Below are 56,563 nucleotides of genomic sequence, written 5' to 3'. Positions count from 1 at the left end.
CGCCGCGACCAGCGAGGTCGCTCGGATCTCGGTCTCTCCGTCGATCGGCCGCTTCAGGCGCGCGGCAAGGAACATGCCATCCTCGATCACGAGATCGGTGACCTCGGCATCGTATGCGACCTCGACGCCGAGCCGCTCGGCGGTGAGATAAAGTGCGTTCAGCATTGCGCGGCCGCCACCGAGGAAGAAGGAGTTGGTGCGGCCAAGGCTCAGCGTGCCGCCCAGCGATGGCTGCCAGCGCACACCCTGCTCCACGATCCAGTTCAGAATGTCCTTGGACTCGCGGATCATGTGGCGCGCCAGCACCTCGTCGGTCTGCCCGCCGGTGACGCGCAGCAGGTCCTCCCAGAATTCCTCCTCGGTGTAGGGACCGGTCAGGATTTCGGTGGCGGCGTCATGGGCGCAGCGCATGTTGCGGGTGTGCCGGGTGTTGCCGCCGCGATAGAATTTTGGCGCGCCCTCCAGCACCAGCACCGACGCTCCGCCGCGCCGCGCCGCGATCGCCGCGCACAGCGCCGCGTTGCCGCCGCCGATCACCAGGACATCGTACTTGCTACTCATGCCGTCCATCCGATGCGACGAAGTTGGAGGCATTCTGCTGCCGGCAGCCCCGATCAACCACGCCGTCATTGCGTACTTTTGTATACAAAGATATACAGAAGCTGTGCAAGCGTCATCTCTGCATGGGCAGGGATACGCATTGCTTCGAGGGAACATGGCCAGACGCCCGGCAAAGATAGGTGGATCGATCGCGCGTGGCGCCGGCTTAGCGCTCGGCGAGGCGGTGTTCCGCTCGCTGTGCGAAGCACTCCAGGCCGGCAGCTACCGCGCCGGCGACCGCCTGCGCGAGGAGGAGGTCGCGCAGCGGCTGAAGGTCAGCCGCACACCGGTTCGCGAAGCGCTGGGCCGCCTTGCAGCGCGCGGTTTCGTCGCCCCCGCCGGCGGCCGCGGGCTGATCGTGCGCAATCTCGACATCTCCGAGGTGCTCGAGCTCTACGCCATGCGCGAGATCATGGAAGGCGCCGCCGCGCGCCTTGCCGCCGAGCACGCGTCACCGCCGGAGATCGACGCTGTCAGGGATATCGAGCAGGCTTTTGTCGAGACGTCGGAAACCGACGCAGCCGAGATGGCAAGAGAGAGGGCAAGGCTCAACCGCGCCTTCCACGAGGCGATCTGCCGCGCCGCGCGCAACCGCTATCTCGACAACGCTTCGCGGGAATTGCAGGACTGGATCGCCCTGCTCGGCCCGACCACCTTCACCGTATCGGGCCGCCCCTCAACCAGCCACGACGAGCATCAGGCCATCATCGACGCCATCGCCGCACGCGACGGCGACAAGGCGGAGCAGCTCGCGCGCGCGCACATTCGCGAGGCGTTGCGCTGCCGGCTCAAGTTGTTGCAAAGACAGTAGGCTGCCGCTCAAGCCTCGAAGATGCGCGCGAGCAGCCAATAGCCGCCGAGCAGGCTGATGACCCCCGACACCATGTAGACCAAGCCCGCCGCCCTCACCGGCTCGGTCCGGTCCGTCGTGGTCAGCCGGTCCAGGAGGCCGAGCGCCGGCAGCGCGACCACGACGATCGCGACCTGCCCGATCTCCACGCCGATGTTGAAAGCGGCGAGCGCCGGCACCGCTGCGTTCGGCGGCAGGCCGATCTCGCGAAGCGCTCCGGCGAAGCCGAAGCCGTGGATCAGTCCGAACAGAAAGGCCACGCGCCAGCGCCTGTCGACATCGCGCGAGAAGAAGTTCTCCACGGCCACGAAGACGATCGAGGCCGCGATCGCAGGCTCCACAATGCGGCTCGGGATGACGAGGAGGTCCAGAGCGGCCAGCGACAAGGTCATCGAATGGGCGATGGTGAAGGCCGTCACGATCTTGACAACGGGAACGAGCCGTCTCGCCCACAGCACCACGGCAATCAGGAATGCGATATGATCGTAGCCGAGGAAGATGTGCTCGACGCCGGCGAGGAGATAGCGCTGCATCGTCGACCGCAGCGGCGGCGGCGCGGTTGAGAGCGTGACCGTCGTATTGCCGGCGTCGAGCAAGGCCTGCACCTCCGACCTGCCCTGTGCAATCAGCACGACTTGGCGCGCGGCCGGATCCTTCTCGGTCAGCACGGTGGAGCGATAGTTGATGTCGCCGGCGGTGCCGACGCAGGCAAAGCTGTTGCGATAGACGATGCCGTCGCCGTCGGCCAGGATCGCTGCATCTCCGGCCAGGCAGGCCCTGGCGCCGCCTGTTACGGCCAGGTGGGTGCTCATATAGGCGAGGAGTGCGGATCTGGCCGCTGCGACCGCCGCGGGATCGACCGCGTCCTGTCTCGCATCATAAGTTTTCGTGCCGATCAGGCGATCGACATCGCTGCCCTTCAATCCGAGCTCGACGCTCACCCTGCGATCGGGGCTTAGCGCCACGCGTGCCGTGACGAGGTTGACCTGATGCGCCTCAGCCGGAAAGCCGAGCCCGAGCAGAACCGCAAGCCACAGCAGCCGCGGCTGCCTCATGGTCTCACCCCATTGCCGTCACGCCAGCACATCCGCCACGACCGCCTTCAAGACGTCCTTCACATCAGCCGGCCTCAGCCGCACCTGCAATCCGCGCTGGCCGCCATTGAGATAGACGAGATCATGCGCGAGCACGCTCTGTTCGATCACGGTCGGTACCTGCTTGCGCTGCCCGAACGGGCTGATGCCGCCGACCTTGTAGCCTGTGACGCGCTCGGCCTCCGGCGGCTTCATCATCTGCGCCGACTTGCCGCTCGCGGCCGCCGCGAGCTTCTTCATCGACACTTCCTGGTCGGACGGCACGATCACACAGACTGACTTGCCGTCCACCAGCGCCATCAGTGTCTTGAGGACACGCGCCGGGTCCTCGCCGAGCGCGGCGGCGGCCTGCAGGCCGATGCTCTCGGCGTCAGGATCGTAGTCGTAGGCATGGACGGTGAAGGCAATACCGGCGGCTTCGAGCGCACGGGTGGCGGGGGTGACTTTGGACATGCGCGTATCTCTGCGCCGTCATTGCGAGGAGCGCAAGCGACAAGCAATCCAGAGTCCCTCCGCAGAGAAAGCCTGGATTGCTTCGCGGAGCCTGTCATCGGGCCGCGCTTTGCGCGGACCCGTTGGCTCGCAATGACGGTGCGGCACAGATGAGCGCCACAACCACAGGAACCCCTACTCCGCCGCGTCCCTCATTTCGGCGCGCTCGGCTCTGGCCGCGCAGAACTTGAATTCCGGGATCTTGCCGAACGGATCGAGCGCCGGATTGGTCAATAGATTCGCCGCCGCCTCCGCGTAGCAGAACGGCATGAACACCATGTTCTCCGGTACGTCGCGGTCGGAGCGAACCTTGACCTCGACCGCGCCGCGGCGGGTCTCCAGGCGAATGAAATCGCCGGGTGTGAGCTTCTTCTTGCGCATGTCCTTTGGCGACATGAACGCGACCGCCTCGGGTTCGATCTGGTCGAGCACCTGGGCGCGGCGGGTCATCGAGCCGGTGTGCCAGTGCTCCAGCACGCGGCCGGTCGAGAGCACCATCGGATATTCGGCGTCGGGAATCTCGTCCGGCGGGATGACCTTGGCCGGCACGATCTTGCCGCGGCCGCTCGCGGTCGGAAAGCCCGTGGTGAAGATGATCTCGTTGCCGGGCTTGTTCGGATCGTCGACGGGATAGGTCACCGCGCCTTCGCGCACCAGCCGCTCCCAAGTGATGTTCTTCAGCGACGGCATCAGCTCTGCCATCTCGGTGAAGACATCGCCGGGACCGGCATAATTCCACGGCAGGCCCATGCGCTTGCCGATCTCCTGGATGATCCAGAGATCCTGACGCGCATCGCCCGGCGGCTTGATCACCTGGCGCGCGAGCTGGACGCGGCGATCGGTGTTGGTGAAGGAGCCGTCCTTCTCGGCGAACGCCGAGGCCGGCAGGATCACGTCAGCGTGGAACGCGGTCTCGGTGACGAAGAGATCCTGCACCACGAGATGATCGAGCATCGCGAGCGCATGGCGCGCATGCTGGAGGTCGGGGTCCGACATCGCGGGATTCTCGCCCTCGATATACATGCCCTTGATCTCGCCGGCATGGATCGCGTTCATGATCTCGACCACGGTCAGGCCGCGGACGGGATCGAGATCCTGCTGCCAGAGCTTTTCGAAGCTGCCGCGCAGATCGTCGCGGCCGACCGGCTGATAGTCCGGCAGGAACATCGGGATCAGGCCGGCATCGGAGGCGCCTTGCACGTTGTTCTGGCCGCGCAGCGGATGCAGGCCGGTGCCGGGGCGGCCGACCTGACCGGTGATCAGCGCCAGCGCGATCAGGCAGCGCGCATTGTCGGTACCGTGGACGTGCTGGCTGATGCCCATGCCCCAGAAGATGATCGACGATTTTGCCCGCGCATAGGTTCGCGCCACTTCGCGCAGGGTCTGCGCCGGGACGCCGCAGATCGGCTCCATCTTCTCCGGCGTGAACTCCTTGATCTTCTCCTTGAGGTCCTCGAAGCCTTCGGTGTAGCCGGCGATGTACTGGTCGTCGGTCAGGCCCTCGGTGATGATCGTGTTGATCATCGCGTTCAGCATCGCGACGTCGGAGCCGGGCTTGAACTGCAGATGCTTGGTCGCATGACGCGACAGCGACTGCCGGCGCGGATCCATCACGAACAGTTTTGCGCCGTTCTGCTTGACCGCGTTCTTGATAAAGGTCGCGGCGACCGGATGGTTCACGGTCGGATTGGCGCCGATCACGACGATGACCTCGGCATCCATCGCCGCGGAGAACGGTGCCGACACGGCGCCCGAGCTCAGGCCCTCGAACAAGGCTGCGACCGAGGAGGCGTGGCACAGCCGGGTGCAATGGTCGACATTGTTCGAGCCGAATCCGGTGCGCACCAGCTTCTGGAACAGATAGGCCTCTTCGTTCGAGCCCTTGGCCGAGCCGAAGCCCGCCAGCGCCTTCACGCCCTTCTCGTCGCGGATCTTGACGAGGCCCTTGGCGGCGATGTCGAGCGCTTCTTCCCAGCTCGCTTCGCGGAAATGGGTGAACGGGTTGGCCGGATCGACCTGGTCGTTGGCATCCTTCTTTGCGTTCGGCAGCCGCACCAGCGGCTTGGTCAGGCGATGCGGATGGTGGATGTAGTCGAAACCGAAGCGGCCCTTGACGCAGAGACGATTGTGATTGGCGGGGCCGTCGCGGCCCTCGGCATAGATCACCTTCTCGTCCTTGACCTCATAGGTCACCTGGCAGCCGACGCCGCAGAATGGGCAGAGCGAATCGACCTTTTTGTCGGCGTAAGTGACGCGAGTCTGCTTGTCGTCGAGCATCACGGCCGGCATCAGCGCGCCGGTCGGGCAGGCCTGCACGCATTCACCGCAGGCGACGCAGGTGGACTCGCCCATGGGATCGTCGAAGTCGAACACGATCTTCGAGCCATGATTGCGATAGGCCATGCCGATGACGTCATTGACCTGGACCTCGCGGCAGGCGCGCACGCAGAGGCCGCACTGGATGCAGGCATCGAGATTGACGCGCATCGCCGGGTGGCTGGCGTCGGTCGCCCAGCGCTCGGCGGCGGGGAAGCGGCTCTCGGTAACGCCGGTCGTCTCAGCCCAGTGCCAGAATTTCGAATCCGGATCGTGGCTGGTCTCGCGCGCCGGCTGGTCGGCGACGAGCAGCTCCATCACCATCTTCTGCGCGGCAGTTGCGCGAGCCGACTCGGTCTTGACCTTCATGCCGACGGACGGCGTGCGCTTGCAGGACGCCGCGAGCACGCGCTCGCCCTCGATCTCGACCATACAGGCACGGCAATTGCCGTCGGGGCGATAGTCGGGCGCCGGCGAATAGCACAGATGCGGAATGTCGCGGCCCTGGCGCTTTGCAACTTGCCAGATGGTCTCGCCGGGTTTGGCCTCGACCTGCTTGCCGTCGAGTTCGAACGTAATCTTGGTCATTCCGCCGCTTCCTTGAACTCGTCAGGGAAATATTTAATCACGGAGCTGAGCGGATTCGATGCCGCCTGCCCGAGCCCGCAGATCGAGGCATCGCGCATCGCCTGGCTCAATTCTTCCAGCAAGGCCCGGTTCCAGACCGGCTTCTGCATCAGCTGCGCCGCCTTCTGGGTGCCGACGCGGCACGGCGTGCACTGGCCGCAGCTCTCGTCCTCGAAGAATTTCATCAGGTTCAGCGCCGCTGCGCGCACGCTGTCCTTTTGCGACAGGATCACGATCGCGGCCGAGCCGATGAAGCAGCCATATTTCTCCAGCGTGCCGAAATCGAGCGGGATGTCGTCCATCGACGCCGGCAAGATGCCGCCGGACGCCCCCCCCGGCAGGTACGCGTAGAACTGATGGCCATCGGCCATGCCGCCGCAATACTCATTGATCAGCTCGCGCACGGTGATGCCCGCGGCAGCGAGCTTCATGCCGGGTTTCTTGACGCGGCCCGAGACCGAGAAGCTGCGCAGGCCGTGGCGCTCATGACGGCCATGGCCTTTCCACCAGTCGGCGCCCTTCTCGACGATGTCGCGCACCCACCACAGCGTCTCGATGTTGTTGATCAGCGTCGGCAGGCCGAACAGGCCGACCTGGAACGGATATGGCGGCTTGTGCCGCGGCAGGCCGCGCTTGCCTTCGATGCTCTCCAGCAGCGAGGATTCCTCGCCGCAGATGTAAGCGCCGGCGCCACGGCGCATGTGCAGCGTCGGGCCGCCCGGCGGCAGCTTTGCGATCTCGCGCTCCAGGATCTCGCGCGAGGCCGGATATTCGTCGCGCAGATAGATGTAGACGTCGCTCGCCTGCACGACATGCGCGCCGATCAGCATGCCCTCGATGAAGCGGTGCGGATCCGTTTCCAGATAATAGCGATCCTTGAACGTGCCGGGCTCGCCCTCGTCGCCGTTGATCGCCATCAGCCGCGGGCCGGGCTCGCCGAGCACCGCGCGCCATTTGCGTCCTGTCGGGAAGCCGGCGCCGCCGAGGCCGCGCAGCGAAGCGTCGTCGAGCGACTTCAGAAGGTCATCCTTCGACAGCTCGCCGGAGCGCAGGCGACCTAGCAGCTTATAGCCGCCGCCGGCGACATAGGCCTCATAGCCGACATAGTCGGGCAGATGCGCATGGGTGTCGCCGGCCTTGGCGGCCGCCATCACATTGGCGACGGTGGCGTGGTCGACGAAATTGTGGCCGACCTCGGCAGCAGGCGCGGTATCACAACGACCGACGCAGGGCGCGCGCACCACGCGGATGCCGGGACCCGACGCGCTCTGCAGATCCTGGAGCAGCTTCTCGCCGCCGAGCATCGCGCAGGTCAGCGAATCGCAGACGCGGATCGTGAGCGGGGCGATGTCGGGCTCGCCCTCCTTCACCACGTCGAAATGCGCGTAAAAGGTCGCGGTCTCGAACACTTCGGCGAAGGCGAGCTTCATCTCGTCGGCAAGCGCAGCCAGATGCGCAGCCGAGATCTGATGATACTTGTCCTGGATCAGGTGCAGATATTCGATCAAGAAATCGCGCCGCCGCGGCCTGTCGCCGAGCAGCAGCTCGATCTCGTGCCCGGCGATCGGGTCGACCTGGCGCCCCTTGGGCGTCGCCTTGGCGCGCCGGCGCCCCTCGCCCGGATGCTCGAATGGGCGGACCTTGTGCACGTCGTGGCTCATCGATTCGTCTCGATCTCGTCTTTTAGAACGGCTCTGGTTCTAGCTCTTGGCATGCCAGATGCCAAGAGATTTATCATGCTCGCGGAAGCAGTTAAGGGCGGCCGTAGGCAAATCCTGGAGAATGCCGCCCGGACACGGCCATGCGTTCGTCCAACGCGCCGACCAATAGAACGAAGCCTGAATTGGTCTGGAGATCAATAAAGGCGTCCCATGCTGCGATAGCGAAGTCGTATTGAGGCAATCGCATGAGCGGCGGGAGCGCGGCCTTGATGCGCTCCCGCTCGCGATGAATGTGCGATTAGAAGATCTTGACCGCGCTCTCCAGCGTCTTCCACACACCCCAAGCCAGGGGAACGCCGACGAAGGCCCAGAACAGCGCCGCCTTGGCGTCGAGCCCGCCAAAGCCGATGCCGTAGGAGCCGTGCGGCCCCGCGGCTGCAGCGCTGGCGCTCGCCGCCTGCAACTTGGCGACATCGGCGTCCTTCATGTGCCACTTCGAATCCACCGGCTTGATCAAATAGTTGCAGATCAGGCCCGCGACCAGCATCGCACACAGGATGTACATGGTGGTGTTGTAGAGCTGGTCGCGCGGCACGCCGGCCGCGAGCTGGAACTCGCGGATGTAGTTGACCACGACGGGGCCGATGATGCCCGCTGTCGACCACGCCGTCAGCAGCCGGCCGTGGATGGCGCCGACGAATTGGGTGCCGAACATGTCGGCCAGATAAGCCGGCACCGTGGCGAACCCGCCGCCATACATCGACAGGATGATGCCGAAGCCCACCACGAACAGCAGCTTCGAGCCGATCGCGGCAAACGTCGGCGCCAGCGCGTAGAGCACGATGCCGAGGATGAAGAACGTGTAGTAGGTGTTCTTGCGTCCGATCTTGTCCGACAGCGAGGCCCAGAAGAAGCGGCCGCCGATGTTGAACAGCGACAACAATCCGGCAAAGCCCGCGGCGATCGCCGCGATCTGGGCCTTCTGCCCGGCATCGAGCGCGTTGAAGCCGACATCCGGCAGGCCGATCAGCTTGCCGCCGAAGATCTCCTGCAGCATGGGCGAGGCCATGCCGATCACGCCGATGCCGGCCGACACGTTCAGGCACAGCACCCACCAGATCAGCCAGAATTGCGGCGTCTTGTGCGCATCGTTGAGATGGACGTTGTTCTTCGAGATCATCGCGTTGGCCTTGGCCGGCGGGGTCCAGCCCTCGGGCTGCCAGCCGGGCGGCGGCAGACGATAGCGAAACGCGCCGATCATCATGAACACGAAGTAGATGACGCCCATCGCGACGAAGGTCTCCCAGACGCCGACCGAGCTCGGGCTCTTGAAGTGGTTCATCAGCAGGTTCGCCAGTGGCGCGCCGATCATGGCGCCGCCGCCGAAGCCCATGATGGCCATGCCGGTCGCCATGCCGCGGCGATCTGGGAACCATTTCACGAGCGTCGACACCGGCGAGATGTAGCCGAGGCCGAGGCCGATGCCGCCGATCACGCCCGAACCCAGCCACAACAGCCAGAGCTGATGGGTGTAAACTCCGATCGCACCGAGGAAGAGACCGCCGCACCAGCAGAGCGCCGAGACGAAGCCCGCCTTGCGCGGGCCGACGCGCTCCAGCCAGCCGCCCCAGACCGCAGCCGCGATACCGAGCAGCACGAAGAACAGGGTGTACATCCATCCCATGCTGGCGACCTTCCAGTCGCAGCTGGTCGTGAACAGCTCCTGCCACAGCGACATGTCCGGGCAGGCCTTCGGCGCCGTGATGCCGATCGCGCGCGACAGCGGCAGCCAGAACACCGAGAAGCCGTAGGCCATGCCGATGCACAGATGGATGCACAGCGCCGCCGGCGGCACCAGCCAGCGATTGAAACCGGCCGTCGCGATCGTGCGTTCACGATCGAGGAAGCCGGGAGCACCAACCGGTGCAAGAACAGTGTCAGCAGTCGACATAAGCATTACCTCCCAAGCGCGGCCTTGCCGGCACATCGGTTTGAGACCGGGCGTGCGTGCTTGGCAGCCGCGCATGACAGGTCGGACTTCATGTCGAAGTGGAATCGTCTGGCGCGCATCGCGTCATGCGCGCCAAGCAAGCAGCTGATCGCGTGTGATATCCCCTTCACTCCGCAAGCAGCATTGCAGCGACGGCTATCGCGCCCTCATCCCCCTCAACACCCTGTCTTGAGATGAGCAATGCGCGTGCCAGAAGTCGCATCGTGATGATTCAATGACTTCCCGCAGTGCAATGTGCCACGCCGGACAGAATGTCCTGAGCCCTTCGGACAAAATGTCCAATCAGGTCGCTTCCGGGAGCCACACCGTGAATGTACTGCCGGAACCGAGGTGGCTTTCGGCCGAGATCTGTCCGCCCTGGCGCTTGATCAGCGTCTGGCTGATGGAGAGGCCGAGCCCGGTCCCTTGCCGCCGTTTGGTGGTGTAGAAGGGATCGAATATCTTTTCGATCACCTCAGTGCTCATCCCGATGCCGGAATCAGTGACCTCGATGGCGACGCCCTGATGGCCGTCGCGCTCGGCATCGAAGGAGCGGAGCATCAGGGTTCCGCCGTCCGGCATGGCGTGGATCGCGTTGACGATGAGATTGACGAGCACCTGCTGCAGTTCGTTGCGGTTCATCAGCACGAGCCTGTCGGCGCGGTCGTCCCTGACGACGGCGATCTCGGTCTTGTTCAGAAGATGCTGCACCAGCGGCAGGCAGTCGGAGATGATGCTTGCCGGTGCATGGCGCTCGACATAGCCGGCATATTCCTCCGGCCTTGCAAACTGCAACAGCTTGGTCACGATCTGGCTGATGCGGTCAATCTGCTCGTCGAGCAGGCGAAACTCGACCTTCGCCTTGTCGGCATCGGCCCCGAACACGCTGCGGATGACGTCGAGATTGCCCTGCATCACCGCGATCGGATTGTTGATCTCGTGCGCTACGCCGGCGGTGATCTCGCCGATCGCAGCCAGCTTCTCGGACATGATGAGCTGCTTGGTGGTCGCCTCGAGCTTGAGATTGGCGTGCTCGAGGTCCCGCGTGCGCTCCCGCACGCGGACGTTCAGTTCCTCATTCCACTCCCGGAGCTGCCGGTCGCGTTCCTGGATCTGGTCGAGCAGGCTATCGAGATGGACTGCGACGCGGCCGATCTCGTCACCCAGCACCGGCATCTTGGTACGAGCGGAGAGGTTGCCGCGCTCCACTTCGGTGATGGTCGCCGTGACGCGCTCCAGCGGCATGAAAATGGAGCTCGCCCAGCGCAGGAAGATCGGTACGGTCGCGCCGGTGATGATGATGAAGGCCGCGACGATGATCACCAAAGTCTGGTATTTGGCTTCGCTGAACGGCTTCTCCAGAAAGCCGACATAGAGCATGCCGACCCGCTTGCCGTAACTGTCGACCAATGGCTCGTAGGCGGAGATGTACCAGTCATTGACCACGAAAGCGCGGTCGAGCCAGGTGCGCCCCTCGCCCAGCACGGCCGAGCGCACCGCCGCCGAGACGCGCGTGCCGAGCGCGCGGCGTCCCTCGAACAGACGGACGTTGGTCGATATCCGCACGTCGTCCAGGAACAGCGTCGCGGTGCCCTGGCTGCCTTCCGGCAGGCTCGCCGCGCGATAGACGAGATCGTTGATCGTATCGATGAATTCGAGATTCTGGTTGAGCAGCGTGCCGCCGACCAGCGCAGCGGCGCCGCCGTCAGGCAGCATCGCCCGGCTCGCCGCATGCACCACCATTCCGCGCGTCTCCGTGCTGCGGTCGGTCGGCAACGCGTTCGGCGTCTGCACGAGGTCCAGTCGCGCGCGCTCGGCCAGCGCCGGCGAAATTGCGGCGAGCTCGTCATTGCCGAAAATGTCGACGCCCGTTGCAGGGACCTCGCCCGACAGCGCCGACATGATGATCGGCCAGTCGTTTCTCGGTTGATGCTGCAGCGGCGGCGATGAGGCCAGGACATCGCCGCGATCGTTGGTCAGATACAGGAAATCCAGACCGATTTCCTTGCGGGTCTCGTCGAGCAGATCCCGCAAGGAGCCGCGCGCATCCTGTGCCAGCACCTCGTGGAATCGAGCCGACAGGCCGAGCGCCCTGAGCTGGACGCCGGTCTTCTCCAGGATGCGGGCGAGATATTGGTGGGCGATGGTGAGATCGCCGTTCACCTTGGAGATCAAGGTCGCGTCGAATTTCGCGTTCCAGCGGTAGATCGCAACGCCGAGCAGCAGCGGCAGGATGACCAGCATCGGCAGCAACGCGATCGCGAGCAGCCGGAAGCGGACGGAGCGTCTCCGCACGAGCTCGCCGCTGCGGCCCGCGGCATCAGACATCCCACAACGCGCATTTGCGGTCGATGGTCTTGCGCGAGATACCGAGGCGCCGAGCCGCCTCCTCGCGATTGCCGTTGACCTCCTTCAGCACGCCAAGAATGTGACGGCGCTCGAGCTCCGCGAGGCTGTCGGCAGGCGCCGACTGACCGTCGTTGCGGGGACCGGCGAAATCGTCGGGGAAGGCGCCGAGGATCAACGTGCGCTCGATCAAATTGCGCAGCTCGCGCACATTGCCCGGCCAGTCGTAGCTCGCGAGCGCCGCCCGCACCGAGGCGTCGATCGGCACCGGCGGCATGCCGAGCTGAACCGACAGCTTGCTCATGAAGATGGCGGCAAGCTCCTGCACGTCGTCGCCGCGATCCTTCAGGAGTGGCAGGCGAATCTGCATGACGTTGAGCCGGTAGAACAGATCGGCTCGGAAACGGCCCCTCTCGACCTCCTTCTGAAGCTCGGCATTGGTCGCGAAGATGAAGCGCAGGTCGACCGGAACTTCACGCTCGGAGCCAACGGGGCGGACGCGGCGGTCTTCGAGCACGCGGAGCAGCTTGCTCTGCATCGGCAACGGCAGCTCCCCGATCTCGTCGAGGAACAGCGTGCCGCCATGCGCATAAAGAAACAGACCCTCGCGCCCCGAATCGGCGCCGGTGAAGGCGCCCTTGATGTGCCCGAACAGCTCGGCCTCGATCATCTCGGGCGGGATCGCCGCGCAATTCACGGGCACGAACGGCTTGTCGGCGCGGTCGGACAGCGAGTGGATCGAGCGCGCGGCCACTTCCTTGCCGGTGCCGGATTCGCCGGTGAGCAGAACCGAGGTCGGCAGGCGCGCGACGCGTGCGATGGTCTCACGTACGCGCAGCGTCGCTGCCGACTGTCCAATCAGATTGTCGCGCAGAAAGGTGCGGTCGGACGAGGCACGCAAAGCATAGCGCAGGACATAGTTCTCGCGCTGGAGGCGGACACGATCGAGGCATCGCGCCACCGCGTTGAGGATCTGGTTGGAGCGGAACGGCTTGAGGACGAAATCGGCCGCACCGGCGCGCAGCGCCTGGATCGCGGTGTCGAGGTCTGCATAGGCTGTGATCAGGATGGCGTCGGCGAAAAAGCCGACGGCGCGCTGCTCGGCGAGCCAATCGACGCCATTCTTGCCGGGCATGATGTTATCGAGAATGACGACGTCGTAGCGGTTGGAATCGAGCTTGCGCGAGGCCTGATCGGTATCGGCCGCCTCGTCCACCAGCTTGCAGCGCGGCCCAAGCGTGCGCACCAGGAAGTTCCGCATGCCCGGCTCGTCGTCGACGATCAGGATGGAGGCCTGTGCCAGCGCGCTGAACTCCGGCCCTGCAGCCGTCTTGCCGGGCTTGACGGCAGGCTCGCGGCCCGCCGCGGGATTTGCGGCTGCGCTTGCCCTCGATGTTGAGAAAGTCATGCCCGATGTCTTAGGTTAGAGATCATCCACCGCAATAATCGGCGCCCTTCGCGTTGCAGCGAAACTCCGGCCGTCCCCGGCGCAACATAGTCAAACGTCGCCGCCGTGAATATTCGCCTTTCTACGGGGCGTCGCTCTTTTCGACCAAGAACACGATGCGCGCCTCGTTGCGCTCGGTGATCTCGACCTTGTCGCCGGTCTCGCGAATCAAGTTCGGAATGTCAATCACCGACAAGGGATCGGTGCAGTGAACTTCGAGCTGATCACCCGGCTGCAAAGGCTTCAGCGCCTTGCGCGTCTTGAGGGCGGGCAGCGGGCATTTCAGTCCGGTGAGATCGAGCGTCGTTCTGGTCATGGGCGCAACATGGCGGGACGAAGCGATGGCGTCAACGCAAGGCCCCTAGAGCAGATCGGCATAGGACAAGAAACCTACGCTCTGTCCCGGCTCGACGCCCGTGATGCTCTCACCGAGTTCGACCAGGCCGTCGGTCTCGACCAGCGAAGACAACAGCCCCGCTCCCTCGCGCGGAAACTTGATTGCCTCGAGCGCGCCGTCCTCTCCGCGTCGCAAGGAGACGCGCACATATTCACGCCGGCCCGCCTTCTTCTTGTAAGTAAACGCCGCGCGCAACGGGATCGGCGTCAGCGGCTCCGGCAAGCCACCCGCCAGCGCCAGCACCGTCGGCCGCACCACATGGACGAACGTGACGAAACTCGCGACGGGATTGCCGGGCAATCCGATCAGCGGCGTGCCGTCGATGATGCCCATCGCCACCGGCCGGCCGGGCTTGATCGCCATCCGCCACAGCACCAGCGAGCCGATGCTCTCGACCGCGGCCTTGACGTGGTCCTCCTCTCCGGTCGAGACGCCGCCGGTGGTGAGGATCAAATCGTGGCGACCTGCAACCTGCTTCAAGCCATTCGCGAGCGAGGCACGCTCGTCGCGCAGAATGCCGAGATCGCTGACCTCGCAGCCGAGGCGGCGCAGCATCGCCATCAGCATGAAGCGGTTGGAATCGAACAGCTGCGAGGGCGCGCGCGACTCGCCGGGGGAGGCCAGCTCGTCACCGGTCGAGAATACAGCGACGCGAATGCGCCTGACCACGTCGAGCCTTGTCAGGCCGAACGCGGCGGCAAGGGCGACATGCTGCGGCCGCAAGCGCTGGCCGCCGCGGAGCGCGACGTGACCTTGCGGAATGTCCTCGCCTGCGGGACGGACATTGGCGCCGGGCTTCAGCCCAGGCGGCAGCACGATCCTGCCGGCGGCGTCGATGCGGACATCTTCCTGCATGAAGACAGTCTCCGCACCCGGCGGCATCGGCGCGCCCGTGAAGATGCGCGCGGTATGGCCAGGCTTGATCGGCGCCTGCGCAAGCCCGCCGGCCTGGATGCGGCCGTCGAGCGGCAACGCCTGCTCCGCGCCATCAGGGAGATCGGCGCTGCGCACGGCGTAGCCGTCGACGGCCGAGTTGGTGAAGGGCGGCAGCGGCAGCGGCGCCGCCACGTCGCGCGCCAGCACGCGTCCGTCTGCATCGGTGAGCGCCACCGTTTCCAGATCCGCGATCGCGTTGACGCGCGTCGTGATGAGACCAACGGCCTCGTCGACCGTCATCATCGGGCCGCCGAAGGCAAAGCAATCGTCCGACAGTTGCGCCATGGTGCCTCGTCAGCGTATCGCGGCGCTCTTCGCCACCACTTCCTCGACCGGCATCGCCGCGTGCAGCAGCAGCGCCGCCGCGCCCTCGATATCGTCGAGATGGACAGTCGGCAGCCGAGTGTCAATGGCGGTGTCGGTCGCGATCCCGGCAATCCCGGGATCGTCGGGAAACAGCAGCGGCTTGCCGTTCGCCGCGCGATGCACCTCGATCTTGCGGTGCGGCTCGCGCTTGAAGCCCTCGACCACGACGAGATCGACTGCGGACAACTTACTCAATAGTTCCGGCAGACGCGGCTCCGCGGCGCCGCGCAGCTCGTGCATCAGGGCCCAGCGGTTTGACGACGCCACCAGCACCTCGGCCGCGCCGGCCTCGCGATGCCGCCAGGAATCCTTGCCGGGCACGTCAACGTCGAACTGGTGATGCGCATGCTTGATGACGGAGACGCGCAGGCCCTGCGCGTTGAAATACGGTATCAGCCGCGTCAACAGCGTGGTCTTGCCCGCACCGCTCCAGCCCGCAAGGCCGATGACTTTCATAAACGTTCGATCTCCGCCAATGGCTCGCTCGCCGATGGAACCTCCGGCCTCTCCCCGTCATTGCGAGCGCAGCGAAGCAATCCAGAACTATATCCGCAGTGGCAGACTGGATTGCTTCGCTGCGCTCGCAATGACGAACCGAGGCATTTCGTTCTCTCCAGCGCATGCTTATATCGGCTTGAGCCGAATGTCATGCTAACCTCGCGACCATGATGAAAATCGACAAGGCTTCCGTACCCCTGATCGTCCCAGACACGGACGACCCGCGCCTGACCGAGAGCGTGACCGGCACCGACCAGACCGGCGCCAGGGTCGAGATCAAGGTGCCGATGGAGCGGCCGCTGACGCTCTACCTGAATGCCCAGGAGATCGTCACCATGATGACGATCGGCGACTATCCGGAGTATCTGGCGCTCGGCTATCTGCTGAACCAGAACATGCTGAAATATAATGACGCGGTCACCGAGGTCGAATACGACGACGATCTCCAGGTGGTGGTGGTGCGCACCTCACACCACACCAATTTCGAAGCCAAGCTGAAGAAGCGCACGCAGACCTCCGGCTGCGCCCAGGGCACCGCCTTCGGCGACTTGCTGGAAGCCGTCGAGAGCGTCGCGCTGCCGAAGGCGGAGCTGCGCACGTCCTGGCTCTACCAGATGACGCAGACCATCAACACCATGCCCTCGCTCTATCTCGAGGCCGGCGCGATCCACGGCTGCGTGCTGTGCAAGGAGGGCACCCCGCTCTGCTACACCGAGGACGTCGGCCGCCACAACGCGGTCGACAAGATCGCGGGCTGGATGTACCGCCACGGCGTCGATGCCTCCGACAAGATTCTCTATACCACGGGGCGTCTCACCTCGGAGATGGTGATCAAGACGGTCCGCATGGGCATTCCGATCCTGGTGTCGCGCTCCGGCTTCACCGCCTGGGGCGTCGATCTCGCAAGGCAGGTCGGGCTGACGCTGGTTGGCCGCACCCGCGGCAAGCGCTTCATCGTCCTCGCGGGCGAGGAGCGCATCGTCTACGACCAGGACCTCGCCTACGTCGAGGAGGAATCGGCCAAGCATAAGCGCAAGGGTGAAGGTGGTGACGACTAGTTTTCCGGCCACGAGTATTCCGCCGACTCTTGGTGTGCTGCTCGCCGGCGGTCTCGCTCGCCGCATGGGCGGCGGCGACAAGCCGATGCGTACCATCGGCGGCCGCACCATTCTGGAGCGCGTCATCGCGCGCCTTTCGCCCCAGTGCAGCGGGCTGATCCTCAATGCGAACGGAGATCCCGCGCGTTTCGCTTCCTTCGGCCTGCAGGTCGTCCCCGACGATGTACCCGGCTTTCCCGGCCCGCTCGCCGGCATCCTCGCTGCGCTGGACTGGACTGCGGCGAACCGGCCAGAGATCGAGTGGGTGCTCAGCGCCGCCGGCGATTGCCCGTTTCTGCCGCGCGATCTGGTTGCCCGCCTGCATGATGCGCGGAGCCGCGAGAACGCGCAGCTCGCCGTCGCCGCATCAGGCCACCAGCCGCATCCGGTGATCGGCCTGTGGCGCGTCGCCTTGCGCAACGAGCTGCGCCACGCCCTGGTGGACGAGGACCTTCGCAAGATCGACCGCTGGACCGCACGCTATCCGCTCGAGACGGTGACGTGGCCGGCCGAACCGCTCGATCCGTTCTTCAATGCCAACACGGTCGAGGACATCGCCGAGGCCGAGCGGCTGGCGGCACTGGATGACGCGGCCCGAAGCGGGTTCAGGGGCCGTTGAACCGATCCGAGGAAAGGAGCGACCACAGGTCTAGACATTCCCGGATGAGCCATGACCGCCCCTCTCCTGAATACCATCTTCGAATTCGTCGATTGCGCATTCGATCTCTCTGAGACGATCGATTACACGAGACAACTCAGCAAGCCTGAGATCGTCGAAGTCCCGCCCGATCCGAAGCCGCTGCCGCCCGCCGCAAGGCGTGCGCTCGCCGAAGCCGAGGAGCGTGAGTGCGCCGCTCAAGTCGCCAGCGGCACCGATCAGGCGTCGCATCGATAGTCCAGCTGATATCTATGCGGGCCGGAAGCCTGCCCGCGCCAGCGCAGCCCGTGCCTCATCCGAGCCGAGCGCGTCGAGAAAAGCCTGCACCGCCGGCCGGTCCTTGCGCGCGGTCACCAGCGCGAAGTCATAATGCTCTTCCGCAAGCGGAATGAAGCCGAGGCCGGCCGCATCGGCGACCGGCGCAATGGTCATGCCCCAGTCGGCGCGGTGCTGCGCCACGGCGGCCGCCACCGCATTGTGCGAGCGCGGCTGGTTCCAATAGCCTTCCGGGCGCGCGCCATCGAGCAGCCGATCGATCAGGATACGCGTCCCGGCGCCCTGGTTGCGGTTGACCATGATGCAGGCGGGATCAGTGAGCGCCGCGGCAATTGCGTCCTTTGCATCGACGCTTTCGAAACGCTTGTCGCCCTTGCGGAACACGATGCCCTGCATCCGCCGCCAGCCCGGCACGAGTTCGAGGCCCTCGACGAGATAGGGCGTGTTGTAGGTCTCGGTTCTGTCGTCGAACAGATGAATCGGCGCGAGATCGCATTCACCGCGCTTTGCGGCTGCAAGTCCGCCGAGGCTGCCGACCGCAATCGAGCGCACGGTGAGGCCGGCATGCGCAAGTTTTGCGGTGACGAGATCGAGGCCGGTGCAATGGCTGCCGACGATGACAAGATCGGGCACGCGCACATACGGCGTGAACAGCGTCACCTCGGCTTCAGTCCCGGCCGGCATCTGATCCGCCAGCGCATCGATGCGCAGAAAACCGTCGGCCTGCGCAAATGACGTGATCGCGCCAGAACCCTTGCCGGTGGGATAGGCGATCAGGCCATCCCTGCCCTCGACCAGCGCGACCATCACGAATTCGGAGCGGCCGAGCTCGGAGGCAATGCGCACCGGCACGGTTGCGTTCACCTTGGCGTCGGAGCGCGGCGGCAGTCCGGCCATCCTGCGCAGCACCGGCACGATCATGTCGTGGAAGGTGAACATCGCCGAGGTGGGAAAGCCCGGCAGGATTACCACCGGCTTGCCGTCGCACACCGCAAGGCACAGCGGCTTGCCGGGCTTGAGCGCAACACCATGCGCGACGATGCCGGGCTGGCCGAGACGGCCGATGATGCGGTGGGACAGATCGCCCGCACCTTTCGATGTGCCGCCCGACAGCACCAGCATGTCGGCGTCCGCCAGCGCGCGGCGCATGGCGGCTTCGAGCTTGGCCTCATCGTCGGGAATGGCGCCGTGGAAAACCGCCTCGCCGCCATTCTCGTCGATCGCAGCAGTGACGATCGCACCATTGGTGTCGTGGATTTCCGCGGGCGCGAGCACCTCGCCCGGCTGCACCAATTCGTCGCCGGTGGAGATGATGGCTACAACCGGCTTGCGCGCCACAGTCACCTCGGCGATGCCGCAAGCGGCCAGCATGCCGATCTCGCGCGAGCCGATGATCGTGCCGGCGCGCAGCAGCGCTTCGCCGCGCGCGATGTCGGATCCGGCGTAGGAGACGAATTGCCCCGGAGACGTGGCACGACGGACCTCGATCGCATCCGACCCGGCCGGTTGGGTGTGCTCGACCATGACGACGGCATCGGCACCACGCGGCAGCGGGCCGCCGGTGGCGATCGCCGTTGCGGTTCCAGCTGCCACTTGCAGCGCTGGCGCGGTGCCGCAGTGGATGGTTTCGCAGTTCAGCCCGAGCCGAACAGGCTTGCCTTCGCCCGCCGCGACAACATCCGCCGAACGCACGGCAAAGCCGTCGACATTGGAGCGGTCGAACGGGGGAACATCGATCGGAGCCGTGACGTCTGCAGCGAGCGCCGCACCGAGTGCGTCGGCGAGCTTGCGCATCTCGGTCGGAAGCGCGCGCGGGAACAGCGCCGCCTCGAAGCGTGCCAGCGCTTCCTCCCGTGACAGGATCTTGAGGAATTGCTCCTGTTCGAGCGCGCTGCGCTCTTGCGATCGCGGAATCATCGTCATGCCGGAACCCATATCATTCCCGCACCAGATAAGCACCGACCGGCGTGCCCGCCGCGAATCCCTCGTGGCTGGCGGGGACGAGCAGCCATGCATCGGCACGGGCCATCGCCTGGAGCGGCCATTCGCCCACGGCAAGCGGCATCCACGCCTGATGTTCCAGTGACAGCAGGGCCATTTCGGCGATGCCGACACCGGATGCGATTTTACGCGCGAGAGGCAAGGTCACATGCCGGCGCGGCCAGCGCGCGGACAGGTGGTCGATGAGCGGCACCACGAGCGCGAGCCAGGCCGCAAGCGCATGATCGGGCGAGCCGGGCAAGGCAACCACGGGAATCCGCCCGAGCCGCCCGACCGCGGCGGTGCGTCCGGGCTGGAGCGCAAGGCCATGGGCCAGCACCTCGCCGCGCCGGGCCAGCGCCATGACGGCGGCATCCCGGCGGCCGACGCCGCTGCCCCCCACCGTCAGCAGCAGATCACAAGAGGAAGCATCGAGCATATCGGCGATCGATGCCTGATCGCGTGCACCGGCTTGGCGCGTTTCCACAGCCAGTCCCGCTGCATGCGCGATCCCGGCAATCATATCCATCGTTGCCGTTGCGCCCGGCACATTGACGATGCGCAGCCGGGGCCGCCGCACGCCGAGTTTATCCAGACCCGCGACACGCGCGAGCAGCAGATCAGCCGCACCGACCGGATCACCCTCGAGGCCGGCAGGCATGCGTTCCGCGATGTCGCTGCCGGCGCGCCTGACGCCCTGCCCTGGCACGCCCTCCGCCAGTACCTGCACGAGCGGCCCCGACATCTCAACGGCGTCGGCATCGAGCACACAATCGCATCCCGCCGGCATCGCTTCGCCGGCCTCGACCCAAGGCGGCGCTTTCGTCAAAGGCAGTGGCGAATAAGAGGAGGCGCCGACGAGGTCATTGGCGCAGACGGCCCAGCCGTCCGCGGTGGCAATGTCGTGCGGTGGATGGGCCGCAAGCAGCGGCGCGCCCGCCGCGATGCAACCGGCCGCGGCGGCCAGTGGCAACTCCACCGGTGCAAGCGGCTCTAGTCCGTTCAACAACGCGGCGAGCGCGATCTCGAGCGGCGTCAGCGATGGCGGCAGGCGCTGGGTCATGCGCCATGATGGACCATGCATCGCCCGCTTTGGCAACCGCCGGCGATGCGAGCCTCAACCGCCCGACCGGTCCGAATTCGGGAAGAACAGCTGCTGCCCGTCGACCTTGTAGCCGGCGATCGCCGCCTGCCCCTCCGGCGAGGTCAGCCAGTCGATGAAGCTCTGCGCGAGATCCTTCTTCACCTCCGGAAACTTCTCGGGGTTCACCAGCATCACGCCGTACTGATTGAGCAGCCGCCGGTCGCCTTCGACGACGATGTCGAGATCGCCGCGATCCCTGAACGCGATCCAGCTGCCGCGTTCCGACAGCACATAGGCATTGGCGGCACGCGCGGCGTCGAGCGCCGAGGTCACGCCCTGCCCTGCCTCGCGATACCAGGCGCCCTTGGCAGCGGCGATGTCGATGCCGGCGACGATCCAGAGCGCGAGCTCCGCGGCGTGGGTGCCCGACCGATCGCCGCGCGTCACGAACGGCGCGCCTTTGGCTTCGATCGCCTTCAGCGCCGTCACGATGTCCTTGCCCTTGACGCCCGCGGGATCGCTCTTCGGCCCGACCAGCACATAGTCGTTGTACATCACGTCGAAACGCTTCACGCCAAAGCCGTCGGCGACGAATTTCTCCTCCTGCGGCCGCGCGTGCATCAGCACGACGTCGGCTTCGCCCCGTCGCGGCCCGTTGAGCACCTCGTCGGCGCGCCGCGCGATCACGGTCACCTCGATGCCGGCCTTGTCCTTGAAGATCGGCAGCAGATAGTCGAGCAGGCCGGAATCCTGCGTCGATGTGGTCGACGCCAGCACGATCGCGCGGTCCTCCGCGGATGACGCCGCAACGCCAGCGGTGAGGCCGCAGAATAGCGCTAATGCAACGGACAGGCGGCCCATGATCAGGTTCCCATTGAATAAGGCGTGGTCATGATGGCGAGCGATTACGCCGCACTCGTGACGCATTTGCTGCGCTCCCGCTCCGCAATCGGGAAATTTCGGCAAAGCGCGCACGCTTGAGATCGTTCACCAAAGCAGAAATCGCGCATGCGGATGTGTTGCAAAGCAGCGAGATGTTCGGGCATGGTTCCCGCGGACAAAAATCTGAAATGCAGAATTCCACCTGCGTCGGACGTCAAAAAGAAGCAAGAATTTGCATAGGAATGCAGGATGGAATTCCTGACGACCAGCGAAGCCGCCGATTACCTTCGGCTCGGCGAACGCAAACTATACGAACTCGTCACCACCGGTGCGATCCCCTGCACCAAGGTGACCGGGAAGTGGCTCTTCCCGCGGCACGAGCTCGATCTCTGGGTGCTGTCGGGCCTCGCGCGTCCGGCCGGCATGCTGATCGCGGAGCCGCCGCCGGTCGTGGGCGGCAGCCAGGACGAACTGCTGAATTGGAGCCTGCGCGAGTCCGGCTCGGGCCTGGGATCGATGAATGAGGGCAGCGTGCGCGGGCTTGAGCGCTTGCAGCGTAACGAGGTGATGGCGGCGGCGGTGCACTTCCACGGCCTGGATGCTTCCGACGATCTCGCCGGCGATGCCAATGTCGAAGCGCTGCGCGCAGCTCCCGACCTGCATGATGCAGTGCTGGTGGCGTTCGTGCGCCGCGAGCAGGGTCTGGTGCTGCCGCAGGGCAATCCCAAGCAGCTGCACGGCCTGACCGACGTGCTCGCGCTCGGTGCCAGGATGGCGATGCGGCAACAGGGCACGGGCGCGCAGATGCTGCTCGACGTGCTGCTGAAGCGCGCGGGTGCTTCCACACGGGACTTGCGCCGGGCCGAGGCGCCGAGCCTGACCGGTCCGGACCTTGCCGAGATGGTCCGCGCCGGCCAGGCCGATTGCGGCATCGCGACCCGCGCCACGGCGCGCTCGGCCGGGCTCGATTTCGTGCCGCTGGTCTGGGAGAACTTTGACCTCGCGATGCGGCAGCGCAGCTATTTCCGCCCGGCCATGCAGGCCCTGCTCCGCTTCCTGGACGAACGGCGGCTGCGCCAGCGCGCCGAGGAGCTGACCGGCTATGATCCCTCAGGCGCAGGACAGATCCGCTTCGCAGCCTGACATTGACGCCCGCCCCAAAATAGTTGCAAAAGAAACCAATTCAGCCGGGCCAAACCCGGCAAAAAGCAACACCGGCCAACGCGCCGGATCAGGGGAGGACAAGCGTGAATCCAACCAGATTTGGACTACCGGTCGCAGCCGCCTTGACGGCGGCGCTGATGTCGGGCCCCGCAATGGGGCAGGTTTCCGACGACGTCGTCAAGATCGGCGTGCTCACCGACATGAACGGCCCGGCCTCCGCGCCGACCGGCCAGGGCTCGGTGACGGCGGCGCAGATGGCGATCGACGATTTCGGCGGCAAGGTGCTCGGCAAGCCGATCAGCGTCGTGATCGGCGACCATCAGCTCAAGGCCGACATCGGCGCCTCGCTCGCGCGGCGCTGGTTCGACGTCGACCAGGTCGATCTGATCGTCGACGTGCCGGTCTCGGCGGTCGGGCTCGCGGTGCAGAACATCGCCAACGAAAAGAAGCGGCTATTCATCACCCACTCCACCGGCACCGCGGATTTCCACGGCAAGTTCTGCTCGCCTTACGCGATCCAGTGGGTGTTCGACACCCGCGCCCTCGCCGTCGGCACCGCGGATGCGGTGGTCAAGCGCGGCGGCGACAGCTGGTTCTTCATCACCGACGACTATGCCTTCGGCCATTCGCTGGAGCGTGACGCTTCCGCGGTGGTCACCGCCAATGGTGGCAAGGTGCTGGGCTCGGTGCGGCCGCCGCTGGCAACGCCTGATCTCTCCTCCTTCGTGCTGCAGGCGCAGGCCTCCAAGGCCAAGATCATCGGCATCGCCGCCGGTCCCCCCAACAACATGAACGAGATCAAGACCGGCTCGGAGTTCGGCGTGTTCAAGGGCGGCCAGCAGATGGCGGCGCTGCTGGCGCTGATCACCGATATCCACGGCCTCGGCCTGCAGGCCGCGCAAGGCCTCTTGCTGACCACGTCGTTCTACTGGGACATGGACGACAAGACCCGCGAATGGTCGAAGCGCTACTTCGCCAAGATGAACAAGATGCCGTCGATGTGGCAGGCCGGCGTCTATTCCAGCGTCATGCACTATCTCAACGCCATCAAGGACAGCGGCACCGACGATCCGCTCAAGGTCGCCGCAAAAATGCGCGAGAAGCCGATCGAGGATTTCTTCGCCCGCAACGGCAAACTGCGCGAGGACAATCTGATGGTGCACGACCTCTGGCTGGTGCAGGTGAAGACGCCGGAGGAGAGCAAATATCCGTGGGACTATTACAAGATCCTCACCACGATCTCCGGCGACAAGGCGTTCGGTCCGCCGGACCAGGCGTGTCCGCTGGTGAAGAAGTGACGATGGCGAATGGCGAATAGGGAGTAGCGAATGGAGACGTTTCCATTCCCTACTCGCAACTCGCCATTGCTACTTCACCACACCGATCTCGCGAAAATACTTCATCACGCCGGGATGAATCAGCTCCGGCCGCGGCGCGGCCGCGACTGTGTTCGACGCCGTGGTCTCGCAGGCCTGGGCAAGCTTCTTGCAGAAATTCGCCTCAACGCCGTGCAGAGTCTTCGCCAGGCGATAGGCGACATCATCAGGCAGATCCTCGCGCGTCAGTACAAAGCTCCACGACCCCAGCGAGGCGATCGGCGCGTCCTGTTTTGGATAGCTGCCCGCCGGCACCAGCAGCGGCTTGAGGAACGCATGCTTGGCACGGATGCGCGCGATCTCTTCAACGCTGGGCGCGATGAAGCGTGCGCCGGACGCGCTCGAGGCGACCGCGGCAAAGCCGGGCCAGCCGATGCCGGCGCCCCAGAGCGCTGAGACGCGACCGTCCTCGACCATCGCGGGGCCGTCGCCGGCGCGGTCGAGATAGACGGCCTTGAAGTCCTCGTCCTGCTTCAGCCCGAGTCCATCCAGCACGTAGCGCGCCAGGATCGGCAGGCCCGAGCCCTTGGCGCCGAACGCGACCGGCTGGCCGACGAGATCGCGGATGGTCCTGTAGGGACTGTCCGCGCGCACCACGAACATGCCGGGGTTGGAATAGATCGCGGTGAGGATCTTCAGCCGCACAGGTGCGCGGCCGATGCCGGCAAAGGCCTCGTAGGCCGGCTCGCCCGCAACCAGCGCGAGATCGAGCTCGCCCTTCTCGAGCAGCGGGATGTTCTCGTTGCTGCCCTTGGTGTTGCGCGGCGCGATGGAGATTTGCGGATCGGCCGCGTTCATCACCTCCGCGAAGGCGTTGCCATAGAGCGGAAAGCCGCCGCCGGGCGTCGCGGTGCCCAAGCTGAGTGTGATGGTCGAAATGGCCGTGCCTCCGGTTTGCGCAGCGGCGGGACCTAGGAGCAGCGCCGCGCTGATGAGGATCAATGCGAATCTCATGGTCGTCCCTGACGGACCTGCCCAACACCGACTTGAGTGACGATGTAGGCAGCGGCCCGATTTTGTGAAAGCATGCCCTTCAACGACAATAGAACAATGGGAGGCGTCATGTTGCGAAATTTGCGGTGCGGTGTTTTCGGGCTCGCAATCCTCTTGGGTCTTTTCAGCACCACGCCTCCCGCTTCCGCCGCCTATCCCGACCGCCCCGTGCATTGGCTGATCGGCTTTTCCGCCGGCGGCCCGGTCGACATCGTGGCGCGGATCATGGCGCAGTGGCTGTCGGACCGGCTCGGCCAGCAGTTCATCGTCGAGAACCGCACCGGCTCCGGCGGCAACATCGCCGCTGCGGCTGCGATCAACTCGCCGGCCGACGGCTACACGCTGCTGTTCGTCGCACCCAACAACGCGATCTCGACCTCGCTCTACAAGAAGCTGCCGTTCGACTTTTTGCGCGACACCACGCCCGTGGCCAGCATCATGCAGCTCACCAACATGCTGGTCGTCTCCAACGCGTTCCCGGGAAGACGGTTCAGGAGTTCGTCGACTACTGCAAGGCCAATCCGGGAAAGATCTCCTTTGCCTCGTCCGGCAACGGCACCTCGGTGCACATGTCGGCGGAGCTGTTCAAGGTGCTGACCAAATGCGACATGGTGCACGTGCCCTATCGCGGATCTGCGATTGCCTTCCCCGACATCATCTCCAACAAGGTGCAGCTGATCTTCGACAACCTGCCCTCCGCGCTGGAGCAGGTGAAAGGCGGCAATGTCCGCGCGCTCGGCGTGACCTCGCCGCAGCGCTGGCCGAGCGTGCCCGACGTGCCCGCGATCGCCGAGACCGTGCCGGGCTTCGAATCGGTCGGCTTCTACGGCATCTCCGCGCCGAAGGGCACGCCGAGCGAGGTGATCGAGATCCTCAACAAGGCCGTCGGCGAAGCGCTCAAGGACCCGAAGCTGGTCGCGCGCCTCACCGAAGTCGGCGGCCTCCCCAAGCCGATGACGCCGGCCGAGTTCGGCAAGCTGGTCGCGGGCGAGACCGAGAAGTGGAAGAAGGTGGTGGAGTTCGCCGGGGTCTCGGTGGATTAGCGAAGGGCTCTACAGCTCGCACGCAAGGCATGGGGAGGGGCCCGGACGGCCCCCTTTCCTCAAAAGTCGCAAAACAACCCCATGCACAGTAGACGGGGTCAATAATTTCAATGGGTTAGTCACGCCGAAAAACGAGCCTGCGCAAGGCAGATTTGCTTCGTCGGGCAAAACAGGGGTTCACAGGCATGACCACCGATTTCGGTCCTTCGAAAGTGAGCCGCGGCGCCGCGCCGGCGTTCCCATCCGCCTGCGCCAGCATTGCACCCCCGCCCCCATCCCTGTAAACGAACCGCGCACCGTTGCCGGCCGCGTTCCCGCGAGCTGCCTCGCGGCGGGGCCTGTAGCTCAATGGTTAGAGCCGGCCGCTCATAACGGTCTGGTTGCAGGTTCGAGTCCTGCCGGGCCCACCAATGAAATCAGTGGCTTACAGAGTTCCCAATTGTTCGGTGCAATGATCGTCCCGCATGCCAATCGCTGTCTCTAACAGCCAAAGCTATTCTCTACTTCGCTGCTCGTAAGCGACGCTTCGGCGGGCTTATTCTCCCGGGGCCGCTTGTGAGGACTGCTTGCAGATTGGCTAGCGCAATCTCAGCCGCACCAGACCTTCATCGAAGTGCGTAGATCCACGTTATGAGCGGCCGAGGCGTTTTTTTGAAATCACTCGGCACCTCTCTCGCATTCGTGCGATCGCAGAGAGCGTGGTGAAGTGTTTGCCCGCGATGAGTTCGACTTCTAGACGCCCCTTTGCAACTCAAGTCGCCAACCCTCGTGATGCTGTTCCGATTGACGAAAGCACTCAATACGACTCCCAGCAGAATCTTGAAGCAACTCGAGGCTGATCTCGGAGCGGATTAGTGCGTCCGCCTAAACGATGCATTCGTTGTGGGATGTTGAGCGAACTTCGAAGCGTTGGGACTGCTCTGCAAATGACTGGACATTGCTAGCCGAGATCAAGATATCTCACTCTGCGAGGACGCACAGACTACCTACAACCATACCTGCGCGCCCCGGGAATCAACTTTGTGATAGGCTCTCTTCCTCGTCGGCCACCTTTTCAACCCCTACGGGTACTGATATCACTTTCGCCGTTTGGCTAAATATTCCGAAAGTTGAGCTGAAGACCTGAATAATGCATTCATGCAAGCCACCGAAGAAGGCGCTCAAGAAATGGCTAGAGGGCTACCCCACTGAAGAGGGCAACTACGGTCATTTGCTTCTAGAGCAGAAAACGCCTGCGAACCAAGCGCTCTACGACGAGTTAATCCCGTATTTCGAATCCGCTCATCTCGATGCAAGGCAATGCTTTCACAAGCTCGCGCGCATCAGCCTCCATCCAGACGACGGTGAGGTTGGCTGTGATGCGCAGTATCCCTGCGCGCTCCCTCTGACCGCGCGAAAGGGACTATTCGGGGAAGTTATGTCCGGCATGGCAACGGAAGCCTACGATTTTGTAGGAAAACATGAGTGGCTAGTGCCAGTATTCCTCTTTCGCAATCATGAAGATGCCGGACAGTACATATACACGCTGAACCGCGATCCCAGGCGAACAAGGGAGGTTCTCGGGCGCAAAGGAGACGACTTCATTGCGATCGTTATCAATGAGGAAGGTCGCGTAACGCGCTTTATCGCGGGCGAGGCCAAATGGCGTGGCATCTGGACGTCTTCGGTCGTGGATACGGTTATGCTGGGTCCGAAAGTGGATGACCCCGCCGGCAGCTCTAGGAAGGTCCACAACAACAAAGGCGTATGGTTTGAGATCAATCGCGCCCTTCCGGTGCCGCTGGGGCTGGAGCAGCTTCACGCCATATTGGAAGAGTGCGAACCTCAAAAGTATGCGTCAGTCATTGCTTCGCTTGACCGAATATTGGCGCACCGGAATCCCGACCCGGTGGAGCGCACCGATCTGATCCTCTTGGCAGGCGGGCCGGCCGCCACACGAGAGCCGCGTCATCCGTTAATCCCATGGGAGGAAATGCCCGAGGAATACACGGCGGGCCGGGACCTGCAGGTGGTCGAGTTGATCATCAAGGACGGCGATAGCCTAATCGACGCCATCTATGGCGGGCTCTGGGCGAAAGAGCCAGTGCATGCCTGAGTTCGATCAGCAACGAATTGAGTTGGCTCGCGCGATACAAGTTGATCTTGCTCAGGAGCGCACACTGAGCCGTTTGCAAGCTAGGTCGTTTGTCCGCTGCCTGCAAACCGACTGGGACGTAGAGGTCATACGGTGGACCGACGAGAACTCTTCTGTAGTGCTACAGCAGGCCCGCCAACTGATCCGTGCAGGGAAGGTGCTCTCCACGGTGGAAGGAGGGAGTATCGAGGAGGCAACGCTCGCGTTCCGAAGAGCCGGCGAATTGCTGGAATGGCTGGCGCGCGCAAGAGATTCTGTCGGCGCGGAGATTCCCACAGCGCTGATCGCTGCGGGGTGCTACCAGCTTGGTGGCTTGCCGGCGATGGCCTCCGGACTTCTCCGTCAGGTCAAGCCAGACGACCGAGGTTCGCGTTTGTTCGCTGACTTTTTCAAGGCGGACTTCGATTCAGTCCTGTGGCGCGTCGCACGCTTTTGGAAAGAACATCGCGACCTCACGGTCCGCGGGGCGGAACGCCTCTTTTTCGGCGAGGGAACATTTGAAAGTGTGGAGTGGTTCGGAACCGTTGAGCTTGTCCGGTGCATAGGCCTCGCCTCGCAAACCCTGCGTCGTGGAGAGGTCACGAGGTTTGAAGCCGCCCTGGATCGGCTTCGTGACGTAGAACGGCTACTTCTTAGGACGTCCCCCGACGACGTGGCCCTCCTCGCCTTCTTTCTGCGTTCGGCATGTGAGCGGTATGGAAAATCCTCTATCTATACTCCGCTCAGGCAACTTGGTCTTCTCAACATGGATCGACTGCGCGACGTCAATCAGTTCGCCAGGAAGCAGTATGCGAGGGGACGGGGCATTCTCTGGCAATCACAAAAGCAAGGTATCGATAGGCTGCTGAGTAACTCATCATTTGCGCTTTGCACCCCTACGGGTTCTGGCAAGACGCTTGTGGCAAATCTCGCCATCCTCAAAGAGCTGCTGATCCTCAGAAGCCAAGGCGATACGGCGCCCCTTGCTCTTTATCTGGTCCCTTCCCGCGCCCTCGCAGGCGAGGTAGAGGCCAAGCTTGCTGGCGAGCTTGGCCGCGAGTTCGTTGTGACTGGTCTTTATGGCGGCTCCGATTGGGGCATTACGGACGCTTGGCTGACATCCGACATGCCGACCGTGCTCATCGCTACGGTTGAAAAGGCCGACGCACTCATGCGCTATCTCGGCCCGATGCTTCTTGCTCGCCTCAAACTCCTGATCGTCGACGAAGCACATCAAGTCGTCTTGGAGGATAATGAACGCGAACGAAACGCTCTAGCCGAGCATATGAACCGGGCCATCAGACTGGAGAGCTTTATATCGCGCCTCTTGGTGAGAAAGCCGGAAATCGTTCGGGTTGCTCTCACTGCCGTAGCCGGCGGCGCCGCCCATCCCGTTGCGCGCTGGATCGAGCTGAATGCGGACGCCGAGCCTGTCGGATCACACTATCGAAGTACGCGGCAGGCCCTCGGCGTGCTCGAAGTCAGCAATGGCGCTCCACGTATCGAGTTGCACCGGCTAAATGACCATCGGCTGAGCGTCCGAGGCCAAGGGCAGGTGTACATTCCGTTAAAGATCTCCCCCATGCCGAAGGCGCCGGCGGCGATCCGCAACAGTCTCAATCATTTTACGCAAAACACCATACTTTGGACGGCTCTGCACTTAGCGGACGGAGACCGGCGCATTTTGATTTCGATATCGCAGATGCCAGAGCGCACGATGGGGTGGTTTGCCGATGCATTCGGTTTGAAGGGCTGGGAGAATATTCCTGCCTTCGATCCGCCGCAGGAGGGCGATGACGCCACGCTCTTTGCCGAAGCAAGATCCGTCTGCATCGACTATTGCGGAGAGACCTCCTATGAGCTTCGCCTCCTTGATCGCGGCATCGCGAGCAACCATGGCCAGATGCCGCAACGACTCCGTCGGTTGATGGTTGCTCTGATTGAGCGGTCTATCTGTCCGATCACAGTGGCCACAGCCACGCTGACCGAGGGCGTCAATCTGCCCTTTGATATGATAATTCTACCGTCGCTCACACGAGTTGTATTCGACGTCGCAACGCAGACGCAGACCGAATATCCCATGTCGACCGCCGAGTTCCGCAATCTTTCGGGTCGCGCAGGGCGTCCAGGTACCGCGAAGGGCATGGAAGGTTTCACGCTCATTGCCCTCCCGGTCATTGCGGCCACAACAGCACCGAAGACAATTCGGCTGCAGCGGCGTCAGGCCGGCGACCGAAGGAATGAATACAACAACCTTGTCCGTAGACTGCAGGCGGAGGCCGCAGGAGTAGGTGATGCAGGCAGCCCGCTTGCCGTGCTGCTCACGGCCATTCGTGAACAGGCGCTGAATCTGCCCGGCGTGGATGACGATGATGATTTTTTCAGGTGGCTTGAGCGCATTGCGCCAGAAGATATATCTAGAGATGCAGGCAAAGCGAACCCTGCGCCAGCCGCTCGCCTTGCCGACAGGCTGGATGAGCTTGACAGCATGATCTTGTCTGCAATCGAGGAGGCAAAGGCCATCAGTCTGGAGGAAACAACGCCTGCAAACACGGAGGCGATGCTCGCCCAGCTTTGGCAAAGAACATTCACCCAAGTGTCCGCGGCCAGCGAAGCCTGGATGGAAGCAGCTTTCGTAAAACGCGGAAACGGCGTTGTGCAAACCGTCTACCCCAGCTCCGAGGAGCGCAAGCGGCTCTACGACTACGGCTATTCACCACAAGTTGGGAGACGGTTCGAGCCTGTCGCCGCAACGATGCGCGAATTGTTGGGAGATACAGGCAATTACGGCACACTTTCGAACGACGAGCGGCTGACGATTTTCGTTAAGTTGGGTGAGATGGTGGCGGATGACGGTGGCTACGGCTTTTCCGTCCGCGATACAGAAATGGGAAGAACCCTTTATGCAAACTGGCATAAGGTGCTCGCATGGTGGATGGGGATGCCCGATCAGGAAGGGCCTGAGCCCAAGGATCTTCGCGCGTGGCAAACGTTTGTTTCCGACAACCTCGAGTTCCGACTCGGTGTTTCTATCGGGGCGGTTGTGGCACGAGCTTGGTCCGAAGGCACAGACAATCCGCTTGATACGCCCACACTCGATACATGGAAGGACGTGACCGGCCTCCCATGGTTTGCCTTCTGGGCGAAGGAACTTCTGCGGTGGGGCACTTTGGACCCGTTCGTTGCTTTTGCGCTTTCATTAGGACTCGCTAGGTCGAGACCCGAAGCCGCAGAACTGCGCGCGAACTATTGGGACTGGTTGTTGGAGGAGCTCGATAGCGACCCCCGTGGCGAGGACCAGATTGACCCGCGCAACCTCCTGAGATGGTCGAGAGCACGAAAAGCACCCGAAGCGGCGGCAGTAAGACGAACGCCGATAGCCGTTGAGCTGTCCGGCACAGACGGCCGTGCAGGGCGATATTCAGTGATACCCGTCAAGTCGAAAAGTCGAATCCGATGGCTCGATGCCTCTGGATACCGGCTCGCTAGTTCACCGATTCCGGAAGATTTCCTCCAAGGCGTTTCGCAGTTCAACGACTATGACCTAGTCGTAAAAGATGGTCAGGCATCGGTCGTGCGTGTGCTCTGAATCTCGCGTCGGGCCGTGCAATCCAGCGAATCTATTATTTGAAATGAAAATGCACGAAAACAAACGAAACGCGATGATTTGCATTCTTGTCGAAAAACAAACCATCAAACCATTGATTTAGTTACACTTTTAACCTGCGACCGAGGCCGCTCGTAACGGTCTGGTTGCAGGTTCGAGTCGTGCCGGGCCCACCAATATTTCCAAGGGCTCGGTCACGCACGATTCAAATTTTGTTTTTTGACCTTGAGGCAGCCAAATCTCCGCCCCCGCTGCCATCGCCACCATGCGCGGCGATGAACATGGCGACGGCCGACCGGCAATAGGATTCGATTTCCTCGTCATCCTCTGCTCTTGCCTGATCGAAGCGTGCGATCATCACGAGATCGGATCCTTTGAAAAGCGCGGCAAACAAGCGGGCGGACTGGAGAGGATCGGGCACGTTCAGAAGCGCCTTCGCGTGCAACTGACGCAACAGGGCCTCGATTTGAGCGATGATATGGGCGGGGCGGGCTTCGTAATGGAGCTTGCTCAGCGACTTTTGATTGGTCGTGTCGGCCATGACCATGGCTTCGACATTGCGCACGTCCGGCCTCAACAGCGTGCGAAGCAGAGATGATCCCACCGCCATGAGCTGATCTTCGGCCGAACCGTCGATGCCTTCAAAAAGGACCTGTGTAAACTGATGGCAGCCGGCCGCGATGGCCGCGCTGAACAGCGCCTCCTTGTTCTCGAAGTGCCGATAGATGCTCAGCTTGGATATTTTCGCCCGCTGGGCGACCTTGTCCAAGGTCGTCGCTTGAAAACCCAATTCCACGAAGAGTTCGCGCGCGGTGTCGATGATCGTTTGGCCAAGCGCCTCGTTGGCGGGCCGGCCGCGCCGGCCCAGTCTGTTTTCGGTCACGACAATTCCAGTACTTGACAGTATTCTAATTCTTGAATTACGATACCATGCAGTGTCGGAAATAAGCAAGCCAATGGGCAGGTTTCGACCTGTTCTCCAACGGAGCCCATCCCCATGGATGACGTCATCATCATCGGCGGCAGCTTTGCCGGTCTTGCCGGCGCCCTGCAGCTCGGCCGTGCCCGCCGCAAGGTCACCGTTCTCGATACCGGCCTGCCCCGCAACCTCTTCGCTGGCCATTCGCATGGCCTGCTCGGGCACGATCACAAGCCGCCGCTGGACATCCTGGCCGAGGCGCGGCAACAGCTGGCGCGTTATCCCACGATCAGGCTGGTCAGTGCCCGGGCCGACAGCGTCTCCGGCGCCATCGACGATTTCAACGTCGTCACGTCCGAGGGCGAAAGCTCTCGGGCGCGTCGTCTGATCCTGAGCTATGGCGTCGCCGACCAGATGCCTGATGTCCCGGGCTATGCCGAAAGCTGGGGCACCTCCATCGTGCCCTGCCCCTATTGCGACGGCTTCGAAGTCGCCGGCCGGCATTGGGGCCTCGTCTGGTCCGGCCCGCAGTCGCACAATCAGGTCAGGCTGTTCCTCGATTGGACCGACAAGTTGACTGTCTTTGCCGATGGTCACGACATTCCGCCTGAAATCCAGGCCGATCTGGCGCGCCGCAAGATACCTGTCGTCGATGGCCGGATCACCGAGATCGCCCATCACAAGGGCCATATCGCCGCCGTCAATCTCGATACCGGCCGCACTATCGCAGTCGACGTCCTGTTCGCCCATCCGCGCAACAAGCCGTCCGCAAGCCTGCATGAATCATTGGGCCTCGCCACGGTGGATACGCCCTCGGGCATCGCCCTCAAGGTCGACGAGCGCCGCCAAACCAGCATGCCCGGCATCTACGCCGCCGGAGACCTCACCACGGTCTTCTTGCCCTCGGTCACCCAGGCATCATCGCAGGGCGCGATGGCGGGCATCTTCGCCCAGCAGTCGATGCTGGCTTGAGCGCACAGATTGGAATGAGCATGGCCGTCGAACCGGACAGCGCGGGTGTGCGCTTCCCTCCGCCCTTCGTCTATCTGGGAGCGCTGCTGTTGGGGCTGGCGGCGGAGCGGTTCGTCACCCTGCGCACTTTCGGCATCGACTGGCGGTTGCTGGTCGCGACGGGCGCGCTGCTGTTCGTTGCCGGCGCGGCGATGATGCTTGCGGCGGCGGGGCTGTTCCGGCGGCTGGGCACCAACGTTCCGCCGTCGCAGCCAACGACCCTCATCGCAACGACCGGCCCTTATCGGTGGACCCGCAACCCCATGTATCTCGGCATGGCGCTTATCTATGCCGGCCTTGCGATCGGCTTCGACGGGCCGATCGCCTTCGCCCTGCTCCCGTTGGTGCTGATCGCGATCCAGACGCAGGTGATCGCCCGCGAGGAGCGCTATCTCGAAGCGAAGTTCGGCGACGACTACCGCCGCTACAAGGCCAAGGTTCGCCGCTGGCTCTGACTATTCCGCCGCCGCCGCCTGCGGGGCCTTCCCATAGACCAGCACCGGCTTCCTTGCCGCGAGCTATCACCGCAGACTCGACGCGCCCGCGCACCCGCAGCGAGTTGAGAGGCGTTACGCCAATCGAGCGGCCAACTGCGTTGCGGCTTGAACCGCCCCCGCAGATGCGGCTGCTCGACCCCGACGATCGATCTCCGAGATCGTGCAAGCCGCAAAGTTGTTCTGAAGGCGATGACTTTACGTCAGATCGGTATCGCCAGCTCCGTGATTGCGAGCGAAGCGAAGCACGGGGGAATTGCAAGTCTATTATGGTGAGTTCAAATTCCCCGGCCCGGTGCTGCCCATCATCGCCCTGCCGCTTGCAACTCAGTCAGCCGGAGGCAACCGTTCTCACGTCGGTGCCAATTGGGCCTGATCGGGCACAGGAGCGACCCCATAAGACAGCAAGGCGCCTTGCCAACGACTGCGTTTCAGGAATTGCTCCCAGGTCAGCGCCTGCGGATCGATTTTCCGGCTCCACGTCAGGTCGCGCTCGGGGGCAAAGTAGCCATATTCGACGGCGTATTCGACCATGCCCACCAACTCGCGCACGAGATGCTCGTCGGCGGCAAAACCCGGAAAGTGGCGCAACAAATCTTCGCGCGAATAAGCAGAGGCATAGCGCGCCCGCCGCCCGGTGACGCGCACAAACGTGTCCACCATGTCCTGCGCCGAGAGAAACTCGCCGATAACCGGGAGGGTCTGGCCAGCATATTGCGTCGGGTGATCGAAAATCTCGCGCACCGCCGGCCCGGTCGCAGTGAGTGGATCACAGAACGGCATGGGGACGTGCGGCGGCAGGTAGATGGCAAACGTGATGCCGTCCTTCCCTCGCTGCGGCACATAGTACTCCAGGAAGTTGGTGTAGAAGAATGCCAGGTACACGAACGAGCTACGAATGGGCAGGCTGCGAATATAGTCTGCCACCTTCGCCTTGTCGGTGAAGTGCGGCGCCCACTTGGTACCGGCGGTGCGCGCCTCGACATTTTCGAGCCCGCTGAAAACCACATGCTCGACGCCAGCGGCCATCGCCGCATCGGCCAATTCCTTGCCGAGGGTAAACTCAAGTTCAGCGGGCGGCACTTTGACAATGGGTGGCGTCATCAGGAACGCTCCGGCCGAGCCTCTCATAGCCGCGGTCAGTTCAGCCTGCTTGCCGGCTTCAAGCGGCGCGACCACGACTTCGGCACCCTTCTGCGCCAGAATTTGTGCGGGCTGACTATCGCGGCGCCGAGTCAGGGCACGCACCCGGTAGCGCCCACTGTCGAGCAAGGCCTCGGCGACACTTCGACCTTGCTTGCTCGAGGCACCGACTACGGTGATCAAAGGTTTGGAGGTATCGGCCTGAATCATTCTGCTTCTCCCGTTCGCAACCGCTCCCGCCCGAATCCCACCATGCCTACAGGTGAGCGCGGCGAGGGTCCGCCTAGGCCACGAAGTCTCGACTGCTTCGAGCTATATTTGAAATCGTAGAAATGTTCGGCTACTATCCATCCAATGGATAGCAAGCGCCTCGATCTCAATCTGTTGGTCACTCTCGAGACGTTGCTGGTGGAGCAGAACGTCACGAAGGCGGCGGTCCGCCTTCATCTGAGTCAACCCGCGGTAAGCGCGCAGCTAAACCGTCTCCGGCATGAATTCGATGACTTGTTGCTCATTCCTGCACAGCGAGGAATGACGCCGACGGCCAAGGCAATCGAACTGCTCGACCCGTTGCGCGAGGCGCTCGACCAGGTTCGCGCCACCGTCGCCACGCACAGGAACTTCGATCCTGCCAAAGCCGAGCTGACCGTCGCCATCGCCTGCACAGACTATTTGCAGGCGGCGGTGATCAAGCCGCTCGTCGTGGAACTCAGAACACGGGCGCCCAGGGTGCGTGTGGCGCTGCGCAATCTGGATCCGCCGCAGCTGGAGGCGCAGATGGCGCGCGGTGAAGTCGACCTGGTGCTGATGACACCACAGGATGCGCCGCCCAGTCTCCGTACCCGGCATCTTTTCGACGAACGCTATGTGCTTATCGGCCGCCGCAAGCATCCGCGCCTACGGAAGGGAATCACGGTCGAAGAATTTGCCAAGCTGGAGCACGTAGTCGTGTCCCTTGGTGGCGGCGGCTTTGTGACGCCAGTGGATAGCGCTTTGGCCGCGCTCGGATACAAGCGCAATGCGGTGCTATCCGCAGCTTCGTTCTTGTTCGTTCCCGAGATCGTGTCTGACTCGGATTTCGTAGCTCTGGTGCCGGAAAGACTGGTGCGCGACCGTTCCGACACACTCAAGGTGATGAACTGTCCGTTCCCAGTGGATGGCTTCGCAGTCGGGATGGTGTGGCACGAGCGCAGCCACGGACACAGCGGGCAGCGCTGGATTCGAGAGGCAATCGTGTCACTGGTCAAGGCTTAGGCCAACAACCGTAGAAGCTACGGCAGCCTGAACGGACTGAAGGATGTCGATCGCTGCAAATCTGCCACTCGCCTCAAAAGCACGGAAAGCCTTCATTGGCCGCGGGCCTGACAGATGCAATGCGTCCGCGAGCGATACGTGCCTAACTAGGGCCTGATCGATTGGTACGAGCGTTATGAGCCGGTCGCTCATAACGGTCTGGTTGCAGGTTCGAGTCTTACCGGCCTCCACCATCTTGCCCTGCACCATGGGAACACACCTACCGCAGGATACTAGGGCCGCTCGCGAGCGGCCCCTTTTGCGCCCGTCACCGCAGTGACTAGAGCTTGTAGCCTCCACTGACCTCGATGACCTGTGCGGTCACCCCGAAACCAAAAAGGCTGCGACGGCGGCAATATCCTCGGTTTCACCAAAGCGCCCGAGCGCGGTATCGCGCTCAATGACCGTCACCGCCGTATTCGCACCGCGCCCGCGACCGCGCGAGCTGGAGATGCCAGGCGAATTGCTCATTCGACTGCGGCGATACGAATGGAACGTGTTCCGATCGGAGCGCCGGTCGCACGGTCGATGGTGAGGGGATCGATCTCCGTTCCGTTCTCGGCGTCGAAGAACCGCGTCACCTTGCCTCCGCTGCGATGCTTGCGTCCCCACGCGCCGATCGCAAACAGGACCGGCAAGAAGTCGCGCCCGGCTTCCGTCAGCACATATTCGTCCCGTGGCGGACGGTCTGAATAGCGGCGTTTCTCCAGCAGCCCTTCCTCGACTAGGGCTGAAAGCCGCCCTGTCAGCATCGTTGGCGCGATACCGAGACTCTTACGAAAGTCATCGAAGCGGGTCAGGCCCCCATGGGCGTCGCGCATGATCAACATGCTCCAAGCGTCCCCGACAATCGCCAGGCTCCGGGCGATCATACAGGGCTGGGTCGAAAGTTTTTTCATGTAAGTCTCGTTTTAGTAGTGACTTCGTACTAAATTGATAGTAACAAATTGTTCGTCGATATTCCAGAGCAAATTGAGAAGGCCGGAATGAGCAAGACAGAACAGGGAATTGCGCTGATTCCGGGTGCTTCCGGTGCCAGTCGAACGATGGAGCAAGTGATGTCAAACTATGTCAGCCACCCGGGATCGATCGTGCGCTATGTCGATGCGCCGAATCTCTCGATCAGTGCTGCAGGAACAACTTTTGCCTATCGCGACATCGGTCCACGCACTGGCGTTCCATTGATCCTTCTCAACCATTGGGGCGCGGTTCTCGACAATTTCGACCCACCGATCGTCGATGGGCTCGCCACCAGGCATCGCGTGATCGCGATCGACTACCGAGGTATCGGCGCTTCAAGCGGGAAAGCGCCTGTTTCCGTTGGCGAAATGGCGCAAGATACGATTGCTCTGATCGCCGCGCTGGGCTTTGAGAAAGTCGATCTGCTCGGTTTTTCCCTCGGCGGTTTCGTGGCGCAGGATATCGCGCTGAAGGCGCCTCATCTCGTGCGAAAGCTCATTCTGACCGGCACGGGCCCGGCAGGCGGCAAAGGCATCGAGAAGGTTGGGCCGGTGTCCTGGCCGCTGATGATCAAGGGCTTGCTGACACTGCGAGACCCGAAATTCTACCTGTTCTTCACCTCCACGGCCAATGGCCGCCGAGCCGCAAAGGCTTTTCTCGCAAGGCTGAAGGAGCGCAAGGCAGATCGGGACAAAGCAGCCACCCCAGTGGCCCTGCTGCGGCAACTCAAGGCGATCAAGAGCTGGGGCCAAGAGGCGCCTCAGGATCTCGGCAGCATCCGCATCCCGGTCCTGGTCGCGAATGGCGATAACGATATCATGGTGCCGACCGCAAACAGCACCGACATGGCACGGCGTATCCCGGGCGCACAATTGGTCATCTACGAAGATGCCGGGCATGGCGGCATTTTCCAGTACCACGCCGATTTCGTGCCGAAGGCGCTGTCCTTCCTCGACGCCTGACACCGCGACCAAATTTCAAATTGGAGATGGCATCATGAAGGCATTCGTCGTCGACAAATACAAGAAGAAGGGCACTCTGCGCTCGGCAACCATGCCAGAACCGGAGTTGCGGGACGATGATGTCCTGGTTCGGATTCACGCAACTGCTGTGAACGTTCTGGACTCCAAGCTCAGGGATGGAGAATTCAAACTCATCCTGCCATATCGTCCGCCTTTCATTCTGGGCCACGATGTTGCCGGGACGGTCGTCAGGGTTGGCCGCAATGTCAGGCGGTTCAAGGCAGGCGACGAGGTCTATGCACGGCCGCGCGATCATCGGATCGGAACATTCGCCGAATTCATTGCGATGAACGAAGCCGACGTGGCGCCGAAGCCTGCGAACATCAGCATGGAAGAGGCCGCGTCGATCCCGCTGGTGGGGCTGACCGCCTGGCAGGCGCTGGTCGAGGTGGGCAAGCTGAAGCCTGGCCAGAAGGTCTTCATCCAGGCCGGCTCCGGCGGGGTGGGGACTTTCGCGATCCAACTCGCCAAGCATCTCGGTGCGGTCGTTGCGACGACGACGAGCGCGAAAAATGCCGAGCTGGTCAAGAGCCTCGGCGCGGATTTGGTCATCGGCTACAAGACGCAGGATTTCGAGAAGGTTCTGTCGGGCTACGATCTGGTCCTGCACAGCCAGGACGCCAAGGCGCTCGATAAATCTCTGCGGGTGCTCAAGCCGGGCGGCCTGCTCATCTCGATCTCCGGGCCGCCCGATCCCGAATTCGCCAAGCAGCAGGGCATGAACTTCTTCCTGAAACTGGTGATGCGCTTGCTGAGCCGTGGTGTGCGGAAGAAAGCCGGAAAACTTGGTGTGCGCTTCTCATTCCTGTTCATGCGAGCGCAGGGACAGCAGCTCCGCGAAATCACGTCCCTGATCGAAGCCGGCGTAATCCGTCCGGTCGTGGACAAGGTTTTCCCGTTCGAGAAGACCGCGGACGCGCTGGCCTATGTCGAGACCGGGCGCGCAAAGGGCAAGGTCGTCATTGCAGTGAACCAATAGGTCGCCAATCGCATCCGAGGTGTAACATGGCTCAATCCGAACACGGCACCCAACCTTCAAACCAGGACGTTGCACTCATTGTCGGCGGTGGCCCGGGCATCAGCTCGAGTTGCGCCCGGCTGTTCGCGGAAAACGGCATGCGTGTCGGCGTCGCAGCCAGGAATCCCGAAAAAGCGGTTCTTCAGTCTCTCGAAAAGATGCATGGCGTGCGTCGATACGCCTGCGATGCAAGCGAACCGGCAGCCGTGGCAAAGCTGTTCGAGAACGTTGTGCAAGAGATCGGGACGCCGCGGCTCGTCGTGCACAACATCGACGGCCGGGTTCCCGGCATTTTCCGCAAGAACGTGATCGAGGCCGATCCGGTCATGGCGCTCGAGACACTTCGAAACTCGGCGTTCTCTGCGTTTCTGGTCGGTCAACAGGCAGCTCGGCTCATGCTCGGAAACGAACCCGACGCCAATGGTGCGAGAGGAACCATCATTTTCACGAACGCCAGCGCGGCGCTCAAGGGCTTTCCATCAAGTGGCGCATTTGCGATGGCATGTCATGCCAAGTCCGGACTCGCGCAAAGCATGGCAAGAGAACTGATGCCGCGGGGAATCCACGTGGCGAATGTACCGATCGACGCCGCGATCGGCTGGACTCAGGAGGATGGGACCCGGGCGCACCGGCTTGCAGGAACGACTGTCGACGACAACATGGCCGACCCTGCCCACATTGCGGAGACCTATCTGCAACTCCACCGTCAGCATCGGTCGACCTGGGCCTTCGAAGTCGTGCTCCGGCCGTGGGTCGAGAAATGGTGATTCCCACTGACTTCGGCGCGGACCTGCGTAGCGCCTGATCCCGGTTTCGGCCAGCCCATCGGAAGATTGGGCGACTTGACCTTTTTGCGGCACGAGGCCTCTCTCAACTCGCCTTCTTGATCCGCGATCCCTTGAGGAAATCCGAAAAGGCCTTGAGGCTCGCCTCCGACACATGGTGCTCGATGCCTTCGGCATCCGCTTCGGCGGCCTCCTTCGGCACGCCGAGCGCAAGCAGCACTTCGAGCACGAGACGGTGGCGCGCGCGCACTCGCCTTGCGAGCGCTTCGCCTTTCTCGGTCAGGAAAATGCCGCGATAAGGGCGCGCCGTGGCGAGATCCTCGCGCTTCAGCCGCGCGATCGTGTTGATCGCGGTGGGATGCGACACCCCAAGCCGTCGCGCGATGTCGGTGGCGCGCGCCTCACCCGTCGACTCGATCAGATCGGCGATCAGCTCGACATAGTCCTCCAGGATCGCCGTCGACCGCGCAGTACGAGCCTTCCCAAAGCGTCGCGCCTGTGCCTGTTCCGTCGGAAGAGCATGCGGCGAGGGCTTGCGGGCAGGTGAAGCCTTCCGGCTCATTGGAGAATCCGTAGTCATGGGATGACGGACCATGGGCTCCCGGGCAGGACATTGCAAGCCGGCGATTTGTCCGTCGCCTTCCTGCAACAGCTTCGCAATTGCAACAGCCTTGACATTATAGCCAACGCTCCTAAAACGTAGCTTAAGCTACATATTGGGGTCTTTACTAAGCATACTGGAAGCGCGTTGGAGGTCGTGGATGCGTGTTTGCGTTGCTCGTCGGGGCCTGTTGGGCACGACGTCGGTCGCCTTGATCTGGCTGCACGGGATCGCGGCGGCCCAGCAGGCCACCCCGCCCTCGACCGACAGCCCGTCCGGGTCACCCGCAATCCAGTCCCAGCCGCCCACAGCGCCGGATGCATCGAACGCGCGGCCGTCCGCAGCTCCCGCGCCGGCCCCCGCGACGTCAGCGTCCCCATCCCCCGCCCCTGCGGCGCAGCCGTCACCGCCCGCGCCATCGTCGCCGGCGCAGGCCAACAGTCCAGCAGAAATCGAAATCCCCCAGGTGACGGTCGAAAGCCGGCAGCCCAGGGCGACGCGCCGCACCACCCGCAACGCGTCGGCCGGCCGGCCGGCCGCATCACGCACCGCACCGGCGCCAGCCACGCCGCCCGCGGCCGCATCTGCAGCCGCGCCCTTCTCACCATCGGCACTGAGCGGCGACCAGATTCAGGCGAGCACGAGCCCGAGCTTCGGAAATCTGTTCTTCACCGCCCCGGGAGCGACCTCGGCCGGCCTGTCAAACCATTCATCGCGCCCCGTTCTACGCGGGCTGTCCGACGCCAAGGTCAGAATCCAGGAAAACGGCATCGGCAGCGTCGACGTCTCCGACATCGCGCAGGATCATGGCGTACCGCTCGATCCACTGGCGCTGCAGAAGACCGAAGTGTTTCGCGGGCCGGGTGCGCTGCGCTTCGGCTCGCAAGCGGTTGGCGGCGTCGTTGACGTCACCAACAATCGGATTCCCACTGCTGCGCCGGTCGGCGGGATGGCCGCGGAGCTGCGGTCGGCCGTCACCTCGGTCGACAGCGGCTGGGAGAGCGGCCTGCTGCTCGACGCCGGCGCCGGCAATGCGGCCGTGCACGCCGACGTCTATGGCCGCGGCGCCCAGGACTATCGCATCCCGAGCTACCCTTACTTGGTCCCACCGAGCCCGGCGCCGGCTTTCAACGGGCGGCAGCCGAACTCGGCGATGCGGAGCGCGGGCGCCGCGATCGGCGGCTCCTATCTGTTCGATGGCGGATATGCCGGCCTGTCGATCTCCCGCTTCACCAGCGACTACCACGTCCCCGGCATCGCGTCGGCCGACAGCCAGCAGCACAACGATCTCGAGCAGACCAAGATCATGAGCAAGGGCGAATACCGCCCCGATGCCGCCGCATTCGCTGCCGTGCGCTACTGGCTCGGCTACTCCGACTACCGCCACGACGAGATCGACGTCAACCAAACCGCTTTCAGGACTTTCCAGACCATCGGCGCGACGTTCAAGAACCGCGCGACCGAAGGCAAGGTCGAAGTGGAGAGCCAGCCCGTCGCGACGCCGCTCGGCGCGCTGACCAGCATCGTCGGCGTGCAGGGCGCATACCAACGCCTCGACACAATCGGCCAGGCGATCCTGCTGCCGGCGCAGACCACGACCGCCGCCGGATATTTCTTCGAGGAAATGAAGCACACCGATACGCTGCGAACCCAGTTCGCCGCCCGCATCGAATCCGTCGATGTCGCCGGCACCTCATTCGGATTCCCGTCGAACTATTTGCCGCCGCCGAACCTGCCGACAAGCTCGGCGTCCCGCTCCGACTTCCTGCCGACCAGCCTCAGCTTCGGCGTGATCAAGGATCTTCCGTCGTATCTTCAAGCGAGCCTGACGCTGCAGCGGATCCAGCGCGCGCCGCGCGCCCTCGAACTGTTCGCAAGCGGTCCTGACGACTCCGAGAAAACCTTCAAGATCGGTAATCCCGACCTCTCGCTCGAGACCGCCAACACCGCGGAGATCGGCCTGAAGCGAACCCGCGGCGATGTCAGGTTCGATGCCAACCTCTATTACACCCGCTACGATAAGTTCATCGTCGGCCAGGCGACCGGCAATTTCTGCGGGGCCACGTTTGCGACCTGCGTGGCCGGCGGCACCGGCGACTACATCCAGGTCGCCTACTCGCAACGCGACGCGATCTTTCGCGGCGGCGAATTGTCGTGGCAATGGGACGTGTCGCCGCTCTCCGGCGGCATCTTCGGACTGGAAGGCCAGTTCGACATGGTGCGCGCCACCTTCACCGACGGCACCAACGTGCCGCGCATCCCGCCGATGCGGCTCGGCGGCGGCGTCTACTGGCGAAGCGAGGCCTGGTATGCGCGGCTGAACCTGCTGCACGCCTTCAGGCAGAACGATTTTGCGCAATTCGACACGCCGACCGACGGCTACAATCTGCTCAAGCTCCAGATCGAGCACCGGCAGCGCTGGAAGGATTCTCCCTGGGGTGCGGTGGAAGTGGCAACCGGCCTGATCGGCGACAATCTTCTCAACGCCGACATCCGCAACTCCGTCCAGTTCCACAAGGACGAGATCCTGCAGCCGGGCCGGACCGTCAAGCTCTTCCTCAACGTCAAATACGGCGCCGATGCACCGGCCATCACGAGAATTGGCGCTGCAAGGGAGCAGGACGCGCCGTCGATCTTCCGCAAGGCGCCGTCGACGGCCTCGTGGGACTGGAGCGGGTTCTACGCCGGCGGCAACGCTGGCTACTCATGGGGTGCCGCAAAGACCTATGCGGGCTTCATCGACAATGCGAGCCAGACTCCGCTCGATGGCGAACGCCCGACTGCCGGGCTCGATCATGCAGGGCTCGGTGTCCAGGCCGGTTACAACTGGACAATGGGGCGGATGGTGGCAGGCATCGAAGGCGATTTCGTCTACGCCAACCAGCACGGCCAATCGTCGACCACGTGCCCGACAGCGGCCTGCAACGCAGCGCTGCTCCCGCTCGATGCCCCGATGACGGCCAGCATGAGCTACCGGCTCGACTGGATGGCCTCGCTGCGCGGCCGCGTCGGCGTCGCGGTGACGCCTGCGACCCTCGCCTATGTCACGGCCGGCGTGCCGTTCGGGACGGTGAACTCGTCGGGAACGGTGTCGGGCTTCACCACAACCGGTGCTGCGACGACGACGCCCTTCAATGTCGACACGTTCCGCTTCGGATGGGCCGTCGGCGCCGGACTGGAGAGCCGGCTGTTCGGCAACTGGACCGGACGGATCGAGTATCTCCACGCCGATCTCGGCTCATTCCGCGCCACGCCGAACATGGCCGCCGGCATGGCAACATCGTTCGATTCCGATGCCCAGGTCAGGACCGACACTGTCCGCCTCGGCGTGAACTACAAGTTCGGCGCGGCGATCGAAAGGGACTAAAGCGCGATGCGATTAGGATGAATCGTCATCGCGCTTTAGGTTGTTGTTTGAGCATGATCTTTTCGGAAAACCGCTGCGCACTTTTCCGGATCATGCTTTAGGGCGCAAGGGACGGCGATCCTACTTGACGGTGAAACGGATCGGCAATCTGACCACAACGACGTTGCCGGCAAGCGTATCGGGTGGCGCAGGAAACGGCTGCGCGCGCTTCAACAGGGCGACAGCTTCGCTGTCCAACGCGTCCGAGCCCGAACTCTGGATCACGTGTGCATCACCGACCATGCCGCCATGGTCCAGCGTGAATCGGACCTGCGTGATGCCCTGCTCACGCCGCGATCGCGCGGCTTCCGGATAGCGCTTGTTGCGTTCGACCAGAGCCAGGATCTGTGAACGCCAGGTCGCAAGCGCCTGCGAATCCTTTTGAGCGGGCTGTCCCTGCGTCGGCGCCACCGCCACCGGCGCAACGCGGTCCGACACGGCCGGCGGCGCCGACGCCGACGCCGCGGCCTGTTGCTCCGGTGCAGCGTCCGGCTGCGCCTTGGTTCGCGCATCGACGACGGCCTCCGGATTGGAAGCCGGCGGAAGCTCGGGCACATCGTCGGGCTGTGCGACCTCCGGCTTTGCCTCGGGGCGCGCCTCGGACATCGCCTGCTCCGGCCCGGGCGGAATGTCGGTCGGCGTGGTCGATGGGGCGGCCGGCAGCGGTGCAAGGTCGACCACCACGGCGCCGGCCGGCTCGGCCGGATCGAGATCGTCGGGCCGTTGCCACGTCGCGAGCGAAGCGGCGAGTGCACTGTACATGGTCAGGACGGCGAGGCTGCTGAACGTCCAGCGCTTCAGGTCCGACGCATCTTCGGCGGCGAGACGCTTCATGGTTCGGTCGTCTGCTCCAGTCCGACCAGCGCCACCTTCAGATAACCGGCCGTCCGCAGCCCGTTCATGACCCGCATGATCTCGCCGTATGGAACGGTCTTGTCGCCGCGGAGAAAAATTCGCGTGTCCTTCTGGCCATTGGTGGCGGCATCGAGCACGCCGGCGAGCGCGGCACGGCCAACCGTCTCGTCGCCGACCGACAGGGAGAGATCCGGCTTGACCGTCAGATAGACCGGCTTGTCCGGACGCGGGTGTGGCTGCGCATTGGATGCCGGCAGATCGACGGCGATGTCGACGGTTGCAAGCGGCGCGGCGACCATGAAGATGATGAGGAGCACAAGAATGACGTCGATGAACGGCGTCACGTTGATGTCATTGACCTCCGCGAGGTCGCCGCCGGCCTGATTGAGATCGATCGCCATCGGCCTACTCCGCCGCAGCGAGCCGCAGCCGCCTGGCGGAGACGGTGCCGCCATCGAGATCCCGGCCCGCCAGCCGCGCGATCTCCGCCGAGCTGTCGCCAAGCAGCGCGCGATACGCTGCGATCTGACGGGCAAACAGGTTGTAGATCACCACCGCCGGAATGGCGGCAACGAGCCCGAGCGCGGTTGCCAGCAGCGCTTCCGCGATGCCGGGCGCGACTACGGCGAGGTTGGTGGTCTGGGATTTCGAGATGCCGACGAAGCTATTCATGATGCCCCAGACGGTGCCGAACAGGCCCACAAAGGGACCGGTTGCTCCGATGGTCGCCAGCACGCCGGTGCCGAATGCGATGCGCCGGCTTGCGGCCGCCTCGATCTGCTGCAGCCGGGAAGCGATCCGTGCCTTGATTCCTTCCTTGTCCATCCGATCGGTGCTCAGATCGAGCTCGGCGACAGTGCCCTCGAGCAACCATGCTACGGGCCCCTCGCGGACGGCTCGCACCGCCTCGTCCAGGCTCCGCGCCACCGCAAGCTCGCGCAGGGCGCGCCTGACATTGCGGCGCGCACCGAACAGTTCGATCGTCTTGGACAGGCAAACCGTGCAGGTAACCAGCGTGGCGAAAGCAAGCCCGACCATGACGGCCTTCACGATGACGTCCGCCTGCATGAACATGCCCCAGGGACTGAGATCGCGAGGGAGTATCGCGGCAGCGACCGCCGTGCTCTCGGAACCCTGTTGCGCGAGCGCGGGCCCCATCGCGCCGATCAGGCAAAACGTGACCATTGCCGGGACGCGGGAGGCCGCCCGACCGGTGGAACCACAGCGACGGCCTGGAAGTGCATGAAATTGCATCGGATGCGTTCTTCTGATGTCGTTTCCTGTACTTCATTCTGTAGCATCACCTACGACTTGCTGCAAATGCTAAGACGCAACGGAGCGCGCGCCAACCAAGGCGCCTTCCATTCGGTCGGAAAGCCATGTGAATGCAAGGGGTTGGGCTTTCAGCCCTCTTAGGGCTCGTCTCGCAACGTCGGGTCTCGCTACGGCAAGCCGGTTTGGCTGCACCGACGGCTATTTTTACGTGCCTTCGAGATTGATGCCGGTCACGATATCCTCGCAGAGGCCGGCGAGCTCGTTTCCGAGCTCGGTCAACGCCGGCGAGCCATAGCGCGCGAAGGCCTTGCCCGGGTCGATCCATCGCAGTTCGGTTGCGCTGTCGGGAAAGCCGATCACCGCGAATTTCAGCGGCGCCTCCAGCAGCGCCTCACTATCGGCGGCCAGCAGCCGCGTCATCAGGCGTGGGTGGAAAAACAGCACCTGACGCGCGGGGCCGATCGCGAAGCCGCCACGGTTGAGCAGCATTTGCGGGTTGATCTCGTGCAGGATCCAGAGGTCTGCCGCAACGATCCCCTGCTTCAAGCGGGCAACCACCTCCTCGACCGCCAGCGAAGAGGTGACCGACCTTTGAAAGGAAGTCGCCGCCGAGCCGCATCTGGAGAAGGCCACAGGTTGCAGTGCCTGCGTCATGGGATCAGCCTCCACCCGGTTTTGAAGGCCTGCTCGCGTCGAACGCTTCGAGCGTCCGCGCCGAGTAGACCAACGAAGCGCCCGCACCGATCGCGATCGCAACGCCAAGGGCCTCCGCGAGCTCTTCGCGGCTCGCGCCGTAACGTGCGGCGGCATCGGCGTGAACCGCAATACATCCGTCGCAGCGGGCGGTCACGGCCGCCGCCAGTGCGATCAGCTCGCGCGTCTTGTCATCGAGCTTTCCTGTCTGGGCGCCAGCCGCGCCGAGTTGGCGATACCCCTTCAGCGTCTCCGGGCTTAGCGCACCAATGTCGCCGATCTGCGCCAGCAGGTCGCTGCGATAGGCTTTCCAATCCATCATCATTGTCTCTTTCCTCGATCGACGGGGTTGTCGAGCTCAAGAGGTAGATGTGCGACCTCAGCGAAGCCATCGGCTACGGTCGTATGGCCGCCATACAGTCTGCCGAACCATCAGGCGAATTGCCGGAATTCTCCTGCGATGAAGTCCACCAGGCCGCGAACCCGCGGGATCTTGCCGGTGTCGCGGTGAAATCCCAGCCACAGCTCGCGGCTCGGGACGGGAGCCGGCGTCTTGACCGGACGAAGCTCGGGATAGGCTGACGCGAGGCGCGTTGGTATGCAGACCAGGCCCGCGCCGGCGGCGGCGGCCGCGGCCTGGCCATCGCGGCTGTTGCTGCAGAATCCAACATGTGCCTGCGGCAAATGGCGACGCAGCCACTTCGTCTCCGCAACGCTATCGGCGAGCGCCGCGTTCATCGTGATGAGCGCAGCGCCGGCGCCACCGCGCGAAAAGTCAGGTGGTCCTTTTGCCCTGAGGTAGGCTGCAGCGGCACAAAGCTCGAACGGAATGTTGCCGATCTTCCGCTGCATCAGTCCGTCCTGCTGGAAGCGTCCGAAGCGCAGGGCGACATCGATCTCCCGTCGCGTGAGGCTCAGGGCCTCGGCGTCGGTCACCAGCTCGACGGTGACTGTCGGATGCGCCGCACAGAACTTCGCCAGCAATGGCGAGAGGATCCGTGCCCCCAGCCATTCGGCCGAAGTCACGCGCACCGTTCCCGTTAGTCCGGCGCTGCTGCCGACTGCGATCCGCTGCGCGGCGAGCGCTGCGTCTTCCATCCTCTCGGCATAGTCGAGGATTTGCCGTCCGGTATCCGAGAGCCGAAGGCCGGACGGAAGGCGGTCGAACAGGATCGCGCCGAGCTTCCTTTCGAACAGCTCGAGGCGCCGGCTCATCGTCGGCTGCGTGGTACCCAGCTTTCGTGCGGCACCCGAGAGGCTCTTTTCGCGAACCAGGTGCAGGAAATAGCGCAGATCTTCCCATTCGATCGCAGGCAAATCTGTGGGCTTATGGGGCATGGTCGCTCCTGCGTAGACGCTTGGAAACCGCTCCATCGTAGCGGCTGGCGCAGTTAGGCCCGAACAGCCTTGAAGATTGCCCGCTTGTTCTTTCGCTCTTCTGCAAAGGCATCGCTGAGCCGAGGCACGAGTTCATTTCGGCGCATCACCGCTCCGCAACTTTGGCATGCGGGACCTAAGCCCGGATCCTCCCCGCAAGGGATGTGGGTGTAGTGGATTGCGACCTCTTCTTCTTTGGACTTGAACCAGGTTTCACCCCAGGCACGCAACGCCAGGAGCACGGGATAAAATGCCAAACCCATTTCGGTCAGGAAGTACTCATGTCGAAGCGGACGTTCGCTGTACGGACGCCGTTCAATCAAGCCGTCAGCCTCGAGTTTTTTGAGTCGCGCCGCCAGCATCTGCGGGGTTGCCTGTGTCTGCGCTTGAACCTCCTCGAAGCGTTGATTGCCCATGAAGAGCTCCCGGAGAACGAGCACGGTCCAGCGGTCGCCCACGATCTCCTGGGCGCGGGCGACAGGACATTGGGTGCGGCGAACCACGGGCAATACGGCCCGTCCCCTAGTGGCTTTCTTTTTCATACCTACTTGACCCTATGAAAATCATATGCACTGATGTGCCCCTTCGCGGGGCCGATTGCAAGCGTCCCGGCGACCTTGGGGTACGCCTACCCTCCGCAGCCGCACTCAAACGAGAGGTCTCTATGTCAAAACCCAACCATCTGAACGTCGCGGCGATCGCCGAGCGCTATGCCCGTGCCTGGATGTCTCATGATCCTGACGCCATTCTCGCACTTCACGCGCCAAACTCGACGTTCCAAGCCCACGGCCGTAGCGGCGAGGTGCGCGGACACGATGCATTACACAAGGAATTCGCTGAGATCTTCGAGCGTTACCCTGGGTTTGGTGTCGAGACGCACCGTCTCCTGCTCGGGGAGAAGCATTGGACGCTCGACTGGACGCTTACATTCCAGCCGCCGGGTCAGGATCGGCGAGGATTTCATGCCCTCGACGTCGTGGAAGTGGATGCCGAGGGACAGGTCACGCGAAAGGACACGTTCTTCGACTACGCCCAGGTCAAGGCAGCGTTAGGAGCGGCATCGTGAATATCGCCGTGGCAGCGAAACCGCTTTTCGATTACCCGCCACTCGACAGCTTGCCGGTCGAGCACCTCTGCGATCTCAGCGTGGACCTGGAGTTACCGCCGATCATTTCGACACCTCGAGGCACATTGATGCCGTATATCGGCAAGGGTGGCCGGATCGACGGTCCGCGCCTGCACGGCAATTTCCTGCCCGGCAGTGTCGATTGGGTGCTGCTCGGCACGGACGGCATCAGCCGCCTGGACATCCGAGGGGCGATCCGGACTGACGATGGTGCGCTGATCTATTGCGAAGCACGAGGGATCGCGAAGCTTCCAGCCGACGGGCGAAAGCGCTTGGCAAACGGCGAGCGACTGCCGTTCGAAGAGACCTATCTGCGCACGACACCGACGCTCGAAACATCCGACCAGCGCTATTCATGGCTCAATGACCTGGTTCTGCTCGGCTACAACGAGTTTTCCGCCGGCCACATCGACTTCCGAATCTACCGAGTCCTGTGAGACACAGAGAAAAAACGGCGGCGCCAGATCTAAGACCGACCGGGCACGGAATCATTGATTTGGCCCTGTCCCCGAATATTCGCGGAAGCCTGCTCATGGCCGCCGCCATGGCGGCTCTCACCATGAACGACGCGATCACCAAGGCGGTGTCGGCCGAGTTGAATTTCGGCCAGGTCATGTTGGTACGAGGCCTGTTCGCGAGTGTGCTGATCGCCGCACTTGCATTGCATCAGCGGGTGCTGCGGCCGCTACGCACGCTGATGACGAAGGCGGTCGTGCTGCGGATGGCCGGCGAAGTCGGCGGAACGATGTTGTTGCTGGCGGCGATCGTGAACTTGCCTCTGGCGAATGCCACGGCGATCCTTCAGGTGCTGCCACTCGCCATCACACTCGGCGCAGCCTTGACGTTCGGCGAACCTGTCGGCTGGCGGCGCTGGCTGGCGATCGCAGCCGGCTTCATCGGCGTTCTCATCATCGTTCGCCCGGGCGTTGAGGGATTCAACCAATTTTCGCTGTTCGCGCTGATCTCGGTGATTTTCTCCGCTGTACGCGATCTGGCGACCAAGCGAATACCCGCGCCAATTCCAACGCTGTTCGTCACCCTGTTGACCACCGTTAGCGTCACGATCGCCGGAGCCGGCATCCTTGTTCCGCTCGGCGGGTGGACGCTGCCATCCGGCCGCGCGCTCGCTCTGTTGGCATTCGCCGCGGTTCTGCTCCTCATCGGCTATCAGTGCATCATCATGGCGCTGCGAACGGGCGATATCTCGGCGGTCGCACCGTTCCGCTATTCGGCGCTGCTGTGGGCCATGCTGTTCGGCTATCTGGTGTTCGGCGACAGGCCCGACGCCGTGATGGTGACGGGAGCGACGATCATCGTGCTGTCCGGTCTCTACGCGTTCTATCGCGAGCGCGTGCGCGCCCGGCCGGTGGCGGCAATCACAACCGGCCTGCCGCCCGATGGGTTGTGATCGCCTGACGCCGAGCGATGGAAATCTGAAGCATTGGACTTTCTACAGCTCATTCGATCATTGAAACGGCAAAGTCCAGGGGGGCGACCTGATCGTCATGGCCTCTCATGGACGCCGCGGCCTCAGGAAGCTGTTTCTGGGCAGCCAGACATCCGAGGTCCTGGTGGACGGAAGCGTGCCGGTGCTGGTGGTGCCGAAGCCGGCATGAGTGTAGGGCTTACGTCGCACCGCTCCGCTGTTTCGCCGAGCACCCGCACGAGACCGCCGTCTGGCGGCAGGAGACTTTCATGACCAGTGAAAAAGGCCCGAACATCAAGAAGAAGCAGAAATGCAAGAATTGTGAGGGCAAGGGTTTGCTCAAGAAGGGCGACAGGGTGGTGAAGTGCCAGCGCTGCAAAGGCACGGGCGTGCGGTGACGTTGATGACCGCTGTCGCATGCGGTTGCTCGGCAACTAGCTGCGCACTTCCGACGAGCCGGCGCCTGATGCGCGACGAAGCGGCTTTCTTGCCTGGCATACCATCCTCCTCCGACAGGAGGAGGCGAAGCACAGCAAACGTGCTATCCTCCCCGGGAGCAACAATGGAGGAAACCCAATGCCGACCAGCGTCAAGCAGATGCTCGAAGCCGCGAACGCGGCGGTCCCCAAGATCACGTCGGAACAGGCGGCCGAGATGATCAAGAGCGGCAACACGCTGGTCGTCGACGTTCGCGATGCGCCGGAGGTCGTCGCCAGCGGCAAGATCGCGGGGGCCTTGCATGTCTCGCGCGGGATGCTGGAGTTTCGCGCGGACCCGGAATCGCCCTATCACGACAAGGCGTTCGACAAGAGCAAGAGCGTCATTCTCTATTGCGCCTCCGGCGGCAGATCGGCGCTGGCCGGCAAGCTCCTGAAGGATATGGGTTACGAGAAGGTCTATAATGTCGGCGGCTTCAAGGACTGGACCGGGGCGGTCGAGAAATAGCGATTGCCGGACGGATCAGGCGGAACGCGGCATGGCGACGGGCTGCCCGCCTCGCTCGCCCAGCAGCTTGCCCGTGGTGCTGTTGACGAAGTGCAGCGACATGCAGGCCGGGCACCTCACGGCCACATAGCTGTCCGCCGGCCCGGAACTCTCAGGCCGCTCGTCATCGATCCGATGCTGGACGTTCATGCCGGTGCGCGGGCACCTGAAGAGGATCTGGCGCTGCATGTCCTACTTCATGCTCCCGAACCGCCACCGGCGAAATTGCGGACGATTCCTTAGGGGCCTTCCCGATGTTTGCGATGGGTCAAGGCGAACGGTTTGCCGACCCCTATGCTCTCATTGGCATCGGGCGCGTTGTCGCTCCGGTGCCGAACGAAGCGGAGCGCGGACTCCTAGGCACTCCGGGCGCCGCTTCGAAGACAGGGCGATCGCGATCAGGGAGCCGGCTCCAGACGGGCGGCTTCGCCGGCAGGTTCGATAGAACCGGCCCGACGGCGCCGCACGGTCGGCACGACCCGCCGCCGCGCACAGGCCACCATCGCGACTGCCTCGCTCAGGAGAGCAGCCATGATGTCCGCCAATTTCGATGATCTGACCGCGCTGGTGCGCTACGCGCTCGAGACAACGCGCGCCACCACGGTGTGCCCTTTCCACGATGACGTCATCATCCGCGTGGGCGACGACGCCGCCGAGAGCCATGCTTACGAACGCGCCAAGCGAATCCTGGGGAGCGATGGCACGGCTTTCGACTGCAACGCTCTGAAGGAAGAGATCGGCCGCCAACTCGCCATCGCCGCGGACGGGCGATGCCCGAAATGCGACAGCGATCCGGCCCGCTAAGTCGCGCTGCGCTCCTTCCGCAATCCCGCTCAATCCTCCACCCGGTACAGGCGCCATCGCGCCGGCACGCCCTTGAGCTGGTGCATGCCGTGGTCCCTGAAGCGGATCTCTGACCGCATCATCAGGTCCCTGACCGCGCTCGAGACCAGGACCTCGCCGGCACGCGCCTTGGCGGCGACGCGCGTGCCGATGTGAAAGGCGAGTCCGACCATCTCGCCCCCGCTCACACTATATTCGCCCGCATGCAGCCCGACCCTGATGTCGAGCCCCAGCGTGCGCACCGCCTTTTGGATCGCAGTCGCGCAACGGATGCCGGAGGCCGGCGCCTTGAATGTCGCCAGCACGCCGTCGCCGGTGGTCACGACTTCCTTGCCGCGCGAACTCTTCAGCTCCTTGCGCACAGCGGCGTAATAGTGGCCCATGATTTTGGTCCAACGCGCATCGCCGAGCTTTGCGGCTTTTGCGGTGGAGCCGACGATGTCGACGATCAGGATCGTGGCCAGCGCCTGCTTGAGCTCGACGCTGCGCTCGGCCGACCGGCGCTGCAGCGCGATCGGTCCGGCCAGCGGTTCATAGCGGTGACTGCGGCGCCGGGCGATCGCGGCCTTCGTATAATCTTGGGCCTTCTGCGCCGTGCCGCAGCGTATCGTCTTCTCCTGCGGCACCCGCGTCCAGTACACCTTTCGCCCATCGCCAGCGCCCTGAACCTCCACGGCGCCCCACTTCAGGAAAACCACCGCGCCAACCCGTCGGACACACCACGCCTTCGACGTGTAACCCGACACGTTCGACTGATGGACTCCGATGCGAAGGAATTTGGGCATGAACGCGCGGCCGATCGAACGACGTCTGGACTGACTGGGATAAAGCGTAGTCACCCAGTCCCGCGTTGGCAACTAGACAAGCCCCGGTTGGAAAGCTTCGCTACTTCCGCCGCCCGGCCTTCATGCACATCACCCCGGATAGGCAAACAGCTCGATCGGATCGCTGAAGCCGCGCACCTCGTGCTTGCCGACGTGCTCCAGCTCGAACTTCGGCTCCACCAGCTCCGCGAAGTCGCGGGACAGCAGCACTGTTCGCCCCAATTTCTTGGTGAGAGCTTCGAGGCGCGAGGCCATGTTGACGGCAGGCCCGATCACGGTGAAGTCGAGCCGGCTGGTTGATCCGATATTTCCGTACATGACGTCGCCGACATGGACGCCGATGCCATAGTTCAGCGGCGCCCGGCTGGTCGCCTTGTTCCTTTCGTTCAGGGCGGCCATGGCCTGACGGGCTTCTGTCACGGCGTGGAGAAGATTGGCGCAGGCGCCGGGCGCCTGAAGCGGAAAGATCGCGAGCAGGCCGTCGCCGATGAATTTCAGGATCTCGCCGCCGTGCCGCGCGATCGGCTCCGACATCGCGTCGAAATAATCGTTGAGGAGATCGATGACGTCGTCGCGCGGCCAGTTATCGGAAATCTTGGTGAAATCCCTGAGGTCGCAGATCATGATCGCGGCGCGCACCGTCGTGCCGGTGCCGCGCCGGGTCGCGCCCGCCAGGATGAGCTCGCCGGCATGGGAGCCGACATAGGTCTCCAGCAGGGTGCGCGCCAGGCGGTTCTTGATGCGGATTTCGCTGACCAGGGAAAGCACCGGCAAGACTTTCTTGAGGGCGGCGATATGCGCGTGATCGAAGCCGCCGGGCCGGTCGGTCGCGAAAGTGATGAGATGCCGCTTGCCGAGCGTATGGTAGAGCGGCCATGCCACATAGTCGGTCAGGCCCTTTTCGCGCATCTCGTCGTAGAGCGCATGCTTGCGGCCGAGCGAGGGATCACGTTCGAGATTCTCCCGCACCTCGGTCGCACCGTCCTGCATTTCGTTGGCGGGGCTGCCGATGTATTCGGACCGCTCGCGCACGTCATAGTCGACCCGCGCGATCTCCGCCTCGCGCATGCCGTCGGACCACATGAACCGGGCGCCAAGCCATTGCGGATGGTGGATCAGGACATGGAGCGTCGACCGCTTCAGCGGAATTCCCGCCTGCTGCAGGCGGATGCACATTTGCGCGAAGATGTCGTCGATGAAGCGCTGGTCGCGCGTGCCGTTGGTCAACCAGTCGACGACGCCGTCGGCTTGCGTGGGGGCATTGTTGTCCGGCGCGTTCATATCATGCCCCTTGAGCTGTGGCCTGCATCACGGCAGATATCGTGCCCCGGCTCCGCCGCGTCAACCTAGCCAGTTGCATGGATTGTGCGCATCGGCGACCGCCGCAGTTGCCGCCTAGCCGAGGAGCCGGATCGACGCCAGCACGGCCAGCCCCGAGACGAGCGTGATCCCTGAGGCCGTGGTGAGCTCGACCTTCAGCGTGTCTTCGTGCGAAAGTGAAAAATCCTTAAGCCCGAGGCGGATGCGGCAATCGCCGCGCGCGGCGTAAACCAGATGCGTGCCGGCGGCAAGCTGTCGCTCGCCGGGCTCGCGCAGCGCCGCAAGCGCGATCTCGGCAGCCCCGCGCCGCGCCATCAGATTCACGACCTCGACGGGCCCCGCCTCGAGCGCGGTCACGATCTCCGTCTCGCCGGTGAAGCGCACCGTCGTAAAAGGTTCACGCTCGTCAAAATCCTGCGCGGGCGACTTCAGCACCAGCCCGCGACCATTGATGACCATCTGGAGACGATCGATGCCGGGCATATGGGAGAACGGACCGGGCGCGACGATCGGCGTCGAGGCAAAGCGCCAGAGCAGGCTGCTCCAATCCCTCGCCGGCGCGTCTTCGCGCCAGGCCCCCGCAATGTCGGTGAAGATGCCGCCGCCGTTCTTCCAGGGCGAGCGGGTGTAGTCTTCAGGTTTGAGCAGCGTGGTCTTCATGTCGACATCATGGGCGGAATCGGCAGACTTTGCCAACCGGCTTCCGCATCAACGGCCGGCAGCCGCGCCTTGGGGTCTATGCCGCTATTTCGACGCCAACGCCGCCACAGGTCGCCAGGCGACATCGGGTGCATCTGCAGCGAGCTGCCGGCAGCGGTCGCACATCAGCTCCGCGGGCCGATCGTGGCCGCGCCGTTTCAATACCGTCTCGAAATCGGCCAGCGCGTCGGCGAACCGCCGCGCGCGATAGCGGGCAAGGCCGCGTTCGTAATCCGCGATCCAGCTCATCGCCTCGCCATCGGTGGCATCTCCGTCCACCATCCCGATCAGCTCGTGGACGGAGAGCCCCTCCTCCCGTCCGTAGACCGCGATGCTGTCGACCTCGCGCGTGACGACGGCGCCGCGCGCCAGGCGCTCGGTCGTCTCGCCGATCAGGATTTGCGTGCCGTAGGATTTGTTGGCGCCTTCGAGCCGGCTAGCGACATTCACGGCATCGCCGATCACGGTATAGCTCAGCCGCAGCTCCGAACCGATATTGCCGACCAGCATGCGGCCCGAATTGATGCCGATCCGGATCTGGAGCGGCTGACCGAGGTCGTCGGCAAGGCCAGATTCGTCCATCGCCTTGCGGCAGG

At 63.6% G+C, this 56,563-nt stretch carries 52 protein-coding genes, 1 tRNA gene and 2 pseudogenes (2 of these 55 only partly in view); 24 read left to right on the top strand and 31 right to left on the bottom strand.

Annotation, left to right across the window (positions count from 1 at the left end; genetic code table 11):
- On the bottom strand, positions 1-561 hold the 5' portion of the coding sequence (gene tcuA, locus IVA79_RS14945; RefSeq protein WP_247553923.1) for an FAD-dependent tricarballylate dehydrogenase TcuA. 831 nt of this gene lie to the left of the window's left edge; the window shows 561 of its 1,392 coding nt (coding positions 1-561); the start codon lies at positions 559-561; its stop codon lies beyond the left edge, outside the window.
- Between the two features lie 154 nt (positions 562-715).
- Between tcuA and IVA79_RS14940 the strand changes: the two genes are divergently transcribed.
- On the top strand, positions 716-1,411 hold the full coding sequence (locus IVA79_RS14940) for a GntR family transcriptional regulator (protein ID WP_247553922.1): 696 nt from the start codon (positions 716-718) through the stop codon (positions 1,409-1,411).
- Between the two features lie 8 nt (positions 1,412-1,419).
- Here the strand turns inward: IVA79_RS14940 and IVA79_RS14935 are convergent, their stop codons facing one another.
- The 10 genes from IVA79_RS14935 to mobB form a co-directional block, all read right to left on the bottom strand.
- A complete protein-coding gene (locus IVA79_RS14935) occupies positions 1,420-2,505 on the bottom strand; it encodes a HupE/UreJ family protein (protein ID WP_247553921.1) in 1,086 nt (361 codons plus the stop codon).
- A gap of 18 nt (positions 2,506-2,523) precedes the next feature.
- Positions 2,524-2,997, bottom strand: coding sequence for a Cys-tRNA(Pro) deacylase (gene ybaK, locus IVA79_RS14930; protein WP_247553920.1), 474 nt, complete (start codon positions 2,995-2,997; stop codon positions 2,524-2,526).
- A gap of 174 nt (positions 2,998-3,171) precedes the next feature.
- Entirely contained in the window at positions 3,172-5,940 is a 2,769-nt protein-coding gene (fdhF, locus tag IVA79_RS14925; protein WP_247553919.1) for a formate dehydrogenase subunit alpha, read from the bottom strand.
- Complete coding sequence (locus IVA79_RS14920; protein WP_247553918.1) at positions 5,937-7,640, bottom strand: NADH-ubiquinone oxidoreductase-F iron-sulfur binding region domain-containing protein; 1,704 nt, start codon at positions 7,638-7,640, stop codon at positions 5,937-5,939. The genes fdhF and IVA79_RS14920 overlap by 4 nt, the downstream gene beginning before the upstream one ends.
- A gap of 298 nt (positions 7,641-7,938) precedes the next feature.
- The gene (locus IVA79_RS14915; RefSeq protein ID WP_247553917.1) at positions 7,939-9,591 is read right to left on the bottom strand and encodes an OFA family MFS transporter; all 1,653 of its coding nucleotides are present in this window, start codon (positions 9,589-9,591) and stop codon (positions 7,939-7,941) included.
- Between the two features lie 342 nt (positions 9,592-9,933).
- Positions 9,934-11,958 (bottom strand): cache domain-containing protein, encoded by a 2,025-nt coding sequence (locus IVA79_RS14910; protein ID WP_247553916.1) that lies wholly within the window; start codon positions 11,956-11,958, stop codon positions 9,934-9,936.
- Positions 11,951-13,384: a sigma-54 dependent transcriptional regulator gene (locus IVA79_RS14905; RefSeq protein WP_247553915.1), complete on the bottom strand. Its 1,434-nt coding sequence runs from the start codon at positions 13,382-13,384 to the stop codon at positions 11,951-11,953. The genes IVA79_RS14910 and IVA79_RS14905 overlap by 8 nt, the downstream gene beginning before the upstream one ends.
- Before the next feature lie 121 nt (positions 13,385-13,505).
- Positions 13,506-13,739: a sulfurtransferase TusA family protein gene (locus tag IVA79_RS14900; RefSeq protein WP_028142272.1), complete on the bottom strand. Its 234-nt coding sequence runs from the start codon at positions 13,737-13,739 to the stop codon at positions 13,506-13,508.
- Positions 13,740-13,784: 45 nt separating this feature from the next.
- Positions 13,785-15,041, bottom strand: coding sequence for a gephyrin-like molybdotransferase Glp (gene glp, locus IVA79_RS14895; RefSeq protein ID WP_247553914.1), 1,257 nt, complete (start codon positions 15,039-15,041; stop codon positions 13,785-13,787).
- A 9-nt stretch (positions 15,042-15,050) separates the two neighbouring features.
- Positions 15,051-15,578 (bottom strand): molybdopterin-guanine dinucleotide biosynthesis protein B, encoded by a 528-nt coding sequence (gene mobB / locus IVA79_RS14890; RefSeq protein ID WP_247553912.1) that lies wholly within the window; start codon positions 15,576-15,578, stop codon positions 15,051-15,053.
- 209 nt (positions 15,579-15,787) lie between these two features.
- Between mobB and fdhD the strand changes: the two genes are divergently transcribed.
- Genes fdhD through IVA79_RS14875 form a run of 3 tightly spaced genes read left to right on the top strand, consistent with a single transcriptional unit; the run spans position 15,788 to position 17,612 of the window.
- The gene (gene fdhD / locus IVA79_RS14885; RefSeq protein WP_247553910.1) at positions 15,788-16,678 is read left to right on the top strand and encodes a formate dehydrogenase accessory sulfurtransferase FdhD; all 891 of its coding nucleotides are present in this window, start codon (positions 15,788-15,790) and stop codon (positions 16,676-16,678) included.
- Positions 16,665-17,336, top strand: coding sequence for a molybdenum cofactor guanylyltransferase MobA (gene mobA, locus IVA79_RS14880; protein ID WP_247553908.1), 672 nt, complete (start codon positions 16,665-16,667; stop codon positions 17,334-17,336). The genes fdhD and mobA overlap by 14 nt, the downstream gene beginning before the upstream one ends.
- A 51-nt stretch (positions 17,337-17,387) precedes the next feature.
- Entirely contained in the window at positions 17,388-17,612 is a 225-nt protein-coding gene (locus IVA79_RS14875; RefSeq protein WP_247553906.1) for a hypothetical protein, read from the top strand.
- Positions 17,613-17,624: 12 nt separating this feature from the next.
- Here the strand turns inward: IVA79_RS14875 and IVA79_RS14870 are convergent, their stop codons facing one another.
- From IVA79_RS14870 to IVA79_RS14860, 3 genes are read right to left on the bottom strand one after another with little or no spacing between them, the layout of a single operon-like run.
- A complete protein-coding gene (locus IVA79_RS14870; protein ID WP_247553904.1) occupies positions 17,625-19,574 on the bottom strand; it encodes a molybdopterin biosynthesis protein in 1,950 nt (649 codons plus the stop codon).
- 13 nt (positions 19,575-19,587) lie between these two features.
- Positions 19,588-20,694 carry a molybdopterin-binding protein gene (locus tag IVA79_RS14865; protein WP_247553902.1) on the bottom strand — a complete coding sequence of 369 codons (1,107 nt, stop codon included), beginning with the start codon at positions 20,692-20,694 and terminating at the stop codon, positions 19,588-19,590.
- A gap of 54 nt (positions 20,695-20,748) precedes the next feature.
- A complete protein-coding gene (locus IVA79_RS14860) occupies positions 20,749-21,576 on the bottom strand; it encodes a substrate-binding domain-containing protein (RefSeq protein ID WP_247553899.1) in 828 nt (275 codons plus the stop codon).
- A 270-nt stretch (positions 21,577-21,846) separates the two neighbouring features.
- Between IVA79_RS14860 and IVA79_RS14855 the strand changes: the two genes are divergently transcribed.
- Both IVA79_RS14855 and IVA79_RS14850 read left to right on the top strand, forming a co-directional pair.
- Complete coding sequence (locus IVA79_RS14855) at positions 21,847-22,740, top strand: helix-turn-helix transcriptional regulator (RefSeq protein ID WP_247553897.1); 894 nt, start codon at positions 21,847-21,849, stop codon at positions 22,738-22,740.
- A 104-nt stretch (positions 22,741-22,844) separates the two neighbouring features.
- A complete protein-coding gene (locus tag IVA79_RS14850) occupies positions 22,845-24,059 on the top strand; it encodes an ABC transporter substrate-binding protein (protein ID WP_247553895.1) in 1,215 nt (404 codons plus the stop codon).
- A gap of 69 nt (positions 24,060-24,128) precedes the next feature.
- Here IVA79_RS14850 and IVA79_RS14845 read toward each other — a convergent pair whose 3' ends face one another.
- Complete coding sequence (locus tag IVA79_RS14845) at positions 24,129-25,091, bottom strand: TAXI family TRAP transporter solute-binding subunit (protein ID WP_247553892.1); 963 nt, start codon at positions 25,089-25,091, stop codon at positions 24,129-24,131.
- A 108-nt stretch (positions 25,092-25,199) separates the two neighbouring features.
- On the opposite strand from IVA79_RS14845, the pseudogene IVA79_RS14840 reads away from it, so the two are divergent.
- From IVA79_RS14840 to IVA79_RS14825, 4 genes and pseudogenes are all read left to right on the top strand, one after another.
- A pseudogene (locus IVA79_RS14840) lies at positions 25,200-26,173 on the top strand (tripartite tricarboxylate transporter substrate binding protein).
- Between the two features lie 334 nt (positions 26,174-26,507).
- Positions 26,508-26,583: transfer RNA gene (locus tag IVA79_RS14835), tRNA-Ile, on the top strand.
- Between the two features lie 719 nt (positions 26,584-27,302).
- A complete protein-coding gene (locus IVA79_RS14830; RefSeq protein WP_247553890.1) occupies positions 27,303-28,268 on the top strand; it encodes an aminotransferase in 966 nt (321 codons plus the stop codon).
- Positions 28,261-31,875, top strand: a complete 3,615-nt coding sequence (locus tag IVA79_RS14825) for a DEAD/DEAH box helicase (protein WP_247553888.1) — start codon at positions 28,261-28,263, stop codon at positions 31,873-31,875. The genes IVA79_RS14830 and IVA79_RS14825 overlap by 8 nt, the downstream gene beginning before the upstream one ends.
- A gap of 223 nt (positions 31,876-32,098) precedes the next feature.
- On the opposite strand, the gene IVA79_RS14820 is transcribed toward IVA79_RS14825, so the two are convergent.
- Entirely contained in the window at positions 32,099-32,776 is a 678-nt protein-coding gene (locus IVA79_RS14820) for a TetR/AcrR family transcriptional regulator (protein ID WP_247553886.1), read from the bottom strand.
- Between the two features lie 114 nt (positions 32,777-32,890).
- Here IVA79_RS14820 and IVA79_RS14815 point away from each other — a divergent pair, with 114 nt between their 5' ends.
- On the top strand, positions 32,891-33,784 hold the full coding sequence (locus IVA79_RS14815; RefSeq protein ID WP_247553885.1) for an NAD(P)/FAD-dependent oxidoreductase: 894 nt from the start codon (positions 32,891-32,893) through the stop codon (positions 33,782-33,784).
- 20 nt (positions 33,785-33,804) lie between these two features.
- Positions 33,805-34,278, top strand: a complete 474-nt coding sequence (locus tag IVA79_RS14810) for an isoprenylcysteine carboxylmethyltransferase family protein (RefSeq protein WP_247553884.1) — start codon at positions 33,805-33,807, stop codon at positions 34,276-34,278.
- A 390-nt stretch (positions 34,279-34,668) separates the two neighbouring features.
- Here the strand turns inward: IVA79_RS14810 and IVA79_RS14805 are convergent, their stop codons facing one another.
- Entirely contained in the window at positions 34,669-35,670 is a 1,002-nt protein-coding gene (locus IVA79_RS14805; protein ID WP_247553883.1) for an NmrA/HSCARG family protein, read from the bottom strand.
- 144 nt (positions 35,671-35,814) lie between these two features.
- Between IVA79_RS14805 and IVA79_RS14800 the strand changes: the two genes are divergently transcribed.
- Positions 35,815-36,714 (top strand): LysR family transcriptional regulator, encoded by a 900-nt coding sequence (locus IVA79_RS14800; protein WP_247553882.1) that lies wholly within the window; start codon positions 35,815-35,817, stop codon positions 36,712-36,714.
- Positions 36,715-37,220: 506 nt separating this feature from the next.
- On the opposite strand, the gene IVA79_RS14795 is transcribed toward IVA79_RS14800, so the two are convergent.
- Positions 37,221-37,652, bottom strand: a complete 432-nt coding sequence (locus tag IVA79_RS14795; RefSeq protein WP_247553881.1) for a helix-turn-helix domain-containing protein — start codon at positions 37,650-37,652, stop codon at positions 37,221-37,223.
- Positions 37,653-37,811: 159 nt separating this feature from the next.
- Here IVA79_RS14795 and IVA79_RS14790 point away from each other — a divergent pair, with 159 nt between their 5' ends.
- The 3 genes from IVA79_RS14790 to IVA79_RS14780 are packed head-to-tail and all read left to right on the top strand — an operon-like array spanning position 37,812 to position 40,520.
- Positions 37,812-38,675 carry an alpha/beta hydrolase gene (locus IVA79_RS14790; RefSeq protein WP_247554045.1) on the top strand — a complete coding sequence of 288 codons (864 nt, stop codon included), beginning with the start codon at positions 37,812-37,814 and terminating at the stop codon, positions 38,673-38,675.
- Between the two features lie 34 nt (positions 38,676-38,709).
- Entirely contained in the window at positions 38,710-39,714 is a 1,005-nt protein-coding gene (locus IVA79_RS14785; RefSeq protein WP_247554042.1) for an NADP-dependent oxidoreductase, read from the top strand.
- A gap of 26 nt (positions 39,715-39,740) precedes the next feature.
- Entirely contained in the window at positions 39,741-40,520 is a 780-nt protein-coding gene (locus IVA79_RS14780) for an SDR family oxidoreductase (RefSeq protein WP_247553880.1), read from the top strand.
- Positions 40,521-40,623: 103 nt separating this feature from the next.
- Here the strand turns inward: IVA79_RS14780 and mntR are convergent, their stop codons facing one another.
- Positions 40,624-41,100: a manganese-binding transcriptional regulator MntR gene (mntR, locus tag IVA79_RS14775; RefSeq protein ID WP_247553879.1), complete on the bottom strand. Its 477-nt coding sequence runs from the start codon at positions 41,098-41,100 to the stop codon at positions 40,624-40,626.
- A gap of 199 nt (positions 41,101-41,299) precedes the next feature.
- Here mntR and IVA79_RS14770 point away from each other — a divergent pair, with 199 nt between their 5' ends.
- A complete protein-coding gene (locus tag IVA79_RS14770) occupies positions 41,300-44,506 on the top strand; it encodes a TonB-dependent receptor (protein ID WP_247553878.1) in 3,207 nt (1,068 codons plus the stop codon).
- Positions 44,507-44,626: 120 nt separating this feature from the next.
- Here the strand turns inward: IVA79_RS14770 and IVA79_RS14765 are convergent, their stop codons facing one another.
- From IVA79_RS14765 to IVA79_RS14735, 7 genes are all read right to left on the bottom strand, one after another.
- On the bottom strand, positions 44,627-45,379 hold the full coding sequence (locus IVA79_RS14765; protein WP_247553876.1) for an energy transducer TonB: 753 nt from the start codon (positions 45,377-45,379) through the stop codon (positions 44,627-44,629).
- Positions 45,376-45,801, bottom strand: coding sequence for a TonB system transport protein ExbD (exbD, locus tag IVA79_RS14760; protein ID WP_247553874.1), 426 nt, complete (start codon positions 45,799-45,801; stop codon positions 45,376-45,378). The genes IVA79_RS14765 and exbD overlap by 4 nt, the downstream gene beginning before the upstream one ends.
- Positions 45,802-45,805: 4 nt before the next feature.
- The gene (gene exbB / locus IVA79_RS14755; RefSeq protein ID WP_247554040.1) at positions 45,806-46,558 is read right to left on the bottom strand and encodes a tonB-system energizer ExbB; all 753 of its coding nucleotides are present in this window, start codon (positions 46,556-46,558) and stop codon (positions 45,806-45,808) included.
- A gap of 321 nt (positions 46,559-46,879) precedes the next feature.
- Entirely contained in the window at positions 46,880-47,329 is a 450-nt protein-coding gene (locus tag IVA79_RS14750) for a DUF302 domain-containing protein (protein ID WP_247553873.1), read from the bottom strand.
- A 4-nt stretch (positions 47,330-47,333) separates the two neighbouring features.
- Positions 47,334-47,693, bottom strand: coding sequence for a carboxymuconolactone decarboxylase family protein (locus IVA79_RS14745; RefSeq protein WP_346658175.1), 360 nt, complete (start codon positions 47,691-47,693; stop codon positions 47,334-47,336).
- 107 nt (positions 47,694-47,800) lie between these two features.
- Entirely contained in the window at positions 47,801-48,706 is a 906-nt protein-coding gene (locus IVA79_RS14740) for a LysR family transcriptional regulator (RefSeq protein WP_247553872.1), read from the bottom strand.
- Between the two features lie 53 nt (positions 48,707-48,759).
- Positions 48,760-49,287 (bottom strand): helix-turn-helix domain-containing protein, encoded by a 528-nt coding sequence (locus IVA79_RS14735; protein WP_247553871.1) that lies wholly within the window; start codon positions 49,285-49,287, stop codon positions 48,760-48,762.
- A gap of 122 nt (positions 49,288-49,409) precedes the next feature.
- Here IVA79_RS14735 and IVA79_RS14730 point away from each other — a divergent pair, with 122 nt between their 5' ends.
- The 6 genes and pseudogenes from IVA79_RS14730 to IVA79_RS14710 all read left to right on the top strand — a co-directional run bounded on the left by IVA79_RS14730 (position 49,410) and on the right by IVA79_RS14710 (position 52,242).
- On the top strand, positions 49,410-49,811 hold the full coding sequence (locus tag IVA79_RS14730) for a nuclear transport factor 2 family protein (protein ID WP_247553870.1): 402 nt from the start codon (positions 49,410-49,412) through the stop codon (positions 49,809-49,811).
- Complete coding sequence (locus IVA79_RS14725; protein WP_247553869.1) at positions 49,808-50,308, top strand: DUF3237 domain-containing protein; 501 nt, start codon at positions 49,808-49,810, stop codon at positions 50,306-50,308. The genes IVA79_RS14730 and IVA79_RS14725 overlap by 4 nt, the downstream gene beginning before the upstream one ends.
- Positions 50,305-51,279 carry a DMT family transporter gene (locus IVA79_RS14720; RefSeq protein ID WP_346658174.1) on the top strand — a complete coding sequence of 325 codons (975 nt, stop codon included), beginning with the start codon at positions 50,305-50,307 and terminating at the stop codon, positions 51,277-51,279. The genes IVA79_RS14725 and IVA79_RS14720 overlap by 4 nt, the downstream gene beginning before the upstream one ends.
- Before the next feature lie 53 nt (positions 51,280-51,332).
- A pseudogene (locus IVA79_RS14715) lies at positions 51,333-51,487 on the top strand (universal stress protein); the annotation flags it as partial.
- 79 nt (positions 51,488-51,566) lie between these two features.
- Entirely contained in the window at positions 51,567-51,695 is a 129-nt protein-coding gene (locus tag IVA79_RS36795; RefSeq protein WP_256465623.1) for a hypothetical protein, read from the top strand.
- A 178-nt stretch (positions 51,696-51,873) separates the two neighbouring features.
- Positions 51,874-52,242 carry a rhodanese-like domain-containing protein gene (locus tag IVA79_RS14710; RefSeq protein ID WP_247553867.1) on the top strand — a complete coding sequence of 123 codons (369 nt, stop codon included), beginning with the start codon at positions 51,874-51,876 and terminating at the stop codon, positions 52,240-52,242.
- A gap of 15 nt (positions 52,243-52,257) precedes the next feature.
- On the opposite strand, the gene IVA79_RS14705 is transcribed toward IVA79_RS14710, so the two are convergent.
- Entirely contained in the window at positions 52,258-52,470 is a 213-nt protein-coding gene (locus IVA79_RS14705; RefSeq protein WP_247553866.1) for a hypothetical protein, read from the bottom strand.
- Positions 52,471-52,812: 342 nt separating this feature from the next.
- On the opposite strand from IVA79_RS14705, the gene IVA79_RS14700 reads away from it, so the two are divergent.
- Complete coding sequence (locus tag IVA79_RS14700; protein WP_247553865.1) at positions 52,813-53,085, top strand: hypothetical protein; 273 nt, start codon at positions 52,813-52,815, stop codon at positions 53,083-53,085.
- A gap of 29 nt (positions 53,086-53,114) precedes the next feature.
- Here the strand turns inward: IVA79_RS14700 and IVA79_RS14695 are convergent, their stop codons facing one another.
- The 4 genes from IVA79_RS14695 to IVA79_RS14680 all read right to left on the bottom strand — a co-directional run.
- A complete protein-coding gene (locus IVA79_RS14695) occupies positions 53,115-53,909 on the bottom strand; it encodes an adenylate/guanylate cyclase domain-containing protein (RefSeq protein WP_247553863.1) in 795 nt (264 codons plus the stop codon).
- 129 nt (positions 53,910-54,038) lie between these two features.
- The gene (locus tag IVA79_RS14690) at positions 54,039-55,229 is read right to left on the bottom strand and encodes an adenylate/guanylate cyclase domain-containing protein (RefSeq protein ID WP_247553861.1); all 1,191 of its coding nucleotides are present in this window, start codon (positions 55,227-55,229) and stop codon (positions 54,039-54,041) included.
- Between the two features lie 114 nt (positions 55,230-55,343).
- Entirely contained in the window at positions 55,344-55,928 is a 585-nt protein-coding gene (locus tag IVA79_RS14685) for a HutD family protein (protein ID WP_247554034.1), read from the bottom strand.
- 84 nt (positions 55,929-56,012) lie between these two features.
- A protein-coding gene (locus IVA79_RS14680) for an adenylate/guanylate cyclase domain-containing protein (RefSeq protein WP_247553859.1) crosses the window boundary here: on the bottom strand, positions 56,013-56,563 show its final stretch. The gene runs 1,546 nt beyond the window's last position; 551 of the gene's 2,097 nt are visible here — the last part of the coding sequence; its start codon lies off the right edge, out of view — the gene reads right to left on this strand; its stop codon occupies positions 56,013-56,015.

This window comes from Bradyrhizobium sp. 138 (assembly GCF_023074075.1).
GTDB lineage: Bacteria > Pseudomonadota > Alphaproteobacteria > Rhizobiales > Xanthobacteraceae > Bradyrhizobium.
Note: the sequence above shows the minus strand (reverse complement) of the source record. Positions and strands in the feature narration are given on the sequence as shown.

Coding starts and splice junctions, on each gene's coding strand:
- IVA79_RS14695 (WP_247553863.1), bottom strand. CDS start 53,909: ATGCCCAAATTCCTTCGCATCGGAGTCCATCAGTCGAACGTGTCGGGT.
- IVA79_RS14935 (WP_247553921.1), bottom strand. CDS start 2,505: ATGAGGCAGCCGCGGCTGCTGTGGCTTGCGGTTCTGCTCGGGCTCGGC.
- glp (WP_247553914.1), bottom strand. CDS start 15,041: ATGGCGCAACTGTCGGACGATTGCTTTGCCTTCGGCGGCCCGATGATG.
- IVA79_RS14700 (WP_247553865.1), top strand. CDS start 52,813: ATGATGTCCGCCAATTTCGATGATCTGACCGCGCTGGTGCGCTACGCG.
- IVA79_RS14770 (WP_247553878.1), top strand. CDS start 41,300: ATGCGTGTTTGCGTTGCTCGTCGGGGCCTGTTGGGCACGACGTCGGTC.
- IVA79_RS14735 (WP_247553871.1), bottom strand. CDS start 49,287: ATGAAAAAGAAAGCCACTAGGGGACGGGCCGTATTGCCCGTGGTTCGC.
- IVA79_RS14815 (WP_247553885.1), top strand. CDS start 32,891: ATGGATGACGTCATCATCATCGGCGGCAGCTTTGCCGGTCTTGCCGGC.
- IVA79_RS14915 (WP_247553917.1), bottom strand. CDS start 9,591: ATGTCGACTGCTGACACTGTTCTTGCACCGGTTGGTGCTCCCGGCTTC.
- IVA79_RS14905 (WP_247553915.1), bottom strand. CDS start 13,384: ATGACTTTCTCAACATCGAGGGCAAGCGCAGCCGCAAATCCCGCGGCG.
- IVA79_RS14875 (WP_247553906.1), top strand. CDS start 17,388: ATGACCGCCCCTCTCCTGAATACCATCTTCGAATTCGTCGATTGCGCA.
- mntR (WP_247553879.1), bottom strand. CDS start 41,100: ATGAGCCGGAAGGCTTCACCTGCCCGCAAGCCCTCGCCGCATGCTCTT.
- IVA79_RS14910 (WP_247553916.1), bottom strand. CDS start 11,958: ATGTCTGATGCCGCGGGCCGCAGCGGCGAGCTCGTGCGGAGACGCTCC.
- IVA79_RS14730 (WP_247553870.1), top strand. CDS start 49,410: ATGTCAAAACCCAACCATCTGAACGTCGCGGCGATCGCCGAGCGCTAT.
- IVA79_RS14745 (WP_346658175.1), bottom strand. CDS start 47,693: ATGATGATGGATTGGAAAGCCTATCGCAGCGACCTGCTGGCGCAGATC.
- IVA79_RS14740 (WP_247553872.1), bottom strand. CDS start 48,706: ATGCCCCATAAGCCCACAGATTTGCCTGCGATCGAATGGGAAGATCTG.
- IVA79_RS14750 (WP_247553873.1), bottom strand. CDS start 47,329: ATGACGCAGGCACTGCAACCTGTGGCCTTCTCCAGATGCGGCTCGGCG.
- ybaK (WP_247553920.1), bottom strand. CDS start 2,997: ATGTCCAAAGTCACCCCCGCCACCCGTGCGCTCGAAGCCGCCGGTATT.
- exbB (WP_247554040.1), bottom strand. CDS start 46,558: ATGGGGCCCGCGCTCGCGCAACAGGGTTCCGAGAGCACGGCGGTCGCT.
- IVA79_RS14795 (WP_247553881.1), bottom strand. CDS start 37,652: ATGAAAAAACTTTCGACCCAGCCCTGTATGATCGCCCGGAGCCTGGCG.
- IVA79_RS14690 (WP_247553861.1), bottom strand. CDS start 55,229: ATGAACGCGCCGGACAACAATGCCCCCACGCAAGCCGACGGCGTCGTC.
- exbD (WP_247553874.1), bottom strand. CDS start 45,801: ATGGCGATCGATCTCAATCAGGCCGGCGGCGACCTCGCGGAGGTCAAT.
- IVA79_RS14810 (WP_247553884.1), top strand. CDS start 33,805: ATGGCCGTCGAACCGGACAGCGCGGGTGTGCGCTTCCCTCCGCCCTTC.
- IVA79_RS14765 (WP_247553876.1), bottom strand. CDS start 45,379: ATGAAGCGTCTCGCCGCCGAAGATGCGTCGGACCTGAAGCGCTGGACG.
- IVA79_RS14710 (WP_247553867.1), top strand. CDS start 51,874: ATGCCGACCAGCGTCAAGCAGATGCTCGAAGCCGCGAACGCGGCGGTC.
- IVA79_RS36795 (WP_256465623.1), top strand. CDS start 51,567: ATGACCAGTGAAAAAGGCCCGAACATCAAGAAGAAGCAGAAATGCAAG.
- IVA79_RS14865 (WP_247553902.1), bottom strand. CDS start 20,694: ATGACCCAGCGCCTGCCGCCATCGCTGACGCCGCTCGAGATCGCGCTC.
- IVA79_RS14825 (WP_247553888.1), top strand. CDS start 28,261: ATGCCTGAGTTCGATCAGCAACGAATTGAGTTGGCTCGCGCGATACAA.
- fdhD (WP_247553910.1), top strand. CDS start 15,788: ATGATGAAAATCGACAAGGCTTCCGTACCCCTGATCGTCCCAGACACG.
- IVA79_RS14685 (WP_247554034.1), bottom strand. CDS start 55,928: ATGAAGACCACGCTGCTCAAACCTGAAGACTACACCCGCTCGCCCTGG.
- IVA79_RS14855 (WP_247553897.1), top strand. CDS start 21,847: ATGGAATTCCTGACGACCAGCGAAGCCGCCGATTACCTTCGGCTCGGC.
- IVA79_RS14800 (WP_247553882.1), top strand. CDS start 35,815: ATGGATAGCAAGCGCCTCGATCTCAATCTGTTGGTCACTCTCGAGACG.
- IVA79_RS14860 (WP_247553899.1), bottom strand. CDS start 21,576: ATGGGCCGCCTGTCCGTTGCATTAGCGCTATTCTGCGGCCTCACCGCT.
- IVA79_RS14900 (WP_028142272.1), bottom strand. CDS start 13,739: ATGACCAGAACGACGCTCGATCTCACCGGACTGAAATGCCCGCTGCCC.
- IVA79_RS14780 (WP_247553880.1), top strand. CDS start 39,741: ATGGCTCAATCCGAACACGGCACCCAACCTTCAAACCAGGACGTTGCA.
- fdhF (WP_247553919.1), bottom strand. CDS start 5,940: ATGACCAAGATTACGTTCGAACTCGACGGCAAGCAGGTCGAGGCCAAA.
- IVA79_RS14920 (WP_247553918.1), bottom strand. CDS start 7,640: ATGAGCCACGACGTGCACAAGGTCCGCCCATTCGAGCATCCGGGCGAG.
- IVA79_RS14790 (WP_247554045.1), top strand. CDS start 37,812: ATGTCAAACTATGTCAGCCACCCGGGATCGATCGTGCGCTATGTCGAT.
- IVA79_RS14845 (WP_247553892.1), bottom strand. CDS start 25,091: ATGAGATTCGCATTGATCCTCATCAGCGCGGCGCTGCTCCTAGGTCCC.
- IVA79_RS14805 (WP_247553883.1), bottom strand. CDS start 35,670: ATGATTCAGGCCGATACCTCCAAACCTTTGATCACCGTAGTCGGTGCC.
- IVA79_RS14940 (WP_247553922.1), top strand. CDS start 716: ATGGCCAGACGCCCGGCAAAGATAGGTGGATCGATCGCGCGTGGCGCC.
- IVA79_RS14830 (WP_247553890.1), top strand. CDS start 27,303: ATGCATTCATGCAAGCCACCGAAGAAGGCGCTCAAGAAATGGCTAGAG.
- IVA79_RS14785 (WP_247554042.1), top strand. CDS start 38,710: ATGAAGGCATTCGTCGTCGACAAATACAAGAAGAAGGGCACTCTGCGC.
- IVA79_RS14705 (WP_247553866.1), bottom strand. CDS start 52,470: ATGCAGCGCCAGATCCTCTTCAGGTGCCCGCGCACCGGCATGAACGTC.
- mobB (WP_247553912.1), bottom strand. CDS start 15,578: ATGAAAGTCATCGGCCTTGCGGGCTGGAGCGGTGCGGGCAAGACCACG.
- IVA79_RS14870 (WP_247553904.1), bottom strand. CDS start 19,574: ATGACGATGATTCCGCGATCGCAAGAGCGCAGCGCGCTCGAACAGGAG.